This is a genomic window from Archangium sp. Cb G35, assembly GCF_001896145.1.
In the GTDB taxonomy this organism is placed as follows: domain Bacteria; phylum Myxococcota; class Myxococcia; order Myxococcales; family Myxococcaceae; genus Archangium; species Archangium violaceum.
Map to the genome: position 1 here is coordinate 341,212 of NZ_MPOI01000016.1, position 57,671 is coordinate 398,882.

The window sequence follows — 57,671 nt, forward strand, 5'->3', positions numbered from 1 at the left end:
TGCGGATCGTCATCGGTCCGAGGCTCAGGTGGACGTGCCCACAGGTGCAGCGCGCGACCTCCGCGCTAGGACTACGGGCCAGGATGGTGCGGCAGCAGGGGCGATTCTGCACGGCGGGCCTCCTCGATATTGTCTTGAAGTTGATTCTGATTATCGTTTTCAAAATTAAGATGCCAGACGAAGGGCGAGCGGTCAAGCGGAGGGGCGGGGGATGTCGGATGCCGGACGGGGACTCAGAGCACCTTGCGCGGCTGGACGAGGGCGTTGGCGAACAGGAGTCCGGCGACGAGGGCCACGGCCTGCGGATGGGAGGGGGCGGGTAGATTCGCCCCCTGCTCCGGAACGCGCGCCACCTGTCGCGTGTGGCCCGGTGGGAGGTGCCGCGTGTGCAAGCGTCGTGAGGCTCCGCCTTTGGCGGCTGGCGTTCCCTGGAAGGCGATGCTGCTGCTGGGAGCCGCCCTGCTCACCACCGGCTGCGCCACGCGGACATCGCACCCAGGCAAGGTGCGCCTCCACGGCGCGCGCGCCCTCTTGCGCTCTCCCCTGGTGCCACGCCCCATTGCTTCCGTGGAGGCAGGCGCGCCGGATCGGTTGCATCAGCGCCGTAGCACCTGGGGGCCAGGCTCGGACACCCGCGCAGGCCAGGGCGAGGCGGCGGTGCACGGGGTGGCCCGCGAGGGGACTGTTTCCCAGCGCCCCGCCACCTGCGGCAACCGAGCCGTGCCCCCGGACTGGCCCGGCTTCTCCTCTGGCGGCGAAGCGCTGCTGGCGCCCTTCCTCACGTGCACCTCGCCCGCCGAGTACGTCGCCCTGCAACAGCGCGTGGACATGCCCCGGCTGGTGGAGGCCCTGGACGAGTGGAGCGCGGTGCAGCTGGGCGCCCTGGGGCCGGTGCGTGAGGACGCCGTCCCTGTGTTGCAGCGCAAGCGCGCCGCCTTCCTGGTGAGCGCCACCGAGCGCTACGGCCCCTACCACGCCGAGGTGTTCGCCCTCTTCGTGCTGCACTCGGCCCACGACGACGAAGTGGATGCGGTGCTGCGGCTGCTGGCCAGGGACAAACAATTGGGGCAGACACTGGCCCTCATGCCCACCGTGCGCCAGGAGTTGGAGGTGCGCGGCCTGCCCCTCTCGCGCTACCCGGAGCGGGCCGAGCGGGGCGGGGACGTGCTGCGTGGCCTGGGCCGCGCCGCCCGCGACGCGCTCGCCACCAGCCAGTTGGTGGATGGCGCACGCTACATGGAGATGACGGGACGGTGGGCGCACCTGCCTCCGCCCTACCAGCACGCCGCCCGCGAGGTGGAGCGGGCCCTGGCGCTGCGGCACTTCTCGCCGGGCAGTGTGGCGCTGGGCACCTTCGACGCCATGACGTTCGGGGTGCCGTTGGGCTTCTACTACCTGGTGGCCGGCACGGGCCAAGGGGCGTACTCCCTCAGCCAGGGCGAGTACGAGCAGGCCACGCGCGAGCTTGCACCCGCCCTGCTTCTGGGGACGCTGTACGCCGGAGGTAAAGGCGTGCGCGCTCTGGCCCAGGCGCGAGGGGCCGGATCGCCAGCGCTCGGCGGACTCCAGGCGATGCAGCAGCACCTCCGAGACCTCCAGGAAATGGGACGGCAGGTGCAGACGACGCTGGGCACGGACGGCGTGCGGGAACTGGCCCGGTGGATACGAGAGCGCCGGAAGGTGGGCCACTTCGTGGCCGTGGGAGGAGTGGACGCGGCGCTGGCGCTGCATGAGGCGCGGGGCAACGTGGCCCGGGCGCAGGCGGTGATGTCCAGGGCCCGGCCCGGGGCCACGGGCGCCCCGGTGGCAGGGGGCGGAGCGCACAAGGGTGCCGGACAGGTGGCCCCCATGGTGGACGACGGCGCACGCGCCAGCCTCGAGGCCGGTGCGGCGGAGCGCGCCGGGGGACTGTCCTCGCTGGTGGACGATGGGGCGGGCCTCTCCCGGGAGGTAGTGGAGGCGCGGCTGGCGTTGATGGAGTTGGAGGCCACGGGCCCGCGTCTGCCCCGGGATGTGGCGGTGCTGGAGAAGCAGCGGCCCTCTGCGGAAGCTGCGCCGCCAGGAGCCGAGGGCAACCCTCGCTGGGGCGAGTATGTGGCCTACTACGAGGGGCGCCTGCGGGAGCTCGAACAGGGCAAGGCGCTCAAGGCCCCAATGCGCTGGGACGCCTACGAGCGGATGCGGGGGTGGTTCGGCCGGGGCCTGGCCTTCGAGCGCCTCATGGTGGAGTTGCTGGAGGCCGACGCCAGACTGCCCCGGGCCGAGCGCCGCTTCCTGGGAGCCTTCATCAAGCCTCGCATCTCGAGGTCCGCGGGAGTCTGGAAGCCGGAGAGCGGCTTGCGCTATGTGGATGTGCTCGTCATTGAAGAGGGCGGGTTCTCCAGAGGGCCTCCTCACGTCGAGGCGTTCAGCTTCAAGAGCCGCGACCTGTCATCGTTGAAAGGCAGGGAACTACTGGCACAAATGGTCGAGGACGCGAGGGAAGCGCTCCAGAAGTATGGAGGGAAGCTGGATATCCGCCGGGACTCCCTCCAGTCTCTTCTGCACGGGGACCGCGAGGTGCCTGTCCGTCAGGTTCGCCTCGTCTATGAAGGGGGTGCACTCAAGCCCACGCAGGTCGATAACCTGGATGCAGTCGTGACTGCTGTAGAGGGGAAGGTTCAGGGAGTGGAGGTGCTGTTTCAATGAAGGTGCTCGAGTTCCATGATTCGAGGGACGAGGACTACCTCCGGCTTTCTTTCGAAGGTGTCTTTGACTCACAGGCGGCACTGGAGAGCGAGTTGGCGCCCTGGTTCCACGCGCTCGAGGAGTACGCCGACGGGTGGATGCCGGATGTCACCGAAGGCAAGCGGCAACGCAAATACGCCCGCCCCGCCCTCTGGAAAGCCCTGGAGGAAGCGCGAGACGGGAACAGTACGACCCTCGGACTCTACCGCACGCGGTGGCCTGCCTTGGACATGACACTCCTGCTCTGGATGCCCCCCCGGCCTCCCAGGCTGGATGTCTGGCTCAAGGTGAAGCCGCTCTCCTTCTTCGCGGAGTCGGAGCGCTGCCGAAACCTGGTGGAGTTGGTGCGTGCCTGGGCCTCCCGCTATCCCGTCACATACGCCAGGGCTCACAGCGCTGACGACGCGGAACTGGCGGGCTCTCCGCGATTCGGTCGCGACGAGAAGACTTCTCGGAAGGACGGTTTCGACAAAATCTACGGTGTCTTCTGGCTCAACGTCTTCGGGCCGAAGCTGGTTGAGAGCGTCGGCCGTGAGCGGATGCTGTCCACACCGGCTCACCGGGTAGAAGAGTTGCCCAATGGCTGCGTGCTGCTGGTGACGAGGCCCACCGCCGCGGACTTCGCCAGCGACGAGGCTCGCATGGCCCAGGCGCGCGCCCACGCTCACCTGCGGCCGGACCTGGACTTCGACACCCTTCTGCGCGCCCTGCGCGAGCGCAGTGCCATGCTCGCCCCCGTGGAGCCTCGCTTCCACCCGGACGTGGCGCCGCTCCTGTTGCGCGTGGTGGACCGCACCGCCAGCCACGCGCGCCAACGCAGGATCGCCGAGCTCAATGCCTGGCAGCCGCCCGAGCCCGAGGAGTGGCGCCCCTCCGACTGCGCCCTGCCCGCGGACGTGGACGACCCGGAGCGAACCCTGGAGCGGTACGGCGACCTGGCCGAGCACCTCGTCGCCCTGCTGCACACCGAGGTCCCCTCCGTCTTCGAGGAGACACCGGAGTCTCTCACGGATGTGGACTTCTACTTCTGGCGTGAGGATTTCCCGAAGAGCCGTCTGCGGGAAAACATCGAGGCGCATGCGGTGCCCGCCATTGGCGCGTACCTGGGCGAGGTGCTGGTGCGCAATCTCGGCGGCCGGTGGATACCGCGCCAGAAACTCGAGGAGGCCCAGGTGCTCGTGGGCCACCGTGTCTGGTTTCCCTTCGTCCGCGCCCGCCACTACATGGCCTCGTGCCAGGCGTTGCTGGACTTCTCGCTGACGCGGCTCTACCGCGCCGCCGAGCGGCACCGGGGCTGAGTCAGAGCACCTTGCGCGGCTGGACGAGGGCGTTGGCGAACAGGAGTCCGGCGACGAGGGCCACGGCGACCATGAGCATGGAGAAGGCGGTGTCCACGCCGGCGAGCACGTCACGGGCGAGCAGGGACTCCATGCTGCGGAAGCCGATGCTGCCGGGCACCAGCAGCATGATGGCGGGCACCAGGGTGATGACGGCGGGGCGGTTGCGCACGCGGGCGAGCACGTTGGTGACGAGTCCCACGATGAGTGCGCCGACGAAGGCGCCCAGCTGCGTGCCTAGCACCTGGGAGCCGAGGCGCGAGCCCACGTAGGCGAGCGTGCCGGCCACGCCAATCCATCCCCAGTCCTGGGGCCGGGCGCGGAAGAGGACGCTCACGCCGAACAGCATGGACACGAGGGCGAGCGGCTCCGTCCAGCCGGGGAGGTCTGGCACCGGGCCGAGCTTGGCGGGCAGGGGGAACCACTCGGCCAGCCGGGTGCCCAGCGCCACGCCGAAGCCGAGCTCGAGGAACACGAGCGCCGCGCCAGTGAGCCGGGAGGTGCCGGAGATGAGGTTGCGCGTGGCGAGCTCGTTGAGGGCCACCGTCAGGCTGAGGCCGGGCAACAGCACGATGAGGCCGGCCAGGGTGACGATCTGTACGGACAGGGGCCCCACGAGGCTCGCGGCGACGACGGCGAGGGCCGAGGAGAGGATGGCGGCCACCGGCTCCAGTACCCACATGGTCGAGGACTGCCGGCGCGTCCACAGGTCCAGTCCGCCGATGAGGAGGCTGATCAACGCGGCCACGCCCATCTCGCGCGGACCACCGCCGAAGAGCCGGGCGCCACCGACGGCGGCCAGGGCCCAGCACAGCAGGAGGAGGGGACTGCCGTGGCGAGGGGGCTCGGCGAGGATGGACTCCACGCGATCGGCACCTTCCTCGGGGGAGAGCTCGCCGCGGATGACGGAGTCCGCGAGCGCATCGAGCCGGGCCAGGCGGCCGAGGTCCATCTCCCCGGGCACCACGCGGATGAGGGAGGTTTGCAGGGCCTCGGGGGGGCCGAAGGAGGCGAAGATGGAGGTGGGGGTGGAGAAGAAGCGGGCCTCCAGGCCCAGCCGTTGGGCCACCAGGCGCATCTGCTCCTCCAACTGGTGGGCGGGAGTGCCATAGCGATGCAGGGCCTGCCCGAGCCGCAGCGTGAACGATACCGCTGGGACGGGAGGAGGCGGCTGGAGCACGACGAGCTGTTCTGCCGGGAGCACGGGCCGCACATGGCAGAGGGCTTCTGGGGAGTCAAACGAAGCCTGTGTGCCAGCGAGGCGTGGCTGCCTGCCCGCCTGCTTTCTCCTTGACGGAATCGCCGCGTCGCCGTGCTCTTAGGCCCATGAGTGACTCCGCGCAGGGATTCATCGTGTTGGGAGCGGTCCGGACCAAGGTGCAGCGTTGGCTCGGCTCCCGCCCGTTGCCGGCCTTCCTCGCCGCCGGTCCGGGCAAGGCGCTGCGGCTGTGGCCCCATGCCGAGGGCGAGGCCGCCGAAGCCGCCGCCAATGCCCTCTCCGGCGAGCTGCCCAAGAGCCGCGTCGTCGTCTTCTCCATCGGTCAGGACTCCCTGCGCGTCAGCGTCCACGTGGACGGCACCTGCCAGACCCGTGAGGAGGTCGCCCTGCGCATGCGCACCGCGAAGCAGCTCTCCCAGGCCCACGCCGCCCTCCAGCGCGTCTCCACCGCCCTCGACTTCAAGGGACACCGGCCCACGCTGCTGCGCGACGGCGACAGCGTCCCCGGCTTCCTCGCGCTCGCCGGTGTGAAGGAGGGTGATGTCTCCGCCCTGTCGCACGCGCGGCTCGCGGAGGCTCGCCAGCACCCGGAGGCGCCGGACGCCGCGCGCTTCCAGGACTTCACCTACGTGGACGAGCAGGGGAAGGCCCATCCCTTCTTCCCCAGTGCCCCGAAGACTTGAACGCCATGCTGCTCACCACGCCCCTGGTCACGTCCCGCCTGCTGCTGCGCGAATTCGAAGAGGACGACTGGCGCTTCACCCACCCCTACGAGTCCGACCCCGAGGTGGTGCGCTACCAGTCCCATGACGTCCGCACCCCCGAGGAAAGCCGGGACTACATCCTCCGGGTGATGGCCCTCGCGCGCGAGACGCCCCGGCACGTCTATGACCTGGCCGTGGTGTTGCGCGACGAGAACCGGCTCATCGGCCGCTGCGGCATGCGCATCAACGACCCCGAACTGCGCGAGGCCACCCTCTGGTACATCCTCGACCGCTCGCGGTGGGGCCAGGGCTACATCACCGAGGCGGCGCGGGCCCTCATGGACTTCGGCTTCGGAACGCTTGGTCTGCACCGCATGTGGGCCGACTGCGACCCGCGCAACCCCGGCTCCTTCCGCGTCATGGAGAAGCTCGGCATGCGCAAGGAAGCCCACTTCCGCGAGAACGGCTTCTACAAGGGCGAGTGGTGCGATTCCCTCATCTACGCCCTGCTCGACCGCGAGTGGCGGGCTCTCCCTCCAGCCCGGTAGCTCCCGCACAGAGCAAGGCCGGGCGAGGCGATTGCCGCCCCGTCCGGCCTCGTGCGCTCCGTGTCTCCAAGCCCGGCCCCGCGTCAGGGGGCGCCCGGCTCAGTGCACGGAGGTGTAATCATCGAGCGGCGGCAGTGGCGGAATGGCGCCGCGCTCCCGCTCGCTCTCCGAGGAGGCGGAGGCCTGGAACTCCTCGTCCCGGCTGCCCTCGTCCACGTTCTGCCCCGAGAGCTTGCTCTCGAGCTGCTCGCCGAGGGTGGAGATCTGCTCCTTCACCTTGGCCTTGGCCGGCTCGAGGAGCTGGCGCTCGCGGTTGGTCACCGGGATGAAGCTGGCGAACAGCGCGCCGATGGCGAGGCCGCCAATGGCCAGCAGCACCGGGTTCTCGGACACCGTGCCGTACCAGTCCGAGGCCTGGTGACGGATCTCCCCCCGGTCCGGAATGCGCTCGCGCAGCCCGTGCGTCTTGTCCATGGCCCGGTCCACCAGGCCGCTGGCGCGCTCCTTGAGGCCGGAGGCCTTGTCCTTCGCCATGTCCATGGCTTCCGAGGCGCGCTCCTTCAGGTTGCTGCCCGAGGAGGTGCCCACGTCCGTGCTGGTGCGCACGCCGATGTCACTGCCCAGCGAGCCCAGCTTGTCCCCGGTGGGCCGCATCAGGCCCCCATCTGGAGCCGGGACCAGGGATGGGAGGTCCCGGTCGTAATCGCCGTACATGCGGCTGCTCCCGCTCGAATGCTGGCGCACGTCGAAGGCCTTCTTCATCAGCATCGAGCCCACACCGGCGCCGATGATGGCCCCCAACATGCTCCAGCCCCTGGGCGTGTCCGCCCGTTCCTTCACCTCGTAGCTCTTGCGCATCACGGTCTCCCTGGCTTGCGTTTTGATTTCGTCGACCTTCTCCACCGCCCGCTCCCGGGCCTGCTCCTTGAGGTCCGAGACCTTCTCCGCGGCGATGGCCTTGAGGTGCTCCGGCTCCATGCGCCGGGCCATCTCATCGGCGAGCTCGCTCATGCGTGCCCGTGCATCTGAGATTTCACGGATTGGAACGTCCTGCTCGCCCATTGACTGTCCTCCTTCAGGGTTTGAATGGTCTGGTTGGGTGCGTGGATCTGCTTGAGGCTCTTGATGCCCGCCATGGCGACGCCCGCGCCGATGGCGAGGAAGAGCACCGTGACGATGAGCGCGGCGGCCCACAGCGGCAGCACGAGGTCGAGCAGGACGATGGCGAAGGCCGCGAAGGCGAGCGCGCCGATGAACAGCAGCAGGCCTCCCACGCCCACCATCACGCCGCCCGCCTTGAGCTTCGTCACCTCCTGGCGAAGCTCCGTCCTGGCCAGGGCGATCTCCGCGCGGATGAGGCGCTTGCCCTGGTCGAAGAACTCGCCCACCAGCGAGCCGAACTCACGTCCCGACATGCCGTCACCCGGCACGGTGCGGTCTTCGTAGCCGAAGTCTCTTCGAGTGTCTGGATTGCCCGGTTGCATCGCGTCCCCTCCTATTCCTTCAGGATGCGGGCGGCGAGGAACCCGAGGGCGACGCAGCCGGCGAAGAAGGGCGCGGGCTTCTCGCGGATGAACTGCTTCGCGTCACGCACCAGCTCCTCGGTGGAGCCGTTCTCGATGCGGTCCGAGAACCGGCGCACGTAACCCACGGCGCCATCGAGCAGCTGCTGGGAGAATCCGTCCGCGTTCTGCGAGGCGTTCTCCAGCGTGGAGACGAAGCCCTGGAGGTTCTTGATGAGATCGCCCTTGCGGTCGTCGATCTGGTGGTAGACACGATCCTTCGTCACACCGGTGAAGCGCTTCACCTGTTCCTTGCCCTGAGCCGTGAAACCGGTGTCCTCCGTCGTCCCGATGGACTGGCCGGTACCGGTAAAGCTGGAACCCTGGATTCCTCCTTCAGTCACGGTTGCCATGCGCCTTCCTCCGAGTAGGTTGAATGGGGTGCTCAGCGGGAATGCCCCGCACATGCTTCAAGCTAGGCATGGTCGAGCAGGCGCCAGGACCGAAGCGGGGAACGCTCGCGAAGCAGGCGGTGAAGTGCGGTGCCCGGAGCGCCGGGAATAGGAATGGGAAGTCAGCGCAGGAGGGGATTCACGGATGGCGAGGAAGCCGAAGACGCCCCGGTGGCTGGAGGCCGCGCGCCGGCGCCAGGAGCCGGTGCCGGAAGGGAGCCGGGCGGACTGGCTGGCGCGAGCGTTGGGGCGGGCCGGGGTGATGCCTCGGGCCGAGGCGGAGCAGGCCATCCGGGAGGGACGGGTGGAGGTGGACGGGCGCGTGGAGCGCGAGCCCTTCTCACCGGTGCACGCGGGCAGCGCGGTGCGAGTGGATGGGACGCTCCGCCCGCTGGAGGCGCGGACGCTGGCGCTGATGTTCCACAAGCCCGCGGGCGTGGTGGTGCACGGGAGCGATCCCGAGGGCATCGGCACCGTCTTCGAGCGGTTGCGCCCGGTGCTGCCGCCGGAGCTGCGAGGCCATGAGTGGTACGCGGTGGGGCGGTTGGACCGGGACACCACCGGCTTGCTGCTCTTCACCAACGAGGAGCGGCTGGTGGCACACGCGACCTCTCCGGAGACGCACGTGCCCAAGCGCTACGTGGCGGACGTGGAGGGACGGCCGTCGGAAGCGGCCCTCCAGCGGCTGCGAGAGGGCGTGATGCTCGACGATGGACCGGCCAGGCCAGCGGGCGCCCGATTGCTGGCACCGGGGCGGGTGGAACTGGTGCTCACCGAGGGACGGCATCACCAGGTGAAGCGGATGCTGGCGGCGGTGGGGCACCCGGTGCGGACGCTGCACCGTGAGGCGGTGGGCACGCTGCTCCTGGACATACCGGAGGGCACCTGCCGCCTGCTCACGGAGGCCGAGGTACAGCAGGGCCTCGGCTTTCGAGACCTCCCCTCTCCCTCGGGGAGAGGGCCAGGGTGAGGGTCGTCACACGTCCCGTCGCGCGTACTCCCGCACGATGGCGCGGGCCTGTCCGGCCAGCGCGTGGCTCCCAGACAGCTCCCTCCCGAGCAACCGCGGGACGGCGAGGGCGAGGCCCACGGAGTTGGTGAGGACGCAGCCACGCACGTCCTCCACCTGCGTCCGGTGCACGGTGCGCTCCACGACGGGCCTTTCCCCGAGCCGCCCCGCCTCGAGCAACACGGAGCGGATGACGCCGGGGAGGCACGGAGCCTCCAGCGGAGGCGTCACCACGGCCTCGCCCACGAGGAAGAACAGGTTCCCATTCGGGACCTCGCACAGCTCTCCCGCCTCGTTCACGAAGACGGTGCCCCGCCCGAGGTGCGCGTACTGCCGCAGGTACGAGACGCTCTTGTGATTCAGGGTGGGGTCACCCCGGCGGTAGCAGCGGTCCTCCACCGTGTCGAGCACCACCCCCTCGGCTCGTTGCGGCGGGGGCGAGAAGGACAGCAGCAGCCGCCCATCTCCCGCCACCAGCTTGGCCACGCCGGTGAAGCGCGGCCCCAGGCCGGCATCCACCTCCAGGCACCGGCGCAGCGCTTCGCGGACGGCCTCGGGGGTGAGTACCTCCGGCGGAGGCGGTTGCACGCAGCCCGCATGCGCTCCCAGGCTCTCGCTCAGCCGCGCCAGGTGCCGCGCGAGGAACATCGGAGCGCCTTCCTCGACAAGGAGCGTCTCGAAGAAGCCCGCGCCGAAGAAGAAGGACTGGAGGAAGTCCTGGAGCCGCAGCTCCTCCAGCCGGCGTACTTCGCCGTTCACCGCGACGGTCCCCGTCATCCGATGCGCGCCTCCAGGAAGTGGGCGCTTGTAACAGAGGTCCCCGGGCTGATGCTCGGGGCTTCCTTCCGGGATTCAACCCGGGGTCCTGGAACCCTCACCCCGGGGGGCTTGCCCCCCCTTTGAACGACGGGGGGCTCCTCTCCCGGGGGGAGAGGGGAGGTTGGCTCAGGGAGGTTGGGCTCAGTGGTGGTGGCCCGCCGCCTGCGGCTGGTAGGTGACCGAGACGATGCGCAGGCGCTTGAGCTTCCCGCCCGGCAGCTCCCAGTCGATCTCCTGCCCCACCGACAGCCCGAGCAGCGCCGCTCCCACGGGCGCCAGCACGGACACCCGCCCCTGCTCCAGCGACGCGTCCTGCGGGTAGGAGAGCGTTACCTCGCGCGCCTCCCCCGTGTCCTCGTCCCGGTACACCACCCGGCTGTTCATCGTGACGACGTCCGGCGGCACCTGCGTCGGCTCGACCACCTCCGCGCGCAGCAGCTCCGCATCGAGCGCGTCCGCCTTGTCGCCGGCGGTCGTGTCGATGAGGGTCCGCAGCCGCTCCATGTCGGTCGACGTGACCACGATCCTCGGCTCATGCGTGCTCATCACGGTTCAATCCTTTGACCCTGCGTGTGGCCGGTCAACCAAGCGGGATCCGAACCATGCCTGCATGGCGGCAGGGCGTCTGACACCGGACGTCCCACCGGGCGCACTCCTGACGGTCCGTCAGGGATTGAGCGTCTCCCCGAAATGCAGACGCAGTGCGTCGAGCACCGCCGGCTCCCGCTCGCCGTTGAAGTGGCGCGCTCCCGGTACGAGCACCACCTCGGCGCCGAGCCGCTCCTTCCAGAGCCCCCCGTTCTCGCGGAAGTCCGAGGTGAATGGATCGTTGTCGGACAGCAGCACGACGAAGCGGCGCGAGGCGGCGCGCACCCGCGCGACATCCACCGGCGTCTCCATCCATGGCAGCAGGCTGTCCCATGGCTTGTCCACGCTCCACCACGCCGCCACCAGCAGCACGCCGTCCACCTTGCTCCCGGGAGGCAACTCCGCCAGGTAGCGCACCACCGCCTGGCATCCGACGCTGTGCCCCATCAGCACCGTCCCGGGCGCGGGCGCCGTTCCCAGCGCGGCGGTGAGCGCGGGCACCCACGTGCGAATCGTGGGCTGCTTCGGCTCCGGCATGTCCAGCGCGCGCACGGTGTCGAAGCCCGGCGGCCGCTCGCGGATGAGCCAGGGGTAGAAGTCCGAGCCGGAGTGGCCGGCCCAGCGGGGGACGATGGTGAGCGCGCGCGTCATGGGAGTGCCCTGGAATAGCAGAGGACCCTGGGCCTTGACTTACCGGTTACACGGGTGTTTCTTATTAACGGGTAAGAAATTCATCGGGTCTTCTTGAAAGCCGGAATCGGATGGGGGCGCGGGCGGGTAGGGGGCCTGACGGTGGAGTTCCGGTCGGCTCGGTGCTCGCTCAGGGCGCGGTGAGCTGACCATGCACGAACATCCCATCTACCTGGACCACAACGCCACCGCGCCGCTGCTGCCCGAGGTGGTGGACGCGATGGTGCCGTACCTGCGCGAGCACTTCGGCAACCCGTCGAGCGCACACGTGTACGGGCGCCGGGCCAAGGCGGCCGTCGATCAGGCACGGGCCCGGGTGGCGGCGCTGCTCGGCGCGGTGGCGGAGGAGATCTTCTTCGTCGCGCATGGCACCGAGGCCAACAACCTCGCCATCCGCGGCGTGCTGGCGGCGCTGCCGGAGAAGCGGCACGTGGTGACGTGCGTGACCGAGCACCCGGCCACCGTCGAGCCGTGCCGCCAATGGGAGAAGCAGGGCGGGCACGTGACGTGGCTCCCGGTGGATGGCGAGGGCCGCGTCCGCGTCTCCGATGCGGTGGCCGCGCTGCGGAGTGACACGGCGCTCGTCACGCTCATGCACGCCAACAACGAGACGGGCGTGTTGCAGCCCATCGCCGAGGTGGCGCGCGAGGCCCGGGCACGGGGCATTCTGGTGCACACCGACGCGGCCCAGTCCGTGGGCAAGCTGCCCGTGTCCGTCGAGGGGCTCGGCGTGGACCTGCTCACGGTGGTGGGCCACAAGTTCGGCGCGCCCAAGGGCGTGGGGGCGCTGTACGTGCGCAAGGGCACGCCAATACGTCCGGTGCTGCTCGGCGCGGGGCACGAGCGCGGGCTGCGTCCGGGCACGGAGAACGTCGCCTCCATCGTGGGGCTCGGGGTGGCCTGCGAGGTGGCGCTCCGCACGGTGGAGACGGAGGCGGCGCGGGTGAGGGGATTGCGCGATGACTTGTGGGAGCGGCTGCGGACACGCGTCCCGGGACTGGCGCTCAACGGTCATCCGGTGGAGCGGCTGCCCAATACGCTCAACGTGCGTTTCCCCAGGGTGAGCGGCTCCACCCTGCTGGCGGCGGCTCCCGAAGTGGCCGCGTCCACGGGCTCGGCGTGCCACGCGGGCGAGGAGTCCGCCTCCTCCATCATCACGGCCATGGGCGTGGAGCCCTCGGTGGCACTCGGCTCGGTGCGCCTGTCCCTGGGCCGGACGACGACGCACGAGGACGTGGTGGCCGCCGCCGAGGCGCTCGCCGCGGCGTGGAAGCGTCTGGCCCGAAGCTGACACGAATCGAATACCCGCCAAGGAGATGGGACATGCGAAGACTGAGCGTTTTCAACAACGTGTCGCTGGACGGGTACTTCGTGGACGCGAACGGCGACATGAGCTGGGCCCACAGGAATGACCAGGACGCGGAGTGGAATGCCTTTGTCTCCGGGAATGCCAGTGGAGAAGGCGAGCTGTTGTTCGGCAGGAAGACCTACGAGCTCATGGCCAGCTTCTGGCCGACGCCCATGGCGGCCCAGATGGAGCCCTTCGTGGCCGAACGGATGAACAAGATGTCCAAGGTGGTGTTCTCCAGAACCCTGGACAAGGCGTCGTGGAGCAATACGACGCTGGTGAAGGGCGACCTGGTGGCGGAGGTCCGCAAGATGAAGCAGGCGCCAGGACAGGACATGACCCTCATGGGAAGTGGCAGCATCGTCGCGCAGCTGGCCCAGGCGGGATTGATCGACGAGTACCAGCTCGTGGTGAATCCCATCGTTCTGGGCAAGGGCAGGACGATGTTCGAGGGCATCCAGGAGAAGCTGAACCTGAAGCCCACCCAGACGCGGCTCTTCGGCAACGGGAATGTCCTGCTCTGCTACGTGCCAGCGTAGCCAGGGGCCCAGATGCAAAGCCGCGCCCCGTTGTTCCATACTTGAGTTCCCCCCCCCAGGCGACCCGAGGCACCCACCGTGGCCGAGTCCACCCCCGCGCTCTCCCAGACCGCGTTCGTCCAACAACTCAACTTCTGGGCCCGTGACGCGAGCAACGAGTCCGCGGCGCTCCTGGGCGCCTTCGCGCTCGGGATGTTCGCGCACCTCCCGGACGAGGGCGCCTCCGCGCCCATCTCCCTGGAGGCGCTCGCCCAGCGCATCGGCGGCACCGTGCGGGGCACGCGCTCCGTCATCGAGCCGCTGGTCGGGCTCGGCTTCGTCCGGCTGGAGGAGGGACGGGGTTACTCGCTCCCCGCGTCCAGTGACTTCCTGCGTCAGGAGGCGTTCGCCACCCGGATGCGAGAGGCGCTGGACGGGTGGCTCGTGTCCGCGAAGCTGCCCGAGGCCCTTCGCACGGGCGCTCCGGTGGAGTGGCGGGGCGGCTCGCGAGACCTGCTCGGGTGGTACCGCCAGGAGTTCCTCGCGCCCCGTGCTCCCGCGCCGAGCCCCACCGCCGCGGACTACGAGGACCGGGCCGTCCGTAATTTCCTGCGTACCCAGGCGCTCGTGACGAGCGGCACGGTGGGTCTGCTGGAAGCGATGGTGTCCGGCCCCCGGCTGCATTCCGAGCTGGCGGAGGCCACCGGCACCCAGCCCGAGGCCCTGCGGGTGCTGCTCGGGGTGCTCGCGTCCATGGGGCTCGTCCGGCAGGAGGGGGACGCCTTCGGCTTCTCCGAGCTGGCCGGCCGCTCCCTGGACGCCACCAGCCTGCCGTACTTCCAGCGCGCGCTGCCGGCCACCATGGACTACTGGGAGGCCTTCGCCCACCTGGACGAGGCCGTCACCCAGCGCAGGTTCCGCCTGGACCTGCGCGACCCGGCGACGGCGAAGCGCATCTACCAGCAGAACGCCTCGCGCATCACCGGCATCTTCGTCTCCCACCTCAAGCTGGGCCGCAAGGCCGCGGAGCTCGTCACGAGCATGCGCCCGCTGAAGGACGCGCGGGTGCTCGACGTGGGCACCGGCTCGGGCGTCTGGGGCGCCGCCTTCGGACTGGCGGACCCCTCCGTGCACGTCACCTACCTGGACTCCGAGCACGTGCTGGAGCAGGTGAAGCCCAACATCGCGAAGCTCAAGCTGGAGGGGCGCGCGCGCTACTGGGCAGGGGACTGCCTCTCCGTGGACTACGGCGAGTCCCAGTACGACGTCATCCTCCTGCCCCAGGTCATCCCCGCGCTGCCTCCCGAGGAGCTGCCGCGCCTCTTCGGGCAGCTCGCCCGCGCGCTGCGTCCCCAGGGGTTGCTCCTCGTCTCCGGCTACCTGCTGACGGACCGGCGCGATGGGCCCCTGGACGCGCTCTACTTCGCGCTGCGCCGCTACGTGTCCAACGAGGGCGACGTGCTGTCCATGCCCGACTTCCGCCGGCTGCTCGAGCCCGTGGGTCTCACCTCCTCCCGTGGCTTCGAGATGCCCATCCAGCAGGTCGTCGTCGCCTCGCGCGGGGACGTCCCCTGGCCCGCCCCCTGAGGACAGACATGGAGCTGCTTCGCTCGTTCTTCATGGAGGACTACCTCGAGGGCTCGCGCTTCACCGCGCGCTACAACCTCGGCGAGTCCGGTGGCAGGCCCCGCACCGTGGGGGAGTTGCTCACCGGCTCCGGGGTCAGCCCCCAGCAGGCCATGGACACGTTCCTCTCCACCCTGCTGCGCGACAGCCCCAACTGGGGCCGCGCCGACTTGAGGGAGCTCGTGGCCGCCATGCACCCCGGTGCCACGCGCGACAACGTCCTCATCACCACCGGCACCAGCGAGGCCCTGTTCCTCCTCTTCCGGCAGCTCCGCCCCCGCAAGGTGGCCCTCGCCTGGCCCGCCTTCCAGCTCCTCTACGAGCTGCCCATGCAGCAGGGCGCGGAGATCGTCCGGCTCCCCGTGCGCTGGGACTCGCGCGGCGTGCCCTCCGTCGACACCGGCGAGTGGCTCGCCCGGCTCGAGAGCGAGCGCCCCGACGTCGTCGTCATCAACAACCCGCACAACCCCAGCGGGCTGGTGCTCTCCCCGGAATCGTTGGAGCGCGTCTCCCGGTGGGTGGAGAAGTCCGGCGCCACGCTCATCGGTGACGAGCACTACCGCTTCCTCTCCTCCGAGACCGAGACCCTGGGCGCCACGGTGTACCGCCCGGGCACTCGCTCCTTCGTCACCGGCTCCTTCATCAAGTGTCTGGGCTGTCCGGGCCTGCGCATCGGCTGGTGCGTGGGCGACACGGCCATGCTGGCGCGCATGCAGAACGAGAAGAACTACACCACGCACACCGTGAACCCGGTGGCCGAGTGGATCTCCCACGAGGTGCTCAAGGAGCTCCGCAGCCCCGCCCTCTCCGAGGCGCGCGAGGACTGGCGGCGCAACCGGCGCACTCTCGCCGCCTTCCTGGAGCGCTCCCAGGGCGTCTACGGCGTGGCGCCGGCCGGAGGTCTCGTCACCAGCATTGGCGTGCGCGGCGTGGCCAGCACCCGGGAGTTCGAGGCGAAGCTCCAGGCGCTCGGGGCGGCCGGGGTGTTCGTCCTGCCGCTCAGTGCCATGGAGTACGGCGAGCCCTCGGGCTCCCACCCGCTGGAGCGGGGCCATGGCTTCCGCCTGGGGCTGGGCGTCGCGCCGGAGCTCTTCCCGGAGGCCCTGGAGACGCTCGAGCGCGTCACCCGCGGCTGAGCGCTGTCACAGCAGCGCGGTGAAGGCGTGCGGGCGGTCCGCGTACTCCGGATCCTTCATGAGGATCTGGTGCACGTGGGGCTGCCGCGTGGTGGGCACCGCCGGGAAGAGGTGGTGCACCAGGTGGAACTGGTCATTGCGCGGGAAGATGATCCGGTTGAGCAGGCCCCACCGGAAGATGTGATTGCGCGTGCGGTAGAACTCATCCTGCTCGCCGATGATGCCGGCGTGGTCCACCGCGTCCGACCAGTAGCGGACCACCTGGTAGGCCACGAAGTAGGGCACCAGGTAGAAGAGCAGGAAGGCCTTCCAGCCCACGCCCCACTGAGCCAGCGCGAGCAGCCCGCCGAAGAAGGCCCACCGGCCCAGCGTCACCAGCCACGGATCCGTGCCGCTCCACAGCACCGGGCGCACGAAGGTGGGCAGGTGGCGGAGCAGCAGCGGCCTCAGCAGGTGGCGCCGCGCGAAGTTGTCCGTGGGCTCGGCGAACCCGAGCTTGCGGCGGCTCAGGAAGTCCAGATCCTTCTCCGGGTGGCCCAGGTGCTGGTGGTGCGTGAAGTGCTCGCGCGTGTACGGCTCCAGCGCCGTCATGTCGATGATGGCCAGCACGTGCCCGAAGACGCGGTTCATCTTCTTGCCACGCACGTACATGCCGTGACTGGCCTCGTGCAGCATGTTGCCGAGCGCGCGGAACCGGGTGGCGATCCAGAAGGCCACCAGCGGGTAGAGCAGCCAGCCCACCACGGGACTGGACTCCAGGAGCGCGTGCGCCGCGAACGCCACACCCACCCCGAGCCCGATGTGGAACGCCATGTGCCCGATCCCCTCGGCCGTCGAGTGGGAGTGGTTGTTCATCGGCGCCACTTCCCGGGCGAACTTCGTCTTCAGCCGCATCGCCACCGAGCCGGCGCGCTCACTCACGGGCGGCCTTGGAACATCGCTCGTGCGAGGGGGGCTGATCAGTGTCGCAGGGACCATGAGACCTTCCGGAGGGACGGAAAAATTGTAATCCCAGTTTAAACCGAGCGTCGTCCGGCCGGCAAGCGAGCACCCGTACAAAGGGTGAAGGGGAAGGGGGGTGGTGTGGGGGGAGGGCCGTCAACCCCGGTGCCGCTCGGCCACGCGGTAGAGCTGGGTGAGCGAGGCGTCCAGCAGGGACTGGCAGGAGCGCATGTAGTTATGGGCCCGGACAAAGGGGAGCCAGACGCGCCCGCCCACCAGCACCTGGGCCTCCTCGAGCCTCTGGCGCGGTATCCACCGGCCACCCAGGTGGCGGATCAGGATTTCACCCAGGTACGCGCCGATCGCGGGTACCGCATGTGTGTCGATGTGCTCCCGCTCGAAGACCCGGGGGAAGCTCTCGTGCCAGAACTGGTAGTCCACGTCCGTGAGGGACTCGGGCGTGGCCTTGAAGACGGAGGGCACCTTGGTGTGCATCAGGGCCACGAGGAGCTCGGCGAGGTAGCTGTAGTGCTCGAGAGCGTGCCGGGGGTCCGCGACGTCCGAGGGCAGGGCGGCGTCGGCGGGGCGCCACTCCTCGGGCTCGGGTGGCTGGAAGGCGTTGAGCTCGGCGATCTTGCGCTGGCGCTCGTGGATGGCCACGTCGTCCACCACGCGCGAGAGGAACGGGGCCACGTCCGGGTGGAAGCGAGGCTCCACGGGGATGAGTGCGGCACTGCGCTCGCGCAGGGTGCGCAGCACGGTGGCGAAGTCGAGGTCCGGACGGAGGTGGCAGTACGCACGGGCCTGGGCGAGGCGGGCCTCGTCGCTGGCGAAGTCCGCGGCGGTGGGCCACGTCACCAGCAGGACGCAGCCGTTGGGGAGCTCCTCCACCCGCCAGGCCGGCGTGGACAGCATGCGCTCGCGGCCCACGGCCTCCACCAGCTTCGGGCCGAAGACGTTGAGCCAGAAGACCTCGTAGAGCTGGTCGAACCCGTCCCGGATGGAGGTCTGCATGTCGCGGCCGAAGAGGGGAGAGCCGGCCAACCCCAAGTCAGCGAGGCTGTGGGCCGCGGCATGCGTGACGGGGTAGCGGGAGGCCCAGGCTCGCACCATCTCCACGAAATCGAGGCAGCGCTTCGCGTCCGCGAACAAGGAGAGCGGCTGTACTTTGATCGCGACGTCCAGTTGGGGCTGTCTCGGTGGATGCCAGAGCCAGAGCGACATGTCCAACGCGGGCCACTTCGTCCGGTAGAGCCCAAGGGATGTGCTGTCCTCGTCGCGTTCTTCTTCCTGCGCCTTCCAGAAAGAAGGGCGGGAGTACTTGCGGCGCCGCTTGCCTTCGACAATGTCTGGCATCCACCCATCGGCATATGCCTCGAGTGCCTGGAGAAATGGCTCCAGCGCTTCTTTCAGTGTCGTCTGAGGGTCGAAGGCGCCTTCGAAGTCGAGCCGAAGGCTGTCCTCCGGACGAAGATCGTGAAGTTTCAGCACCTTCATTGGAACAGCACCTCCACTGCTGGAACCTTTCCCTTGGTCTTGTCTACGGCTCTTCGCAACGTACCAACATCCGTGGGCAAGAGGACGCCGCCTTCGTAGACGAGATGGACCCGCTGGACGGGTATCTCACTGCCTTGCGGTAGGAGCGGGTGGAGGGAGTCTCGGCGGATGTCCAGCGTCCCACCATATTTGCGCAGTGCTTCCCTTGCGTCCTCGAGCAACTGTGTTTGCAGCGCCTTGATCTCCAGTTGCGACAGATCGCGGCTCTTGAAACTGAATGTCTCGACGCGAGGTGGCCCTCCGGCGAGCCTACCCTCTTCGATGATGAGTACATCCGCATAGCGCAGGCCGGTGTCGGGCTTCCTCACGCCCACATATTTTTCGATGCGGGGGTTGTTGAAGGCCCCGAGGAAGTGGCGCTGTGCCCGAGGCAGTTTCGCGTCGGCCCGTAGTGCCTCCACCATGAGGCGCTCGAAGGCCAGACCCCGGGCGAACCACCCCCGCAGCAACTCGTAAGGCGCCCAGCGCAGGGGTCCTTCGACCGCCATGCCCTTCTCGAGCTCCCCCAGGCGCTCCTCGTAGTAGGCGACGTACTCGGACCAACGCGGGTTGTCCTTGGCTCCAGGTGGAGGCGCGTCCACGGAGGGACGTTGCTTCTCCAGCACCGCTACATCCCTGGGTAGACGCGGGCCCGAGGCCTCGCGCTCCACCAGCGCCAGTTTTGCCTCCACCACCTCCCGGGTGAGACCCGCCCCGTCATCCACCAGCGAGGCCAGGCTTCCCGGGCCCGTCTGCATCTGGCTCGTGCCCGCCCCGGTCTTCACCGCTGGGGAGCCCGTGGCCCCGGGCCTGGCCTTGGACATCAGCGCCTGCGCCCGGGTCACATCGCCCCGGGTCTCGTTCAGCGCCAGCGCGGCGTCCGCTCCTCCCTCGGCCACGAATCGGCCCGCCTCACGGTGGGCGCGGATGTTCCGGGCCAGCTCCCGCAGGCCGTCCACGTCCAGTCTCGTCTCCCACTGCCGCACCATGTCCTGGAGGGCCGTCATGCGCCGTTCCAGGAGCACGGATCCTCGGGCTTCGGACAAGACGCGCAGGCCCTTGCCTCCGGCGTACAGCGCCCCCAGCAGCACCGCGGGCGCCAGCTCGCGCGTGGCCTGTTCGTATTGCCCCTGCGAGAGCGAATACGCCCCATGGCCCGTGCCGGCCGCCAGGTAGTAGAAGCCCAGCGGTACGCCAAACGTCATTGCGTCGAAGGTGCCCACCGCCACACTGCCCGCGGAGAAGTGCCGCAGTGCCAGCGCCCGCTCCACCTCGTGCGAAGCCTGCTGGTACGGAGGCGGCAACTGTGCCCTCCGCGCGGACAATTCCGTGTACCGGGCGCCGTCGCTCGCCGGGCTGCTGGAGAGCACGTCCCTGGCCGCGCGGCCGAGGCCTCGCAGCACGTCTCCGGACTGCTCGGCCCGTTCCAGGTAGCGCGAGAGCGGCAGGCCCCGTGCCTCCAACTCCTCGCGCACCGAGGGCATGAGCGCCAGCGTCTGCCCCAACTGCTTGTCACGGGCCAGCAGCCGCAGCACCTCGTCCACTTCGTTGTCGTAGGCGGAGTGCAGCACGTAGAGGGCGAACACCTCGGCGTGGAAGAGGCCATGGTGCTCGGTGGTGCTGACGAGGAAGGCGGCGCGTTTGCGCTGGACGAGGTGCGCGGCGTCTTCGCGTATCGGCCCCAGTGCACCCAGCCGTACCGCGCTCCAGTCGTCCAGGGCCTCCACCAGCCGGGGCATGTCCACGCGCTGCTGCAACGCGACGAACCCGGCGGGCGAGCGGCACGCGAGGAAGGGGGCGAGGAGCGCCTCTTCATCGCCGGAGGAGAAGCCGGGCCAGTCCGGGGGCTCGGCCCGGTCTCCGCAGGTGGGAGGGGCCATCCCCATGCGGCCCACCTGGCACGAGCCGCCCGGGTGTGGCGCCAGCGTGACGCACCCCGTGGTGAGCAGGACGGTGCCCAGCAGCAGCGCCACCCATCCGCGCGCCAGGGTCCTGACGCGCCTGCTCATGTTCCGCGGCACGAACAGCCGCTCAGGCGGCGGAGCGCGGAGGCGGCGCGAGTTGCGTGGGCAGCGTCACCCCGGGCCGGGCCGCGAGGACGAGCTCCTGTGTCGGCAACGGCAGGCACACCGACGAGGTGAGGCCCACGTCCGCCAGCAGCGCGGCGTACTCCGAGTGGGACAGCAGGTCCCCCTCGTTGGTGAGGAAGCGCCTCAGTCCGAAATAAAGATGGTCCAGCGGGCCGTCCCGCCGCTCGTTCAGCACGTACTCGGCGATGACCAGGATGCCGTCCGGCTTCAGCGCGCGCGCCACCCGGCGGAACATGTCCGGCAGGGACTCGGGCCGCAGCACGTTGAGCACCTGCGGCAGGATGATGAAGTCGTACGCGGCCTCGCCGAAGTCCTGGGTGAAGAGGTTGCCCGGCCAGAAGCCCGCCTGCCCCAGCGCCTTGAGCTGCTCCACGTTGCGCCGCGCCTGCTGCAGCACCACCTCCTGATCGAAGTAGGTGACGTGCGCCGTGGGCTCCGTCCGCGCGAAGGCCACCCCCCACACCCCCGAGCCCGTGCCGATGTCCAACACCCGCGCTCCCGCCAGCGGCTTCACCTGGGCGAGCGTCGCCGCCGCGCGCCGGCTGAGCTGGAAGTGCGACGCGAACACCGCCGTAATCTGATTCGAGTTGTCCGCGTAGAAGCGCCGGCTCACCTCGGGATCCTTCAGATCCAGGATGAAGCGCTCGTGCCGCACCGTCTCCTCGAGCCGCTCCAGCGCCTCCCAGTACTGCGCCGACACGGAGAAGGAGCGCAGCAGGTACGGCAGCGCCTTGCCGTCGAGCACCTGCCGGGCCTCCTCCGTGAAGGTGCTCGTGGTGCCCTCGGTCCGGGTGATGCCCAGATGCCCCAGCAACTCCAGCATCATGCGCAGGCCCCGCTCACTCGCGCCCGTGGCCTCCCGCAGCGCCGCCTCGTCCCGGGGACCCGCGGCGAGCTGCTCGAGCAGCCCCATCCGGCCCGCCGTGACGAGCAGCCAGGTGCGGGCCGCCCCGCGCGCGAAGCGGTCGAAGAAATCCTCCGCCTCGGGTGAGGGGGAGGGCACCTTCTCCAGGAAGAGCCGCCCGTATAGACCGAGCACGTCCCAACAGCCGCCGTGTGAGAGGCGTGCTCCCGTTTTCACCGCTTCCTCCAACCGGCTCATGGGCCCCCACCAGCCCGCTGCTTCCTGGAGCCGCTCGCGGAACGCCGTGTCCCGCAGGAAAGCCGCCACCGGCCGGGTGAGCGCGAGGCCTCGCGCATCGTCCATGTGCACCAGCCCCAGGCACACGAGCAGCTCGACGAGCGAGCGCACGCCGCGCACCGAGGCACCCACCTTCTCCGCGAGTGCCTGGACCGTCATCGGCGGGCCCGAGCCCTCCTCTGGGAGTGCGTCGAGGAGACCCACGCTCAGTGAGGTGCGCAGCAGCGCCGATTCATTCGAGGCATTGCGCGCCCAGAAGTGCAGGGCTTGCGCCAGGGAAGGGGGCGTGGCGCTCGGCGGAGCCGTCATCGGAACCTCGTTCGGGGGGATGCCAGCTTCGCCTCTTCGCTCGGCTTCGTGCAATCCCATCCCGGTTGCCCCCCCTCTCGGGGCGTGCGCTACCATGTCCGCCACATGGCGCCACGAACGATGCCGGCCGGCGATGTCGAGCAGCTCCTCCTGACGGACTCCCGCGTTCAGGAGGCCTGTGTGACGGGCGTGGGCAAGGAGGCCGTGGCCTGGGTGGTGCCGCGGCGCGTGACGCGGGCGGACGTGCTGGAGGCCTTCCTCCGGGAGCGGCTGGGTGACGACTCCCCATGCGTCGCGCTCATCGACTCCCTTCCCGTGCTCGAGTCGGGTGAGCCCGACAGGGAGGCCCTGTCGCGTCTGGCTCCGGCCACCTCGCTCCGGCTCCAGGAACTGGAGGCCCGGCTCCAGGCGGCCGGTCACGAAGCGGTGGCGTTGGCCGGCCCCGTGCGGAGGAGCGAGCGCTTCGAGCCCTTCGACGAGCTGTTTCCCGAGTCCCTCCGCCCTGGAGCTGGGACGGCCAGCGGGACGGCCAGCGCGGCGCCCGTGGCGCACACCTCCTCCCGCCCGGCCGGCGCGGAGACGCCGCGGCCATCCCTCCTCGTGGGGGTACCCCGCGCTTCCCCGCCGGGCGCTCCGGACACCCTCGGCGAGCTGTTGCGGCACGTGTCCCAGCACCATCCCGGCCGCACCGTCACCTTCATCGACGTGGAGGGCGGGCGCGAGACGCTGCGCTTCGCCGAGCTCTGGCAGGAGGCTCTCCTCGTCCTGGGCGGGCTGCGGGCGCTGGGCGTGAAGCCGGGCGAGCGGGTGATGTTCGTTCTGGAGCGGCCCGGGGACTTCGTGCGCGCCTTCTGGGGCTGCACCCTCGGGGGCATGGTGCCCGTGCCCATGGCCTGGCCCTCCTCCTTCGAGCGCTCGCATGCCGGTGTCGCGCGCATCCTCTCCGTGTCGGAGCGGCTGGGCGGGCCGCTCGTCCTCACGGGGGGCCGGGCCGTCCCCGCGCTGGAGTCCCTGGGCCTGCGCGCCGTCGCGTTCTCCTCGCTGGACCGGAGCACCGCGGGCGAGCCGGTGGTGCACACGCCGGCCTCTCCCGCCGTGCTCTCCTTCACCTCGGGGAGCACCGGGCGCCCCAAGGGCGTGCTCCTCACCCAGGACCACCTGCTCGCCATGTGCGACGCCATGCGCGCCGGCGGCTGGTACACCGAGGAGGACGTGGGCGTGAGCTGGATGCCGCTCGACCACGTCGCCGGGCTGGCCTACCCCCACCTCACCAGTCTGCGCATGGCCACCTCGCATGTCCTCGTCGCGCGCGACCATGTGCTCGGCGACGTGCTGCGGTGGATGGACCTGCTCTCCGAGTTCGGTGGCACCATGAGCTGGGCGCCCAACTTCGCCTACGGCCTCGTCGTGGACCGGCTCGCCCGGGGCGAGCGCCGCGCCTGGAATCTCTCTCGCGTCCGGGTGCTGGCCTGTGGCGGCGAGCCCATCATCGCCGACACCGTGCGGCGCTTCACCTCGTTGCTCGCGCGGGACGGGTTGCGCGAGGACGCGGTCTGTCCCGGGTGGGGCATGGCCGAGACGTCCTCGTACCACACCCTGACGCGCGGGGTGCGCACCCCCGAGGGCGAGGGCTGCGTCCTGCTCGGTCCGTCTCCCGCCGGCTCGATGCTCCGCATCGTCGATGAGCAGGACGCGGTGGTGCCCGAGGGCACCGTGGGCCACCTCCAGGTGCGTGGCGCCACCATCATCACCGGGTACCTGGATGACGCGGCCATCAACGCCCAATCCTTCACCCCGGATGGGTGGCTGCGCACGGGGGACCTCGCCATCGTCCACGACGGCCAGCTGGCCCTCACCGGGCGGCAGAAGGAAGTCCTCATCATCAACGGCAACAACGTCTACCCCCAGGACATCGAGGCGGTGGTGGAGCAGGTGCCGGGCGTGCTGCCGTCCTTCTCCGTGGCGTGCCCCACGCGGGTGGGCGGGGCTCAGACGGACGAGCTCCTCGTGGGTTTCGTGGCCTCGCCGGACGCCCCCCCGCTCGGAGAGCTGCTGCGCTCCATCCGCGAGCACGTGGGCCGCACGCTCGGGCTCCAGGTCACGCACCTGGTGCCGCTCGCCCGTCATCAGCTCCCCAAGACGGAGCTGGGCAAGCGCGGGCGCACGGAGGTCCGGCGCCGCTTCGAGGCGGGAGAGCTGGCCGCGGAGCGGCGCGAGGCGGAGCGCCACCTCGGCGGACCCTCGGCCCTGCCCCCGTGCCTGGCCGTCCCCCGCTGGGTGCCTCGTGTCCGGCACCCCGCGACGACGGTGGCCACGTCCGGCTCCCTCCTGGTGATCTCCGGCGCCGGCTTCGCCACGGCCTTGCGCGCGCTCGCCGGTGGCAGGCAGGTGCTCCACGTGGAGCCGGACTCCGGTGAGGCCCTGACGCGGGCCCTCGAGTCTCTCGCGGCCCAGGGCCAGCCTCCCGGGGACGTGGTGTACGCGGTGGGCCCGTCCTCCCATGCGCGGCGCCTGGAGCGGAGCACCCTGGAAGAGGCCATCGCGCCGCTGCTGCGGCTGGTCCAGGCGCTGGCCCGGCCCGCGGCCGCCGCGCCCCCGCGCTTGTGGGCCGTGCTGCCCTCGCCGCCAGAGGCCCTCTCCGCCGCTTCCGCTCACCTCCTGGTGCCGGGGCTGCTCTGGTCGGCCATGGCCGAGGTGTCTGGCCTGGAGGCGCGGGTGCTCTGGGTGCCGCCCGAGCCGGACGACGCCGCCCGGTGCGTGGCCGGGGAGCTCGCGGCGCCACGGGCCGCGCGTGAAGTGTCCTGGCACGACGGCCGGCGCTGGGAGCGGGCCTTCACGCCCTGGGTGCCCTCGCCCCTCCAGACGCCCCGGCGCTTGCGGCGGGAGGGGTTCTATGTGGTGACGGGCGCGCTCGGCGGAGTGGGGCAGGCCTGGGCCCGCTACCTGCGGCGAAGCCTGGGTGCCCGCCTGTTGCTGGTGGGCCGCCGGGAGCGGGATGCCGCCGCCGAGGCGCTCGAGCGGGAGCTCGGCACGGCGGAGTACGTCCCGGTGGACATCACCGACACGGAGCGTTTCCAGCAGGTGCTGCGTCAGGCGGAGCTCCGTCACGGCCGCTCCCTCGATGGCGCCTTCCACTTCGCCGGTACCCTCGAGTCCCGTCCCCTGGAGTCCCAGACGGCCGAGGCGCTCGTGCGGGACGCGGCGGCGCACGTGCTGGGCGCCGTGTCCCTCGCCGAGGCCTTCCGCGAGCGGCCGGGGGCTCCGCTCGTCCTCGCCTCTTCGTTGATGGGGACGCTCGGGGCCGGACTGCATGCGAGCTACTGCGCCGCCTCGGGGTTCATCGACCGTTTCGCCCAGGTGCTCGCGGCCGGGGGCCAGTCCGCGGTGGCGGTGTCGCTCAGCTCCATCCGGGGCACGGGCCTGGCCAGGGAGTTGAAGGCCTCGCCTCCGGGCTATCGCATGCTCGAGCCCTCCCAGGCGTTGGCCGCCCTGCTGCTCGCGGTGGAGTCGGACTCCCCCCAGGTGCTGGCGGGCGTGGAGGGCTCGGCCATGCCCTGGCGCCTGGCGGGTCTCGGCGCCGGAGTGCCCCTGGAGCAGGCCCACGTCTTCATCACCCCCCGGGCCGGCGGACAGCCCCTGGCGGACGGCCCGCGCGGCACCGCCGTGCTCCACCCGGTGTCCTCCCTCCCCAGGTCCCCGGACGGCACGGTGGATCGCCCGTCACTCGCCGCACAGGCCTTCGGCGGGGCGGCGGACTCGCCCCTGGGGCCTCTCGAACAGGTGGTGGCGGACGCCTTCCGCGAGGTGCTCGGCGTGGACGCGGTGGGGGGGGGCTCGGACTTCTTCTCCCTCGGCGGCAGCTCCCTGCAGGCCACCCGGGTGATGGCGCGCGTCAACGAGCGCACCGGGCTGCGGCTGCGCGAGGCGGCGGTGTTCGCCCACCCCTCCGTTTCCGCGCTGGCGGCCTTCCTCCGCCAGTCCGTGGACCCGGAGCAGCTGGACGTGTCCCACCTGTCGGATGAGCAGGTGGCCCTGCTGCTGCACGCGTTGCATGCCTCCTGATAGGCTCGCGGTCTCCCCCCCCCGGCTCCGCCCTGCATGGGCGCGCCTTCAGCTTCAGGAGTCACCGGCAATGATGTGGTCGTTCGCGCTGCGAAACATCCTGGCGCGCCCCCGGAGCTGGAGCGTCGGGCTGCTGGCGGCTGGAATGGCGGCCCTGCTCACCCTGGGGCTGACGCTCGTGGGCAGCATCGCCGAGGGGACGCGCAAGAGCCTCATCGAGAGCGGTGCCGGCCACCTGCAGGTGTACAACTCCGCCTCGGGCGGGGTGCCGCAACTGCTGCCGGGGCCCGGAGGCTCTCCAGAGCTCGTCCCGCTGCCGGACTACGCCGCGCTCGAGGCGCAGCTGCGCTCGGTGGAGGGCGTGGGCGACGTGGTGCCGCTGGAGGCGGGCGGGGCCACGGTGTTCCGCGGCAACTACCTGGATGAGCGTTTCGCCGCGGTGCGCGCCGTGGCCCGGGAGCCCGCCTCGGAGGAGCGCCGGGCCCGGCTGACGCGGCTCGCGGAGGACTTGCGGCACACGCTGGAGCGGGTGGCCCGGGATGCCCGCCGGCGGGACGAGGCGTTCGCGAACGACGCCGCCGCCCAGGAGGACGTGCTCGCGCTGGAGGAGGCGGCCTCGGAGCGCTTCTGGGCGCGCTTCGCCGAGGAGCCCCTGCCGGTGCTCGAGTTCCTGGAGAACCGGGTGGCCCGGCAGGCGGGGGAGGGCGCCTCCATCGGCGTCGACTACCTGGGCACGGACGTGCCGCTGTTCGCCAAGGCCTTCTCGCGCTTCGAGCTCGTCACCGGCGAGCTGCCGCCCCCGGGCACCCGCGGGCTGCTGCTGGGGCACGGGGCGTACGAGCAGTACTTCAAGCTGCCCATCGCCGCCCGGCTCGACGAGCTGAAGCGCGAGCGCGAGCGGGGGAGCACCTTCGCGGGCGACGAGTGGACCCGGACGCTGGTGGCGCGCAACCAGTCGGAGCTGGGAGATCTGCTGTCCCGGCTGGACGTGGAGCGGGCCTCCGCGCTGCGGGCCGTGCTCGTGCGCCTGCTGGGGCACGAGGGCGAGCTGGATGCCCTGCTGAAGGAGTTCCTCTCTCTCGACGATGGGAACTTCGATGCGCGTTACGCGAGCTTCTACGCCGAGCTGGCGCCCCACCTGCCGCTGTACCACGTGCGGCCGGGGGACACGCTGGTGCTGCGAGGCGCCCTGGAGGTGGGCTCCGGCGTTCCGGTGCGGGTGTGGGGGACGTTCCGCTTCCGCGGGCTCGGCGGGGACAACAGCCGGGCCAACAGCACCAGCCTGGTGGATCTCGTCACCGCGCGCCTGCTGGCGGACCGGATGACGCGCTCCCAGGAGGAGGAGGCCCGGCGGCTGCTGGACTCGCTCGGCATGTCCGGCGCGCAGGAGGTGTCGGCCACCGAGTTCGGTCTGCCCACGGTGGTGGACGTGGAGTCGGTGGCGCCGGGTGGCGCGGAGCCCCTCTTCGCGCGGGACGCGGCGGGGCCCTCCACGCGTTTCACCGACGCGGAGCAGAAGGACGGAGTGCTGCATGCCGCGCTCGTGCTGAAGCCCGGGGTGTCCTCCGAGGACGTCGCCGGGCGCATCCGCCAGCTCGCCGGAGAGCGGAAGCTGCCGCTGGAGCTGGCGGGCTGGGAGGAGGTGGGCGGCTTCGTCAGCGGCCTGGTGGGGATGAGCCGGCTGCTGCTGTTCGCGCTCGCGCTGCTGGTGGGGCTCTTCGTGCTGCTGGTCTCGGCGGGGACGCTGCTGCTGCTGGCGCGCGAGCGGGTGGGCGAGGTGGGCACCCTGCGCGCGGTGGGCATGCAGCGCAGCCAGGTGTTCGTGGGGCTGCTGTGGGAGGGGCTGTTGCTGGGGGCCGTGGGGAGCGTGCTCGGCATCGCGCTGGGGGCCGCCGTGCTGGTGGGCGCCGCGGGCCAGGGGTTGCCCGTGCGTGACGAGTCCCTCCAGTTCTTCCTGGGTGGCCCGGTGCTGTACCTGCGGCTCGAGGCGTGGCACGCGCTCGCCGTCGGGTTGGGGTGCATGGCGGTGGTGATGGGGGCCTCGCTGGTGCCGGCGTGGCGTGGCAGCTCGGTCACTCCCATCGTGGCCATGCGGCAGAGGGAGGACTGATGTTGGCCGTGCTCCGGATCGCTCTTCGCAACCTCCTGCTCCACCGCGAGCGGGGGTTGTTGCTCTTCTGTGTCATCTCCGGCGCCAGCGCGCTGCTCGTGGGGGTGATGGCCCTGAAGACGGGCGTGGCCGCCACCCAGCGCGAGGTGGTGACGACGTTCCTCAGCGGGGACCTCAACATCGGTGGCTACTTCAAGGTGCACCCCGACTCCATCGCCCCCGTCATCGGCGAGGCCCCGCGGGTGCGCGCCGTGGTCGAGCCCCTGCTGCCGGCGGAGTGCAGCCTGCGCGAGCGGGGACGGGGCCAGGCCACCGCGGGGGCGGGACGCTACCGGGCGGGCTCCTACATGATGGGCCTGGACGTGGCGCGCGAGCAGCAGACGCTGCACCACTTCAAGTTGAAGGAGGGCTCGCTCCAGTCGCTGGAGAAGCCCCGCACGGTGGCGCTCTCCACGCAGCTCGCCGAGCGGCTCCGCGTCGGGCGGGGGGATGTGACCACGCTCTTCGCCCAGACGGCGGGGGGCAAGCGCAACGCGCTGGACGTGGAGGTGGTCGCCCTCACCGAGCGGGCCGGTCTGCTGGGCGAGTCCGCCGGCATCCTCGTCTCCAATGCCACCCTGCGGGAGCTGGGCGGATACCGGCCGCAAGCCGCGGGGGTGTTCCAGCTCATGTGCGGCGAGACGACGGACGTGGATGGGCTGGCCAGCCGCCTGCGCGAGGCGCTGCGCCAGGGGGGCTTCGAGGTGCTGCCGGCCTCGCACGACGCCTACGGCGACAAGATGGCCCCCCTGCTGCGCGAGGGCTGGGCGGGCCAGCGCCTGGACGTCTCCACCTGGGAGGACGAGTCCTCCTTCCTCTCCTTCATCAACGACGGGCTGTCCGCCCTGACGCTGCTGGTGGGGATGCTCGTCTTCGGGCTCGTCCTGGTGGGGCTCTTCGTCTCGCTCAACGTGGCCGTCCGGGAGCGGACGCGGGAGATTGGCACGCTGCGCGCCATGGGCATGCAGCGCCCGGCCGTGGTGGGCATGTTCGTGCTGGAGGGCCTGCTGCTGGGCCTGGTGGCCTCCAGCCTCGGGGCCGCGCTGGCCGCGGCCGTGTGCACCCTTCTCCAGGGGGCGGTCTCCCTGCCGGAGGCGCTCGCCGGCTTCCTCTTCAGCGGCACCCTGCCGCTGGAGCCCCACCTGTCCCAGTCCGTGTCCGCCGTGGTGCTCGTCACCGTGGCCGCGGGCCTGGCCTCCATCCTCCCCGCGGCCCGTGCCGCTTCCCTCCCACCCCGTTCCGCCATGGAGTCCCTGTGAAGAATCCGCGTGCCCTGGTGTCCGCCCGTGCCCTCGCGCTCTCCTTGCTGTTGCCGGCCCTGGCGGAGGCCGCGGACGTCAAACCGGCGTCCCCGCCCGCGTCCGCTCCCGTGCCCGCGCCCGCGGCTCCTGGCCCCGCGGTGGCGGCGGCGGCTCCGAACGAGCTGTTGCGGCTCATCGACAAGAAGATGTCCCTGGCGAGTGACTACAAGGGCGTGGTGCGCATCCGGGAGATCCGCAAGGACGGTACCGAGCGGGCCATCGAGATGAACGTCTACCGCCGCGATTCGACGCAGAACTTCCTCATGCTCATCACCCAGCCGCGCAACATGGCGGGCGGCGGGTACCTGCGCATCGGCGGCAACCTGTGGGAGTACAGCGCCTCCACGGGCCAGTGGGTGCGGACCACGCGGCGCGCCAACATCGTGGGCACCATCGCGTGCGAGGGTGACTTCGACCGGCCACGGCTCTCCGAGGACTATGACGCCAAGGCGGATGGGGAGGAGACCGTCCGCGGCACCGTCTTCCGCAAGCTGCTGCTGACGGCCAAGGAGGGCGCCGAGGTCAGCTTCCCGCTGCTGCGGCTGTGGCTGGACGGGGACAACAACATCGTGAAGCGCGTGGGGTATGCGCCGTCCGGACGGACGCTGCGCACCGACGTCGTCCGGGGCTACCAGCGGCTGAAGGATCCGGTCTCGGGTGAGTCCGTCCTCCACTACCGCGAGGTGCTCGAGCTGGAGGAGGAGGAGGGCACGCAGATCATCGTGCGCTACGAGGACGTGCAGCTCGCGCCCCTGGACGCCAACATCTTCACGAAGACGTGGCTCGAGGGGCGCATGCGGTAGGGAGGGTCATGGCCAGGAGCCAGGAGTCTCCGCATGTCACGCTCGGTGGTTCTGCTGCTATTCCTGTTCCTTGTGGGGTGTGGCGGCGCAACAAGAGGCGTTCGTCCCGGCACCCGCCAGGAAAAGCTCCATATAATCGCCACTCCTGTGCCGGTAGTGCTGAGGGCAGGGCTACCAGCGGCACCGGTTGCCCCGCCCCCGCCGATGCCGCTCCAGAGCATTTCCGGCGAGGGCTTGGGGAATGGCATTCCACGTGCCGTGCTACGACTCGTGCCACGAGGCGCCACGACCGCAGCGGAAGCAGGGACTGCCGCTGCGACGGGAGAGGCCCTCGTGGCTGGAGGCGCGGTTGTTGCGGCAGGAGGCAGCGTTGTCCTGGTCTGCTTGACCGTCAAGGCCGCCATGGACGGGATGGAGACCCCGATCGACATCGCGGACACGTTCTACGGCACGCACTTTGGCGACATTCATGGTTGGGTCCAAGGCTGCTATGCGCCCAATGCCACGGCGGCCAAGGGAACACGTGCGAGCACACCTCCCGCTCCATTGCCAGTTCCAGAAACCGGCAGAGACAGGGACAAGGAAGGCCGGGGCCGCCTCTACGCGACCTACACGAAATTCAACCCCACGAGCAGCCGCCACTACTCGGGGCGCACCAGCATGGTTGTCGACCTGCGTAAACCCCTCCGTCCGCAGGCTGAACAAGCTGTTGCCACGCGGGATTCGAACCATCACACCGACGAAGGCGATGAGCCGAAAACCCCTGGGTTCCGTCAGGCCGTGCTCGACGAGTTCGATGTCGGAACCGCCCTCGACTACGCGAATAGATATAGCGACATCGCTTATTGGCGGATTCGTGGAAGAGAGCAGCAGTTGATTGATTTCTACGGGAGCGCGCAGTCCGATACTCGAGAACCGTATCGGACCGAGAACGTCAATCGCGGCGTGGCGAAAGACAATCCGCTGGGCAGGCTGTTCCACGACGCCGCCACGAAAAAATGGGGACAGCTTCACCCCTACACCGGAAATTGAGAGATGCGAAAGCAGAAACATAAGACAGGAACATTTGTCAGAATTGCTCTCGCCGATGGCTCCTACGGTTACGGAAGGCTCCTCGAGTCCCCCTATATCGCCTTCTACGAACACAGAACCACGAGTCTGGATTCTGATCTGGATGGGATCGCGTCAAAACCCATCCTCTTCAAGACGGCTGTCCGCCATCTGGCCCTGGATTCGTGGGAGTTCATCGGATGGAGAGCACTCGAGGAGCACCTGACTCAGCCTCTCGTCCGGTTCATGCAGGACGTAGGAGATTTCCGCCGCTGCACGATCTTCGACACCGCCGGTAACGAGAGAGCCGCCGAGCCCCGGGAATGTGTGGGTCTCGAGCGGGCGGCGGTCTGGGAAAAGGAGTCCATCGAGGAACGCCTGCTCGATTCCCTTCTGGGGCGGCCCAATGCCGATGAGGAGCGCCTGAAGGTACGGCTGCGATAGGGCCCGGTGGGCCGCGACCTCTATCTGTCGCGGTCCCGCAATCGCCTCACCCGCCGCCTCACCCCGCCGCCCGCGCTTCTCCTGCTCCGAGCAGCGCGAGCAGCCGGGCCACGAAGTCCTTCACCCCGGGATGTTCCAGGGCACTGGAGTGCCCGCCCGGGAGCACCACCACGTCGATGCGCTCCAGTGGCACGTACCGGCTCCATCCCAGCGTCTGGTCCTGCGTGGGGGTACCCGAGGCCCGGAAGAAGCGCAGCCTCGCGCGCGGCAGCTCCGGCACGGGCCAGCCCGGAATCTGCGGCGGCAGCAGCTCGAGCATGCGCGACAAGCGGGCCAGGTCCTTCCCCGTGAAGTGGGCCGCCACCGCACCCGCCGCACGCGCCCGGGCCGCCACGCGCTCCCATCGCTCGTCCCGCGGCAGCGGCGCCAGCTCGCGCTCCAGCTCCTCGCTGAGCACCTCGAACATCTTGGCGATCCCCAGGTCCGGAGCGAGCTGCACCGGCTCCACTTCCTTCATGACGTGGTCGGTGATGGTGTCGATCATCGCGAGCAGCTCCACCGTCTCCCCGGCCGCCTCGAGCGCCGCCGCCACGCCGTAGGCCGGGTAGCCGCCGAACGAGTGGCCCAGCAGCCGGTACGGCCCATGGGGTTGCACGGCGCGGATGTCCGCCACGTAGGCCTCGATGCGCTCGGCGAAGGTTGCGAAGGTCCTCGGCGAGAGCGTCTCGGGCGCCTGGATGCCGAAGCAGCGCAGGTGCGGCTCCAGCAGCGGGGTGAGCTGGCGGTAGTAGTGGAGCTCTCCGTCTCCCGGGTGGAAGAGGAAGAGCGCCGGAGCGTCCGCCGGGACGTCCGGGCCGTGCAGCCGCACCACGCTCGAGGGCGAGCCTCCCTCCGCCAGCAGCTCTCCCAGCGCGTCCGCCGCGTCCTTCAGCACCGGACTCTGGAAGAGCGTGGCCAGCGGCACGGGCATGCCGAACTCCTCCTCCATGCGCCCCAGCAGCCGCATGGCCAGCAGTGAGTCGCCGCCCAGCTGGAAGAAGTCGTCCCCCGCTCCCACCTCGGCCCGGTGCAGCACCTCGCACCACAGCCGTTGCAGCCTCATCTCCAGTGTCGAGCGGAAGGCCAGCTCCTGCGATGCCGCCGGCGTCTCCGGTGGCGCGGCCGGCGTGGACTCCGGGGACGGCAGGGCCCGCTTGTCCACCTTGCCGTTGTTGTTGATGGGCAGTTGCTCCATCACCACGAAGGCCGCGGGCATCATGTACGCGGGAAGCTCCGCCGCCACGTGCGCTCGCAGCGCGTCCGCCTTCACCGTGGCGGGCGCCTGCACCCAGGCACAGAGTTGCTGCAGGCCCGTTTCCGAGGTGCGGGCGAGCACCACCGCCTCCTCCACCTCCGGGAAGCGCCGCAGGCAGTTCTCTATCTCCGACAGCTCGATGCGGAAGCCGCGGATCTTCACCTGATGATCCGCCCGTCCCAGGAAGCGCAGGCGTCCATCGGGCTGCAGCCGGGCCAGGTCTCCGGTGTGGTACATGCGCGCGCCCGGCTCGGCCGAGAATGGATCCGGCTGGAAGCGCTCGGCCGTCATGTCCGGCGCCCCGAGGTAGCCGCGCGAGAGCGCCGCTCCGCCGATGTACACCTTGCCCGGCAACCCCGGGAGCACGGGCTCCAGGTGCTCGTCCAGCAGGTAGAAGCGGACGCGGGGAATGGGACGGCCGATGGGGAACGTGGCGTCGGTGCCCACGCCCTCGTCGCCCGGGATGGCGCAGGTGGCCGAGGTGATGGTGCACTCGGTGGGGCCGTAGACGTTGAGCCAGGGCGCGTGAGCACCGCCCACGCCCAGCCACGCCTCGTACGTCTCGCGCTTGAGCACGTCTCCACCGGGCGCCAGCAGGCGCAGCCGCGCGGGCACCCGCTGGCCCAGCGCGCCCATCTGCCGCACCCACTCCTCGATGTACGTGGGCGGCAGGCTGATGATGGTGATGTCCTCCTGCTCCAGGGAGGGCGTCAGGGCGTGCGCCGGCACCAGGCCGTTGCGCATCACCACGGTGGCGCCCACGGCCAGCGGCGGGTACAGGTCCTCGGCCGCCGCGTCGAAGCTGAGCGGGGCGAACTGCAACATCCGGTCTCCCGGGCGCAGGCCGAAGCGGGCGGCGATGGCGAGGTTGTGGTTCACCACCGAGCGGTGCTCCACCATCACCCCCTTGGGCTCACCCGTGGAGCCAGAGGTGAAGATGATGTACGCGAGCTGCGCGCCGGACACCGGCCGGGGCCCGGGGCCGAGCTCTCCCAGCACCTGCTCGGGCTGGGGCGGCACCTCCACGAGCGGCACGAGCCCCTCGTGGGCCTCCTTCAGCGCCGCGTCCACCCACAGGCAGCGCGCTCCGGCGCGCTCCAGCGCCAGCCGCTTGCGAGCCTCCGGCCAGCCTGGATCCAACGGGACGTAGGCCCCCCCGGCCTTGAGGATGCCCAGCAGCACCGCGAGCCCCTGCGCGGACGGCTCCATCACCACGCCCACCCGCTCCTCGGGCCGCAGGCCGCGCTCGAGCAGGCGCGAGGCCAGGAGGTTGGCGCGGGCATTGAGCTCGGCGTAGCTCCAGGTGGTGGCGCCGTGGGCCACCGCGGGCGCCTCGGGCGTGCGGCGCACCTGGGCCTCGAAGAGCGTGTGCACGCAGGCCCCGGCCGGCACCTGCTGCGTCCCTCCGTCGAGCGCCTCCAGCACCTGCTGGCGCTGCCGGGCCGAGAGCAGGGGCAGCCGGGACAGCGGCGCGTCCGGAGCCCGGAGCACCTCGGAGAGGAGCTGCTCGAAGGCGCCGCTCATGCGCTCGGCCGTGCGCGGGGTGAAGAGGGCCCCGTCGGTGGCGAGCGTGCACTCCATGGCTCCGGACTTCTCCACCACGTGCACCACCACGTCGTAGGCCGGGATGATGCCCTCGCCGGCCAGGTCCGACATGGAGAGCCCCGCGAACCGGGGCGCCGTGAAGGTGTCGAGCAGCAGCAGGGCCTGGGCCAGCGGCGGCGCGGTACGGGCCGCGTCGGGCTGGACCGCGTCCACGATGCGCTTGAAGGGAATCTCCTGGTGGGTGGTGGCGTGCAGCACCACGTCGCGGGAGCGCTTCAGCAGCGCGCGGAAGGAGGGCTCTCCGGAGACATCCGTGCACAGGGGCAGCACGTTGGTGAAGTAGCCCACCATGCGCTCCGTCTCGGGCAGCAGGCGTCCCGAGAAGGGCGAGGCCACCACGACGTGCTCCTGGCCGCTCAGCCGGTGCAACCACGCCTGGGTGAGCGCGAGCAGGGCGGTGAAGGTGGAGACGCCCTCCTGCCGGGCCAACGCCTTGAGCCCGGCCACGCTCCCGGCGCCCAGGGTGAGGTGCACCGGCCGCATGTTGGCGTTGAGCGCGGGGGCCCGGCGCGGGAAGTCCAGCGGCAGATCCAACACCGGAGGCGCGTGCGCCAGGGCCTGCTTCCAGGACTCGAGGCTCTCCTCCACCTGGCGCAGGTGCTCGGGGCCGCGCTGCCAGCGCGCGAAATCCGAGTACTGCACGGGCGCCGGCGGCAGCACGGGAGAGCGGCCCGCGAGCGCCGCGCGGTAGGCCTCCGCCAGCTCGTCCAGGAAGGCCTGCATGCCCAGTCCATCCAGCACCAGGTGGCTGAGGGACGCGATGAGCACGTGCCGCGTCCCCGCCGCGTCCAGTTGGAGCAGCTCGAAGCGGTAGAGCGGCCCGCGGGCCAGGTCGAAGTGCTGGCCGCCGTGGCGCGTGGCGATGTCGTTGGCCACCGCCAGGGACTCCTCGTCCGGAAGGTGTGACAGGTCCGTCCGGAGCAGCCTCGGGCGGGCGGGCGGAGCCACCTGGGCGAAGAGCGTCTCACCCCGCAGGACGAAGGTGCTGCGCAGCGTCTCGTTGCGCTCCACCACGGCCGCGAGCGCCGTCTCCAGCGCGCCGGCGTCGAGCGCTCCCTCCAGGACGGAGGCGAGCATGACGACGAAGGGCGGCGCCTCCGGAAGCTGCAGCGCGTACCAGAGCCGCTCCTGCACCAGCGAGGCCGGGACGCTCGTGGGCCGCTCTCCCTCGGGAGGCAGCAACCGCTCCGCCTTCCTTCCGGGCGCGACGCCGAGCCGGGCCGCGAGCCCCGCCACCGTGGGAGAGGAGAAGAGCGCGGTGAGGGGCAGCTCGACGCCGAAGGCCTGGCGCACGCGAGCCACCAGCCGGGTGGCGCTCAGGGAGTGGCCCCCGAGGTGGAAGAAGTCTTCCTCGCGGCGCACCGTCTCCACGCCGAGCACCTGGCTGAAGAGCTGCGCGAGCAACTCCTCCACGGGCCCGCGGGGCGGCTCACCCTGGGCCGGGGCTTCGTGCGTCTCCACGGGCAGGGCCGCGAGTGCCTGGCGGTCCACCTTGCCGTTGGCGGTGAGGGGCAGGCTGGACAGCACGGTGAGGCGCGAGGGCACCATCGCGTCCGGCAGCACCGAGGCCAGTGCCTGACGCAGCGTCTCCGCGTTGCCCGAGGTGGCGTCCTCGAGGGCGGCGAAGCCTTCCAGGCGCAGCTCCTTCCCGTGCGGGCGCGCGAGCACCGCCGCCTGACGAACGCCGGGCTGGCGCAGCAGGGCGGCCTCGACTTCTTCCAGCTCGATGCGAACGCCGCGCACCTTCACCTGGAAGTCGGTGCGGCCCAGGAAGCTCAGCGAGCCATCGCCGTTCCATCGCACGCGGTCTCCCGTGCGGTAGAGGCGCGCGCCCGGAGTCCCGGAGAAGGGGTCCGGGACGAAGCGCTCGGCGGTGAGGCCCGGGCGGCCGTGGTAGCCGCGCGCCAGGCCCTCGCCTCCGAGGTAGAGCTCGCCCGGGACGCCCGGAGGGGTGGGCTGGCCGAGTCCATCCAGCACGTAGAGGCGCACCCGGTCGAGCGGACGGCCCAGGCGGATGGGCGCGCCGGGCCGCAACGGGGAGAGCGTGGTGAAGCAGGTGTTCTCGCCGGGCCCGTAGCCGTTGAGCAGCCGGAGCTGGCCCGTGGCGAGCCGCTGCACGAGGGACTCGGGAGGGGCCTCGCCACCGAGCTGGAGCCAGGCGAGGACGCGCAGGGCCTCGGGGGCCTCGGGCTCCTCGAGGGCGGCGGAGATGACGGACGGCGTGGCGAGCAGGTGCGTGGCCCGGTGCTGGAGGATGTCCCGGGCCATGCCCAGGGGACCCGTCTCGCGCAGGACGACGCGGGCGCCTCGCGCCAGGGGATAGAGCAGCTCCGCCACGTGGACGTCGAAAGCCACCGAGGCGGCCGCCAGCGTGGTGTCTCCGGGCCGTGAGGGGTAACCCGCATCCGCCGCGGCGAAGAGGTGGCTGAGGTTGCGGTGGGTGAGGGCCACGGCCTTGGGCTCGCCCGTGGAGCCGGAGGTGAAGAGGACGAGGGCGAGGTTCTCCGGAGTGGCCGGACGCAGCGGCGCCGAGGCCCCGCGAGCGCTCGGGGACACGCACGTGACTCCCTCCACCGGCTCGGGGAAGGACTCGGGGCGCGCCACGACCAGGCGAGCCCCCGCCGCGCGCAGCAACGCGGTACGGCGCGGCGCCGGGTGGGCCAGCTCCAGGGGCAGGTAGGCCGCGCCCGCCTTGAGGATGGCGAGCAGCGAGACGAGCAGCTCGCTGGTGCGCTCCAGGCACACGCCGATGACGCTCTCGGGTCCCGCGCCCAGGGCCGCGAGCTCGTGGGCCAGGGCGGTGGCGCGCTCGTCGAGCTGGCCGTAGGTGAGGGCGCCGTCGCGGGCGAGCAGGGCGGGGGCCTCGGGGGCCCGTGTGGCCTGGGCCTGGAAGAGCGAGGCGTAGGTGGCGCTCTCGAAGGGGCGCTCGGTGTCGTTGAAGGAGCGCACCACCTGCTCGCGCTCCGGCTCGGAGAGCAGCGTCAGCGCCTCGAGGTGCGTGTCCGGGGCCCGCAGTGCGTGCTCGAGCAGCCGCACGTAGTGCTCCAGCATGCGCTGCACGGTGCTGGCCTCGAACAGCTCGGTGCTGAAGTCGGCGGAGATCTCCAGCGAGGAGCCGTTCTCCAGGACGATGAGCGCCAGGTCGAACTTGGACGCGGTGCTGGAGAGCTCGATGGGACGGGTGGCGAGCCCGGGGAGCGCGTCGGCCATGGACTGGCTGATGCGATTCCAGACGAAGGCCACCTGCACCAGCGGAGAGTGGTGGGAGCTGCGCTCGACACCGAGGTGGGAGATGAGCTTCTCGAAGGGGACGTCCTGGTGGGCGAAGGCGTCCAGGGAGGAAGCGCGGACCTGGGCCAGCAGCGAAGCGAAGGACGCGTCGGGCCGAGGCTGGGAGCGCAGGACGAGGGTGTTGACGAAGAGGCCGACGACGGGCTCGGAGGAGGGGTGGGTGCGGCCGGAGACGGGGACGCCGACGCACAAGTCCTGTTGGCCGCAGTAGCGCAGCAGGAGTGCGGAGAAGGCGGCGTGGAGGGCCATGAAGGGGGTGACCTGGTGCTGGCGGCACAGGGAACCCAGGGCCTGGGAGAGAGAGGGGGAGAGGCGGAGGGAAGGAGTAGAGGCGCCCGAGTCGGAGAGGACGGAGGGGCGGGGTTTGTCGGTGGGGAGCTGGAGGAGGCGGGGAGCATCGGCCAGCTGGGAGTGCCAGAAGAGGAGCTGGGACTGCTCACGGGCCAGGAGGGAGGGAGTGCGCTGCCAGGCGGCGATGTCCGAGTTGCCCAGGGACGGAGCGGGCAAGGCGGGGGCCTGGTGCTGGAGGAAGGCGGCGTAGGCCTGGCCCAGCTCGCGCAGCAGGATGTCGAGGGAAAGGCCGTCGACGAGCAGGTGGTGGAAGACGAGCAGCAGGGCATGGCGCTCGGGGGAGAGGCGCCACAACCAGAAGCGGTAGAGCGGCCCCTGGGCCATGTCGAAGGGCCTGTCCGCCTCCTGGCGGAGCCGGGCCGTCAGACGGGAGGCGGCCTCGGGCAGTCCGGCCAGGGACTCCTGTTGCAGCACCTGCTCGGGCACCGGCAGCACGCGAGGCAGCGGGTGTCCCTCGTGTGCGGAGACGGCCAGGCGGAGCACGGGGTGACGTGCCAGCAGCCAGCGAAGGGCGTGCTCCAGCGCGTCGGCCCGGAGCGGCCCATCCACCTCCACGGCTCCATCGATGTGGTAGGCGTGCGAGTCCGGCTGGAGCTGCTGCAGGAACCACATGCGCTCCTGAGCGAACGACAGCACCGGAGGCGCGTCCGCCGGGAGGGGCGTGGGAGCGGGCAGCTCGGCCGGGCCTTGGCCCTGGCGCCGCGACACCTCCCGCGCGAGCCCCGCCACGGTGGGCGAGGAGAAGAGGGCGGAGAGAGGCAGCTCGGCGCCGAATGCCTGACGCACGCGCGCCACCAGCCGGGTGGCGCTCAGGGAGTGGCCCCCGAGGTGGAAGAAGTCCTCCTCGCGGCGCACCGTCTCCACGCCGAGCACCTGGCTGAAGAGCTGCGCGAGCAACTCCTCCACGGGCCCGCGGGGGGCTTCACCCTGTGCCGGGGCATCGTGCGTCTCCACGGGCAGGGCCGCGAGCGCCTTGCGGTCCACCTTGCCGCTGGTGGTGAAGGGCAGGGCGGGCAGGGCGTGGAAGCGCGAGGGCACCATGGCCTCGGGCAGGGCACGGGCGAGCGACTGACGCAGCGGGGGGAGTGCCGCCTCGCTCTCCAACACGAGGAAGGCTTCCAGGCGCATGTCGCGGCCCGAGCCCCGGATGATGACGGCGGCCTGACGAACGCCGGGCTGGCGCAGCAGGGCGGCCTCGACTTCTTCCAGCTCGATGCGAACGCCGCGCACCTTCACCTGGAAGTCGGTGCGGCCCAGGAAGCTCAGCGAGCCATCGCCGTTCCATCGCACGCGGTCTCCCGTGCGGTAGAGGCGCGCGCCAGGATCGCCGGAGAAGGGGTCCGGGATGAAGCGCTCGGCGGTGAGGTCGGGGCGGCCCCGGTAGCCACGGCCCAGGGGCGTACCCCCGATGAAGAGCTCGCCGGGAACGCCGGGCGGCACGGGCTCCCCCCGCTCGTCGAGGACGTAGATGCGGCACCGATCCAGCGGGCGCCCCAGTCGCACGGGACGGTCCTGTGGAACGAACTCCGCGACGACGTTGATGCTCGTCTCGGTGGGGCCGTACGTGTTGACCAGCTTCGTCTTCGTCAGCGAGAGCTGCTGCACCAGCGGATCCGGCAGCACCTCGCCTCCGGTGACGAGCACCTTCAGCGAGCGGAAGGACTCCAGCGCACCGGGCTCCTCGAGCGCCGTGGCGAGCGAGGAGGGGGTGATGACGGTGTGGGTGATGCCATGGTGGACGATGTCTCGTCCAAGCCCCAGCGGGCCGACCTCGCGCAGCACGGTGCGAGCGCCACGCGTGAGGCTGAAGAGCACCTCCTCCAGATGGATGTCGAACGAGAGGCTGCCAGAGCAGGCCCAGCAGTCACCGGGCTGCGTCGCGTAGTACGGATCGAAGGCCGCGAAGCAGTGGACGACGTTGCGGTGGGTGAGCTCGACGCCCTTGGGCTCACCGGTGGAGCCGGAGGTGTAGAGCAGGTAGGCGAGGTTCCCGGCATGGGCCCGTCGCGGCGGGGTGGACGGGACGGCCTCGCTCGCGCGCACGTCCGGAGAGACGAGGGGCACGTCCAGTGTCACGCCGGAGAACAGGGCGGGGCGGGAGAGGACGAGGCGGGCGCCGGACTGGCGCAGCATCGCGGCACGGCGGGCGGCGGGGTGCGAGGCTTCCAGCGGGAGACACCCGGCGCCGCTCATGAAGATGGCGAACAGCGACACCACGGCGTCGAGCGAGCGCTCCAGGCACAGGCCCACCACGGACTCGGGCCCGGCGCCCGCGGCGCTCAGATGGGCGGCGAGACGCGAGGACTGCTCGGCCAGCTCGCGGAAGGTGAGGGTGCCCTCGGGGGCGACGACGGCGGGAGCGTCCGGAGTGCGGGCCACCTGCTCCAGGAAGAGCGAGACGACGGTGGCCTCGGAGTCGAAGGGCCGCTCGGTGTCGTTGAAGGAGCGGACGACCTGCTGGCGCTCGGTGTCGGAGAGCAGGGAGAGCGCGCCCAGGTGCGTATCGGGCGCGCGTACGGCGTGCTCGAGCAGCCGCACATAGTGCTCCAGCATGCGCTGGACGGTGCCGGCCTCGAACAGCTCGGTGCTGTACTGGAAGAAGAACTCGTAGCCCTCGGGCGACTCGGTGGCCGTGAGGGACAGGTCGAAGGGGCTGCTGAGGATGTCCTGCCGCAGCGGGCGCACCTGGAGCCCGGGGAGCGCGTCGGCGAGGGAGTGCTCGGACCGGTTGAGGTCGAACATCACCTGGAAGAGCGGGGAGTGATTGGTGCTGCGCTCGACACCGAGGTGGGAGATGAGCTTCTCGAAGGGGACGTCCTGGTGGGCGAAGGCGTCCAGGGAGGAAGCGCGGACCTGGGCCAGCAGCGATGCGAAGGACACATCAGGCCTGGGCTGGGAGCGCAGGACGAGGGTGTTGACGAAGAGGCCGACGACGGGCTCGGAGGAGGGATGGGTACGGCCGGAGACGGGGACGCCGACGCACAAGTCCTGCTGGCCGCAGTAGCGCAGCAGGAGGGCGGAGAAGGCGGCGTGGAGGGCCATGAAGGGGGTGACCTGGTGCTGGCGGCACAGGGAACCCAGGGCCTGGGAGAGAGCGGGAGAGAGGCGGAGGGAGGGGGTAGAGGCGCCCGAGTCGGAGAGGACGGAGGGGCGGGGCTTGTCAGTGGGGAGCTGGAGGAGGCGGGGAGCATCGGCCAGCTGGGAGTGCCAGTAGAGGAGCTGGGACTGCTCACGAGCCAGGAGGGAGGGAGTGCGCTGCCAGGCGGCGATGTCCGAGTTGTCCAGGGACGGAGCGGGCAGGGCGGGGGCCTGGTGCTGGAGGAAGGCGGCGTAGGCCTGGCCCAGCTCGCGCAGCAGGATGCCCATGGAGAGGCCATCCACCAGCAGGTGGTGGAAGACGAGCAGCAGGGCATGGCGCTCGGGAGAGAGGCGCCACAACCAGAAACGGTAGAGCGGGCCCGTCTCCATGGAGAAGGGCCGGTCCACTTCCTGACGCAGCCGCTCGGCGAGCCTCTCCTTATGATCGGGCAGCTCGGCGAGGGACTCCTGATGCAGCACCCGCTCGGGTACCGGCAGCAGCACGGGGGCCGGATTTCCCTCCTGGGACGGCACGGCCAGACGGAGCACGGGGTGACGTGCCAGCAGCCAGCGAAGGGCCTGCTCCAGCGCGTCAGCCCGGAGCGGCCCATCCACCTCCACGGCACCATCGATGTGGTAGGCGTGCGAGTCCGGCCGGAGCTGTTGCAGGAACCACATGCGCTCCTGCGCGAAGGACAGCACGGGAGGCGCGTCCGCCGGGCGGGGCGTGGGAGCGGGCAGCTCGGCCTGGCCGTGGCCCTGGCGCCGCGACACCTCTCGCGCGAGCCCCGCCACGGTGGGCGAGGTGAAGAGCGCCACGAGGGGCAGCTCGATGCCGAAGGCCTGGCGCACACGGGACACCAGCCGCGTGGCCGTCAGGGAGTGTCCGCCGAGGTGGAAGAAGTCCGCCTCGCGGTGCACCGTCTCCACGCCGAGCACCTGTCCGAAGAGCCGCGCGAGCAACTCCTCCACGGCTCCGCGAGGGGCCTCGCCCTTCGTCACCGTGGGGCCCACGTCCACCGCGAGCGCCGCCAGCGCCTTGCGATCCACCTTGCCGTGGCGTGACAGTGGCATCCGCTCCAGCGCCACGAGCGCGGCCGGGACCATGTAGTCCGGCAGCGACTGCTTCATCCACGTGCGCAGCTCGCTCTCGGGCACGGGCTCGCCCCTGGGCACCAGGAACGCCACCAGGCGCTTGTCCCCGGCCGAGTCCTCGTGCACCACGACCGAGGCCTCGCTCACCGCCGGGTGCTGGCCGAGCACCGCTTCCACCTCACCTGGCTCGATGCGGAAGCCGCGCACCTTCACCTGGAAGTCGATGCGCTCCAGGTACTCGAGGTGTCCGTCCGGCAGGTACCGCACCCGGTCGCCCGTGCGGTACAGGCGTGCTCCGGGCGTGGAGGAGAACGGATCCGGAATGAACTTCTCCGCCGTCAGGTCCGGGCGCTCCTGGTAGCCGCGGCCGAGCCCGGCGCCTCCGATGAACAGCTCTCCAGGGACGCCCACGGGCACGGGGTGGAGGTTCCGGTCCAGCACGTACACCCGCACGTCTCGCAGGGGCCGGCCGATGCTCGGCCCTTCCGGCCTGTCGTTGGCGGCGCAGGCGGTGGTGTCCACCGTGCACTCGGTGGGGCCATAGACGTTGAAGAAGGTGATGTGGGGATGGTGCGCGAGCACGCTCCAGGTGGACGCGCTCAGCGCCTCGCCACCCACCAGCACCCGCCGCGGGGAGACCTCGGGCCGTGCTCCGAGCCCCTCCTCGAGCAGCAGCCGCAGGTGCGCGGGCGAGCAGTCGAGGACGTCCAGCCGGTAGCGCTCGATGTACGAGCGCATCGCGCTCACGTCACTCCGGGCCTCCTCGGGCACGATGCAGAGCGTGTGGCCGTGGGCGAGCTGGATGAGCTGTTTGACCGAGGCATCGAAGGACAGCGGGGCGTTGAGGCTCACCCGCAGCGGCGCGTGGCTCCCGGAGTAGACGGCGGTCTCGAGCGCCGCCAACAGGTTCACCACGGAGCGGTGCTGGATCATCACGCCCTTGGGCATGCCGGTGGAGCCCGAGGTGTAGATGACGTAGGCGAGGTGCTCCGGGCCACTCAGGGGGAGGGGATTGGACTCGGGCTCGCGTGCGAGCTCCGGCCCGAGCGCGTCGAGGCACAGCGGGTGCACGCCTGGAGCGGAGAGTCCTTCGGCCAGCTTCCGCCGCGTCACCAGCACGGGCGCGCGGGAGTCCCGGAGCATGAAGGCCAGCCGCTCCTTCGGAGTGGAGGGCTCGAAGGGTACGTAGGCCCCGCCCGCCTTGAGGATGGCGAGCACGCCAACGATCTGCTCCACCGAGCGTTCCAGGCAGAGGCCCACGCGGACCTCGGGGCCCACGCCGAGCCGCCGCAGGTGGTGCGCGAGCTGGTTGGCGCGGCGGTTGAGCTCGCCGTAGGTGAGCACCTCGTCCCCGAGGCGCACCGCGTCCACGTGCGGCGCGCGGAGCACCTGGGCCTCGATGAGCGTGGGGAGACACTCGTCCGAGGCGTGGCCGGCATGCGTCTGGTTCCACTCCACCAGCAGCCGGTGGCGCTCCGTGTCCGTCAGCAGCGGCAGTGCGCCGGCACGGGTCTCGGGGGCTCGCAGCGCGTGGGTGAGCAGTTGCTCGTAGTGCTCCAGCATGCGCCGCGGGGTGCCGGCCTCGAATAGCTCGGTGCTGTAGCGGCAGGCCAGCGTGTAGCCCTGGGCGCTCTCGGTGACGACGAAGGAGAGCTCGAAGGGGCTCCCGAGCGCATCGGGCTGCAGGGCGCGGGCCTGGAGGCCGGGGAGCGCGTCGGCGAGGGCGTGCTCGACGCGGTTGAGGTTGAACACCACCTGGAAGAGCGGCGTGTGGCTGGTGCTGCGCTCGACGCCGAGGGCGCTGACGAGCCGCTCGAAGGGCACGTCCTGGTGGGCGAAGGCCTCGAGCGAGGACGCGCGGACGTGGGCGAGGAGCGAGGCGAAGGAGGCGTCCGGCGCGAGGCGGGTCCGGAGGACGACGGTGTTGAGCAGCAGGCCGACGACACCCTCGGTGGAGGGATGGGTACGGCCGGAGACGGGAGTGCCGACGCAGAAGTCATCCTGTCCGGAGTAGCGGTGCAGGAGGGAGGCGAAGGCGGCGTACAGCACCATGAAGGGCGTGGCCTGGTGCTGGCGGCTGAAGGCACGCAGCTCGCGCGAGAGGGCTGCGGGAAGGGGATGGAAGCCGGAGAAGCCGCCCTGATGGGAGAGGACGGAGGGACGGGGCTTGTCGGTGGGGAGCTGGAGGAGGGCGGGCGCGTCGGAGAGTTGGCGCTTCCAGAAGTCGAGCTGAGCGGCCTCGCGGGAGAGGACGGGCTGGGAGCGGAGCCAGAGGGCGACGGAGGAGTTGTCCAGGAGGACGGGAGGAAGGGCGGGAGGCTGGTGCTGGAGGAAGGAGGCGTAGGCCTGACCCAACTCGCGCATGAGGACGTCGAGGGAGAGGCCGTCGACGAGCAGGTGGTGGAAGACGAGCAGCAGGACGTGGCGCTCGGGGGCGAGCTTCAGCAGCCGGAAGCGGTGGAGCGGACCCGTCTCCATGGAGAAGGGCTCGAGGGCCTTCTCGCGCAGCCACCGGTCCAACGCCTCCGCGTTGAAGGGCGCCTCCGCCGATTCGTGGAGGAGCACCTGCTCGGGAAGGGGCAGGAGGACGGGGGCTGGAGCACCGTCATGCGCGGGGACGGCGAGGCGGAGCACGGGGTGACGCGCCAGAAGCCAGCGCAGGGTCTGCTCCAGGGCGTTGGAATCCAGGGGCCCGGAGAGCTCGACGGCTTCGGGCATGTGGTAGGCGCTGGAGTCGGGCTTGAGCTGCTGGATGAACCACAGCCGCTCCTGGGCGGGGGACAGGACGGGAGGTGCGTCCGCCGGGAGGGGCGTGGGAGCGGGCAGCTCGGCGGGGCCGTGGCCCTGGCGCTGCGAGAGCTCCTGGGCGAGCCCGGCCACGGTGGGAGAGGAGAAGAGCGCGGTGAGGGGCAGCTCGACGCCGAAGGCCTGACGGACACGGGCCACCAGCCGGGTGGCGCTCAGGGAGTGGCCTCCGAGGTGGAAGAAGCTGTCCTCGCGGCGCACCGTCTCCACGCCGAGCACCTGCCCGAAGAGCTGCGCGAGCAACTCCTCCACGTACCCGCGAGGGGTTCCGCCCTCGGTGGCCATGGGGCCCGCGTCCACCGCGAGCGAGCTCAGCACCTTGCGGTCCACCTTGCCGCTGCTGGAGAAGGGGAGCGAGGGCAGGACATGGAAGCGCGAGGGCACCATGGCCCCGGGCAGGGCACGCGCGAGCGACTGGCGCAGCGAGGCCAGGGCCGGCTCGTTCTCCAGCACCACGAAGGCCTCCAGGCGCATGTCGCGGCCCGAGCCCAGGGTGATGGCGGCGGCCTGACGAACGCCGGACTGGCGCAGCAGGGCGGCCTCGACTTCTTCCAGCTCGATGCGAACGCCGCGCACCTTGACCTGGAAGTCGGTGCGTCCGAGGAAGCTCAGCGAGCCATCGCCGTTCCAGCGCACGCGGTCGCCGGTGCGGTAGAGGCGGGCGCCAGGGTCGCCGGAGAAGGGGTCTGGGACGAATCGCTCGGCGGTGAGGTCGGGGCGGCCCCGGTAGCCTCGGCCGAGGCCCTGGCCACCGATATAGAGCTCGCCGGGGACACCGGCGGGAACGGGCTGGCCATGTGCATCGAGCACGTACGCGCATGAGCGGGCCAGGGGGCGGCCCAGGCGCACGGGCTGACCGGGCAGCACCCGCTCGGAGATGATGCCGAGCGTCGTCTCCGTGGGCCCGTACATGTTGAGCAGGCTCGTGCGGGTCAGGGCGAGCTGTTGAACGAGCTGTTCGGGCAGGGCCTCGCCGCCGAGGATGAGCACCTTCAGCGAGCGGAAGGACTCCAGGGCGCCGGGCTCCTCCAGGGCCGTGGCGAGCGAGGAGGGGGTGATGGGCACATGGGTGATGCCGTGGCGGAGGATGTCCCGCGCGAGCCCCAGGGGGCCGACCTCGCGCAGCACGATGCGGGCGCCGCGCGTGAGGCTGAAGAACAGCTCCTCGAGGTGGACGTCGAAGGACGGGCTGGTGGAGGCGGCCCAGCAGTCACCGGGCTGCGTCGCGTAGTACGGCTCGAAGGCCGCGAAGGCGTGGACGAGGTTGCGGTGGGTGAGCTCGACGCCCTTGGGCTCGCCGGTGGAGCCGGAGGTGTAGAGCAGGTAGGCGAGGTTTCCGGCATGGGCGCGGTGAGGCGGTGAGGCGGCCGCATCGACCCCTGCCTCTGGAGAGACGAGGGGCACGTCCAGCGCCACGCCGGAGAACCGCTCCGGGCGGGAGACGACGAGGCGGGCACCCGACTGGCGCAACAGCGCGGCACGGCGGGCGGCGGGGTGCGAGGCCTCGAGCGGGAGGCACCCGGCACCACTCATGAGAATGGCGAGGGGCACCACCACGGCATCGAGCGAGCGCTCCAGGCACAGGCCCACCACGGACTCGGGCCCGGCGCCCGCGGCGCTCAGATGGGCGGCGAGACGCGAGGACCGCTCGGACAACTCGCGGAAGGTGAGGGTGCCCTCGGGGGCGACGACGGCGGGAGCGTCCGGAGTGCGCGCGGCCTGCTCCAGGAAGAGCGAGACGACGGTGGCCTCGGAGTCGAAGGGCCGCTCGGTGTCGTTGAAGGAGCGGAGAACCTGCTGGCGCTCGGCCTCGGAGAGGAGCGAGAGGGCACCCACGCGGGTGCCGGGCGCGCGCACGGCGTGCTCGAGCAGCCGCACATAGTGCTCCAGCATGCGCTGGACGGTGCCGGCCTCGAACAGCTCGGTGCTGTACTGGAAGAAGAGCTCGTAGCCCTCGGGCGATTCGATGGCCGTGAGGGTGAGATCGAACGGGCTGTTGAAGAACTCGAGCTTCTGGCGGAGGCCCTGGAGACCGGGGAACGCGCTGGCGAGGGAGTGCTCGACGCGGTTGAGGTCGAACATCACCTGGAAGAGCGGGGAGTGGCTGGTGCTGCGCTCGATGCCGAGGGCGCTGACGAGCCGCTCGAAGGGCACGTCCTGATGCGCGATGGCTTCCAGGGTGGAGGAGCGCACCTGGGAGAGGAGCGAGGAGAAGGAGGCGTCCTGGGGGAAGCGGGTGCGCAGGACGACGGTGTTGAGGAGCAGGCCGACGACGCCCTCGACGGAGGGATGGGTGCGGCCGGAGACGGGAGTGCCGACGCAGAAATCATCCTGTCCGGAGTAGCGGTGCAGGAGGGAGGCGAAGGCGGCGTACAGCACCATGAAGGGCGTGGCCTGGTGCTGGCGGCAGAAGGCGCGCAGCTCGTGAGAGAGCGCGGCGGGGAGCGGGTGGTAGCCGTGGAAGCCGCCCTGGTGGGAGAGGACGGAGGGGCGGGGCTTGTCGGTGGGGAGCTGGAGGAGGGCGGGAGCGTCGGAGAGCTGGCGCTTCCAGAAGTCGAGCTGAGAGTCCTGACGGGAGAGGACGGGCTGGGAGCGGAGCCAGAGGGCGACGGAGGAGTTGTCCAGGAGGACGGGAGGAAGAGAGGGCGGGCGGTGCTGGAGGAAGGAGGCGTAGGCCTGAGCCAGCTCGCGCATGAGGACGTCGAGGGAGAGGCCATCGACGAGCAGGTGGTGGAAGACGAGCAGCAGGACGTGGCGCTCGGGGGCGAGCTTCAGCAGCCGGAAGCGGTAGAGGGGACCCCGGGCGACATCGAAGGGCCTGTCCACCTCCTGGCGCAGGCTGGCGGAGGCCTCGGTCATGTCCCCCGGCGATTCGTGAAGGAGCACCTGCTCGGGAAGGGGCAGGAGGAGGGGAGCCGGAGCACCGTCATGCGCGGGGATGGCGAGGCGGAGCACGGGGTGCCGCGCCAGGAGCCAGCGCAGGGCCTGCTCCAGGGCGTTGGAATCCAGAGGCCCGGAGAGCTCGACGGCCTCGGGCATGTGGTAGGCGCTGGAATCGGGCTGGAGCTGCTGGATGAACCACAGCCGCTCCTGTGCGGGGGACAGGACGGGAGGCGCGTCCACCGGAAGGGGCGTGGGAGCGGGGAGTTCGGCGGGGCCGTGGCCCTGGCGCTGCGACAACTCCTGTGCGAGCCCGGCCACGCTGGGCGAGGAGAAAAGCGCGGCGAGGGGCAGCTCGACACCGAAGGCCTGACGGACACGGGCCACCAGCCGGGTGGCGCTCAGGGAGTGGCCCCCGAGGTGGAAGAAGCTGTCCTCGCGGCGCACCGTCTCCGCGCCGAGCACCTGCCCGAAGAGCTGCGCGAGCAACTCCTCCACGGGTCCACGGGGCGGCTCACCCTGGGCCGAGGACTCGGGCGCCTCCACGGGCAGGGCCGCGAGCGCCTTGCGGTCCACCTTGCCGCTGGTGGTGAAGGGGAGGACGGAGAGGGCGTGGAAGCGCGAGGGCACCATGGCCTCGGGCAGGGATCGCGCGAGGGACTGACGCACGGAGCCCGGAGCCGTCTCGCTCTCCAGGACGAGGAAGGCCTCCAGGCGCATGTCGCGGCCCGAGCCCCGGGTGATGACGGCGGCCTGCCGCACGCCGGGCTGGCGCAGCAGGGCGGCCTCGACCTCCTCCAGCTCGACGCGTACGCCGCGCACCTTCACCTGGAAGTCGCTGCGTCCCAGGAAGCTCAGTGCGCCATCGGCGCTCCAGCGGGCGCGGTCGCCCGTGCGGTAGAGACGGGCTCCGGGGGTGCTGGAGAAGGGATCGGGGACGAAGCGCTCGGCGGTGAGCTCGGGGCGGCCCCGGTAGCCTCGGCCGAGGCCCTGGCCACCGATATAGAGCTCGCCCGGGACACCGATGGGAACGGGCTGGCCGAGCTCGTCGAGCACGTACGCGCGCGAGCGAGCCAGCGGCTGGCCCAGGCGCACGGGCTGGCCGGGCAGCACCGGCTCGGCGACGACACAGATGGTCGTCTCCGTGGGGCCGTAGGCGTTGATGAGGCTCGTCCGGGTCAGGGCGAGCTGCTGCACGAGTTGCTCGGGGATCGCCTCGCCGCCGAGGGCGATCATCTTCATCGAGCGGAAGGCTTCCAGGGCCCCGGGCTCCTCCAGGGCCGTGGTGAGCGAGGAGGGAGTGAGGACGGCGTGGGTGATGCCGTGGCGGACGATGTCGCGCGCGAGCCCCAGGGGGCCGACCTCGCGCAGCACGGTGCGAGCGCCGCGTGTGAGGCTGAAGAGCACCTCCTCCAGGTGCATGTCGAAGGTGAAGCTCCCGCAGGCGGCCCAGCACTCACCGGGCTGCGTCACGTAGTACGGGTCGAAGGAGGCGAAGGCGTGGACGATGTTGCGGTGGGTGAGCTCGGCGCCCTTGGGCTCGCCGGTGGAGCCGGAGGTGTAGAGCAGGTAGGCGAGGTTCTCGGCGCGGGCCCGGTGCAGCGGGGCGGAGGGGACGGCCTCGTGGGCCCGCACGTCCGGAGACACGAGGGGCACCGTGAGCTCCGCGCCGGAGAACAGCTCCGGGCGTGAGACGACGAGGCGGGCGCCGGACTGGCGCAGCAGCGCGGCCCGGCGGGTGGCGGGGTGCGAGGCCTCCAGCGGGAGGCACCCGGCGCCGCTCATGAGAATGGCGAGCAGCGACACCACGGCGTCGAGCGAGCGCTCCAGGCACAGGCCCACCACGGACTCGGGCCGTGCACCCGCGGCGGACAGATGGGCGGCGAGGCGCGAGGCCTGCCCGGCCAACTCGCGGAAGGAAAGGGTGCCATCGGAGGCCACGACGGCGGTGGCTTCCGGAGTGCGCGCGGCCTGCTCCAGGAAGAGCGAGACGAGGGTGGCCTCGGAGTCGAAGGGCCGCTCGGTGTCGTTGAAGGAGACGAGGAGCTGTTCGCGCTCGGCCTCGGAGAGGAGTGCGAGGGCTCCCACGTGGGTGCCGGGCGCGCGCAGGGCGTGCGCGAGCAGCCGCGGGTAGTGCTCCAGCATGCGCTGGATGGTGCCGGCCTCGAACAGCTCGGTGCTGTACTGGACGGTGAGCGTGAAGCCGGCGGCGCTCTCGATGACGGTGAGGGAGAGGTCGAACTGGCTGGTGCCGGTGTCCACGTGCACCGGGCGTGCGGAGAGACCGGACAGGGCCTCGGCGAGCGAGCGCTCCTCCTGGTACAGGTCGAACATCACCTGGACGAGCGGCGTGCGGCCGAGGCTGCGCTCCACCTGGAGTGCCTCCACCACGCGCTCGAAGGGGGCCTCCTGGTGCGCGTAGGCGGCCAGCACCCGCTCGCGGGACTGGGACAGCAGGGAGGAGAAGGGCGTGTGGGAGGTGACGGTGCCGCGCAGCACCACGGTGTTGATGAAGAGGCCCACGAGGCCTTCCACCGCCAGGTGCGTGCGGCCCGCGACGGGCGTGCCCACGCAGAAGTCCGTCTGCCGCGAGTAGCGGTGCAGCAGCGCGGCGAAGGCCGCGTGGAACACCATGAAGGGGGTGACCTGGCGCTCGCGGCAGAGGGCACGCACGGCCTCGGTGAGCGAGGGCGGCAGCGGACGCGGCTCGGTCTGCACGCCCTCTTCCTTCCGGACGGCCGGGCGCGGCTTGTCGGTGGGCAGCTCCAGCACGTGGGGTGCGTCCGCGAGCTGCTGCTTCCAATAGTCGAGGTGGGGCGCCTCGCGCTCCGTGGCCGCGGGCGTGCGCTGCCAGGCGGCGAAGTCGGCGTATTCCAGCGGCAGGGGCGCGAGCTGTGGGGCCTGCTGGCGGCTGAGCGCGGAGTACAACCCGCCCAGCTCCCGCATCAGGACGTTGTAGCTCCAGCCATCCAGCACCAGGTGGTGGATGACCAGCCCGAAGACGTGCCTGTCCGGCGCGAGGCGGAAGAGGTGGAAGCGGTAGAGCGGGCCGTGCTCCACGTCGAAGGGGCGCGTGGCCTCCTCGTGCAGCCGGCGGGACAGGCGCGTGTCCTGGCCGGCCTCGTCCGTCAGGTCCTCCGTGACCAGCACTCGTGCCGGTACCGGCCGCATGGCCAGCAGCGGGCGGCCCTCCGAGGAGGGAAAGACGGAGCGCAGGGCCTCGTGGCGCGCGAGGAGCTGCTGGAGCGCCGCCTCCAGCACCTGTGCCTCCAGCGCTCCCCTCAGCTCCACGGCGCGGGGGATGTTGTAGCTCGCGGCACCGGGGGCCAGCTGGTGCAGGAACCACATCCGCTCCTGCGCGGACGAGGGGACCGGGGGCGCGTTCGCCGGACGCCGGACCGGTCCCGTGTCACGCGCCGCGTTGAGGGCTGCCTTCTGGGGTCCGCGCTCGAGGAGCTGCTTGAGCAGCGCGCGCTTCTCTCCGGGAGTCAGCTGATCGAGCTCGTTTCGCGAGGCCATGAGGTGGCTATTTCTTTCCTACATCCGGATGGTGACGCCGAGCCCCGCGCGGAAGAGCAGGTGGCTCGAGGAAGGCAGCTCCGCGACGGTGGCGTCCGGCTCGAAGAGGAACTCGCCGCCGCGCTCACCGAAGGGCATCTCGAGATACGCCTGCACGTTCACATCGCGCAGCACGCCGAGGCCGGCATCCAGGCGCCCCAGGAAGGAGCGATCGCTCAGGTTGGAGATGACGGTGATTCCGGCGCTGGGCTCGGCGATGCTGCGCCGGTCCACGCGCACCTGGGCCATGGCATAGGCGCGGCCGAAGAAGAGCGAGCGGTAGTCCCCGGTGGAGTGCACCCAGGTGAGCAGGGCGCGATCCTCGTAGCCGAGCGCGTTGTAGAAGCCCTCGAGCCGGACGTTGGCGCGGTAGACGTCTCCGAGGCGGAAGGTGCCCTCCACGCCGCCGCTGGCCAGCAGCTTGGGTCCTTCGTAGGGGCGCTCGGAGAAGCCCTCCGCGGTGCGCCGCCAGCCGCGGGTGAGGCTGTCGCGCACCAGGGCCAGCTCGGTGTTGAAGTCCAGCGGGCCCACGCCCACGGACCAGCCCAGGCCGTAGCGGGGCCGGCGCCCCTGCTGGAACGCCGCGGTGAGGCTCAGCTCGCTCGGACCGAGCGCCATCTCGGCCCGCACCGCCCCTCCGTAGCGCAGCCGCTGGGTGGCGGGGCCTTTCAGGTCCGCCGTGGCGATCAACCACAGGTTCGAGGCCGTGGCCTCCCAGGGGATGTTCACCTTCAGCATGTCGATGCCCGTGCGCAGATCCAACACATCGAGCGGCCGTGGATTGGGCTCCTGGAGGAAGTCGGTGGGGTTCCACACCTTGGAGCTGCCCCAGCGCAGCTGCTGGCGGCCGATGGTGAAGAACACGCTCCGGCCCAGGCTGAACCGGAACCAGAATTGATCCAGCGTGACCTGGGGCGTGGACAGCACCGGATCCAACGCATCGTAGAGGAGCCGTCCCCGCACGAAGCCGCGCAGCTCGTCCGAGGGCTGGACGTCCATGAAGATATCCGCGAGCGAGGGGAGCACGGGCTGCATCGTCTGCCCGTCGAGCCCTTGGAAGCCGAGGAACTCGGCGCGCTGGTAGTAGAGGCCTCCCAGGGTGAGCAGATCCCGCTCGCGCTCCGGCTTCGGGGCTCGCGAGGGGCCCGTGTCGACGATGGGCACCTGGGCGGGGGCGGGCGTGGCCTGCTCCGGCGCGCTGGGGCTCTCGCTGGGGTTCTCGATGGTGGCCGGCTGCATCCACTCATCCAGTGCCGAGGCACTGGCCGGCGGGGTGACGGGCTCCTCGCCCTGCCCCTGCGCCGCGGTGGCGGGGTCCGTACAGAGGATCAGCAGCGCGACCGCGACGGGCAGTGGGAGGAGGCGGGGCATGGGGGGGGTGCGAAGTCTACTTGATTCTCAATTTAACAGAATGTTCACCCCAGCCGTACATTGACAGGTGTGCGCTCTTCGCTGGAATATCAGAACTTGGGAGTTATCCCCGCTTCTAACGAGCATTACCCCCCCCAGGAGGCCCCCCATGGCATCGGAAGAGCTCAGCGCGTCGCCCGTCGCATCCGCCCCCGCAGAGCAGCAGGCCCAGGCTCCCGAGGCTGTCGCCGCGGCGCCCGAGAAGCTCGATGAGCTGGAGGAGATCAACTTCCTGCTCGAGGAGATCGAGAGCAAGATCGCGCCCCTCGCGCTGGCCTGAGCCGGAAAGCCGTCATGGAAGCGGGCGTGCGCTCCTACGAAGAGGCCTTCTCCCCCTACTGGCACCCCGTTGCGTTCTCGCACGAGCTGAAGGAGCGCCCGCTGGCGGCGCGCCTGTTGGGGCAGGAGCTGGTGGTGTGGCGGACGGGCGCTGGCGTGGCCGCCACGCAGCGCTACTGCGCCCACCGGGGTGCGGATCTGTGCGCCGGCGCGGTGTCCGGCGAGGGCCTGCGCTGTGCCTTCCATGGCTGGACGTACGGGCAGGATGGACGCTGTGTCCGGGTGCCTTCGCAGCCCGGTGCCGCCATTCCCGCTCGCGCGGCGCTCGCGTCCTTCCGGGCGGTGGAGCGCTATGGCCTGGTCTGGGTGTGTCTGGATGCCCGCTCCCAGGAGCCGCTGCCGGAGTGGCCGGAGCTGGAGGGGGGAAAGGTGGCCACCATCGCGCTCCCTCGCCTGGACTGGGAGGTGTCCGCGGGCCGCCTGATGGAGATCATCCTGGACGTCACGCACCTGTCGTGGGTGCATGACGGGACCTTCGGCAACCCGGCGCAGCAGGAGGTGCCGCCCTACGAGGTGACGCGGCTGCCGGGTGGCGTGCGGGCGCAGATCCTCTATCCCGCGCTCTCCCCAGCCCTCGAGGGGATGCCGCCGCGGGTGGACAAGACCACGCTCACCTATGACGTGACGCTGCCCTTCGCCGTGCGTCTGTCCTTCAAGCCCACGCTGTTCTTCCAGCACACGGTGTACGCCGTCGCCTCGCCCTGGTCCGAGGAGAAGGCGCAGTGCTTCTATTTTTCCTCCTACCACCCGGCCATCAAGCAGTTCCCGGACATCTTCGTGAAGTCCGAGCTGGCCATCCTCGAGCAGGATCGCCTCATCGCCGAGGGCCAGCGCCCCAAGGCGCACCCGCTGGATTTCTCGGGCGAGGTCCACGTGAAGGCGGATCGCCTGCCCGTCGAATACCGACGGGGAGTGATCGCGTTGCGCACGGGCCGTCCCGTGGATGGGCCCGCTCCGGAATGAGCCGTGGAGGCTCCCGGAGGGGTTCTTGGTTTTGAAATGAAACGCTTGCTAGAGTCGTGCCCCGTCCGCCCTTGACGCCCCCCCTGCCTCGTCGCCCCCCTCGGCGAGGTGTGCAGGACCCAAGTACCTCATGAAATCGCTCCCGAAGATTCTTCTGCTTCCCCTCGTGGCGCTCGTCGCGAGCTGTGACCTCTTCAATGTCGAGGACAGCGAGGGCACCCGTGGCCGTGGCGCGAAGGCGTTCGATCCGTACTCGAGCTCCGCGTCTGGAGCCATCTCGCTGTCGCTGATGGCTTTCAACGGCTGCGCCATCCTGCCCAATGGCGAGCCGGTGACGCGCGGCGATCTGGATCCGGCCACGTTTCCCTATCCGGACCAGTGCGAGTTCCTCAACGACGGCTTCTTCGGGCTCGGGCCTTCCCGGCCGCCCTCGGCCCGGCTCACACTCGTGCGCAACTCGCTGTACTTCCTGCGGGAGCTGTCCCTCATGGACGCGCTCGTCAACAGCGCCCACATGAACTTCGCGGACAAGCAGGCGCCCGCCACGTGGATGCGCAAGCACTCGCGCTTCAAGAGCCTGGACTGGAGCGGCCTGACGGTGGGCCGCGAGAACTGGAAGAGCCTGGGCTTCGGCAGCTTCCAGCGCGAGGTCTTCTACGAGAACGCCGCGTGGATGCTCTCCAACGACGACACCCTGAAGGTGGAGGTGATCGACGCGGGCGGGACGATCCGCACCACGCAGACGTACGGCCGCCAGGAGTTCCTCGCGGAGAACCCCGTCACCGGGCGCACGCGCGCCAGTTGGATGACCACCGGCGTGGGCGCCCCGCGCTTCCCCGGGGACACCGAGCCCCAGCCGGGCTCGTACAACCCGCCCGTGTACCACACCGGGGTGAAGGTCTCCTTCGCCAACTCCACCAACCCCTTCAAGACGTTCCGCACCCCTGACATCTCCGGCGAGGGCGCCATCCGCGTCACCTGGAGCCTGATGCCCGACGAGCCCTTCCTGTTCCCGGTCACCTTCGTGAGCGAGCAGGATCGCGAGAGCACCTGCTACGAGCTGGACGCCGACGGCCTGGCCACCGACAAGGCGGTGCCCTGCGGCTTCGGTCTCGAGCAGCAGCTGCGCATCAACAAGCCGGGCAACGGCAAGTACTTCCTGCCGGGGGATACGTTGGACCTGCTGGTGTCGCTGCAGGACGGGGATGGCCACGGCCTGCACCCGAGGGATCTCATGCCCAGCTGGAACGACTTCATGGGCGGCTCGTCCAACGGCCTCGGCTACTTCAATGACCGGATGCTGCTCAACTTCCGGGACACGAGTAGCACCGAGTCCGGCTTCAAGGTGGTGGGGCCGCTGCAGGATCTGAAGACCGTCTACGGCACGTACTCGCTGCCCTATTTCTCCTACCCGGTGTCGGGCGAGCCGCAGTTCTACGTGACCCCCGGCATGCCGGATGCGTTCCCGGGGTACGCGGCCGCGAAGCAGCCCACGCGCTACTCGGTGAAGCTCTCGGATGACGCGAAGCCTGGCACCTACATGGTCATGCTCAAGGGGCACCGGGCCGTGGACGGCGAGCGCCTCAACCGGCTCGACTCCTTCTTCTTCCAGGTGGGCCAGGAGGCTCCCACGACGTATCCGGGCCGGGTTGGCAACTGCCAGAGCTGCCACAACGGCGTGAACTCGCTGGACAACCTCCACCATGGCATGTCGGTGGACAACGTGGAGGCGTGCAAGACGTGCCACTTCGAGCCGCAGGTGGGCCACGTCTCGGACTTCATGCACCGCATGCACATGAGCTCGCGCAAGTACAAGCAGAGCAAGTCGGACTGCACCTTCTGCCACCTGACGCGTGAGAGCGCCGTGCGGCCGAGCCTCGTGGCCTGCAACAGCTGCCACATCAACTCGCACGGCACGGAGTACTTCGACGTGCTCTACGAGGATCTGCAGAACACCCCCAATGCCTACGGCAATTGCGCCAACGCCTGCCACGGCGTGACGCCGCCGACGGGCCACATCCTTCCCACCAAGTGAGACGAGCGAGGACCGCCATGAGAGCTTCGTCCATCATCTCCAGTGTCATGCTCGCGGCCTCCCTGACCGGGTGCTCCGCCGAGCTCCCGCTCCAGGGCGAGACGGCCACGCCCTATGCGGAGCTGCCGCCCGCGAAGACCGCCGTGTCGGGCATCATCTTCGACCCGGAGGCCTTCCACTTCGCCGCGGCCACCTTCCCGCCGCTGGGAGATCCCTCGGATCCCATGACGCCGCCGCCTCCGCCGCGGATGCTCGTCCTCGGCATTCCGTACATGACGCGAGCGGTGCCCGTGGGGGCGCAGGTGCGCGTGATGAACGGCGACACCGTGGCCGACTCCAGCGAAACCGTCACCCCGGGCGCCACGTGGCAGGTGGGGCAGGGGGTGCTGAGGGACGAGACCCTCACCTATGCGCTGCGGGCCGAGGCCCCGGACGGCGTGGTCATTGGCGCCGAGGGAGACTTCCCGCCGCCCTTTTTCGAGCCCATTCCCCAGGCGAAGTACCACCCCACCACCTCGCTGAGCCCGCTGCGCACGCTCAACACCTCGTGCGTCTCGCAGGTGGCGATGATCGTGGGCGAGGCGGGGGCTCTGTCCGCCCTGTCCAACTCCACGGGCAGGAGCATCGACAATCTCGTGTCGGGTGGCGTGGCGCTGGTGTGGGTGCTCTCTCCCGGTTTCTTCTTCGACTTCGAGAACAACCCGCTGGGCGGGGTGGAGATGACGAAGGAGTCGGGTCCGGGCACGGTGTACGCGCTGGACTGGGCGATGCCGGGCAGCGTGGCGGGCCAGTCGCCCATGGGCTACTTCGTCACGTCCGAGCCGGTCAGCCCCCTGGGCTACTACGCCGTCGTCGTCCCGCCGGGCTCCCCGGCGGAGCCGGTGGCGCTGGGCTTCGAGGACTCCGTGACGACGCCC

At 70.7% G+C, this 57,671-nt stretch carries 34 protein-coding genes (2 of these 34 only partly in view); 19 read left to right on the forward strand and 15 right to left on the reverse strand.

Annotated elements, in window-relative coordinates; all coding sequences use genetic code 11:
* Both BO221_RS55155 and BO221_RS55160 read right to left on the reverse strand, forming a co-directional pair.
* Positions 1 to 112, reverse strand: partial view of a hypothetical protein gene (locus tag BO221_RS55155; protein WP_073566538.1) — the start only. It extends 116 nt beyond the left edge of the window; the window shows 112 of its 228 coding nt (coding positions 1–112); it begins with the start codon at positions 110 to 112; the stop codon falls past the left edge of the window.
* 121 nt (positions 113 to 233) lie between these two features.
* On the reverse strand, positions 234 to 392 hold the full coding sequence (locus tag BO221_RS55160; RefSeq protein WP_158080009.1) for a hypothetical protein: 159 nt from the start codon (positions 390 to 392) through the stop codon (positions 234 to 236).
* Here BO221_RS55160 and BO221_RS42025 point away from each other — a divergent pair.
* Both BO221_RS42025 and BO221_RS42030 read left to right on the forward strand, forming a co-directional pair.
* Positions 385 to 2,688 (forward strand): hypothetical protein, encoded by a 2,304-nt coding sequence (locus tag BO221_RS42025; protein ID WP_233166499.1) that lies wholly within the window; start codon positions 385 to 387, stop codon positions 2,686 to 2,688. The two genes, BO221_RS55160 and BO221_RS42025, sit on opposite strands and share 8 nt — an antisense overlap.
* Positions 2,685 to 4,025 carry a hypothetical protein gene (locus tag BO221_RS42030; protein ID WP_073566540.1) on the forward strand — a complete coding sequence of 447 codons (1,341 nt, stop codon included), beginning with the start codon at positions 2,685 to 2,687 and terminating at the stop codon, positions 4,023 to 4,025. The genes BO221_RS42025 and BO221_RS42030 overlap by 4 nt, the downstream gene beginning before the upstream one ends.
* A gap of 1 nt (position 4,026) precedes the next feature.
* Here the strand turns inward: BO221_RS42030 and BO221_RS42035 are convergent, their stop codons facing one another.
* Positions 4,027 to 5,268 (reverse strand): threonine/serine exporter ThrE family protein, encoded by a 1,242-nt coding sequence (locus BO221_RS42035; protein ID WP_233166500.1) that lies wholly within the window; start codon positions 5,266 to 5,268, stop codon positions 4,027 to 4,029.
* Between the two features lie 122 nt (positions 5,269 to 5,390).
* Between BO221_RS42035 and BO221_RS42040 the strand changes: the two genes are divergently transcribed.
* Both BO221_RS42040 and BO221_RS42045 read left to right on the forward strand, forming a co-directional pair.
* On the forward strand, positions 5,391 to 5,966 hold the full coding sequence (locus BO221_RS42040) for a hypothetical protein (RefSeq protein ID WP_073566541.1): 576 nt from the start codon (positions 5,391 to 5,393) through the stop codon (positions 5,964 to 5,966).
* Positions 5,967 to 5,971: 5 nt separating this feature from the next.
* Entirely contained in the window at positions 5,972 to 6,535 is a 564-nt protein-coding gene (locus tag BO221_RS42045) for a GNAT family N-acetyltransferase (protein ID WP_073566598.1), read from the forward strand.
* 99 nt (positions 6,536 to 6,634) lie between these two features.
* Here BO221_RS42045 and BO221_RS42050 read toward each other — a convergent pair whose 3' ends face one another.
* The 3 genes from BO221_RS42050 to BO221_RS42060 are packed head-to-tail and all read right to left on the reverse strand — an operon-like array spanning position 6,635 to position 8,450.
* Positions 6,635 to 7,546, reverse strand: coding sequence for a hypothetical protein (locus BO221_RS42050; RefSeq protein ID WP_073566542.1), 912 nt, complete (start codon positions 7,544 to 7,546; stop codon positions 6,635 to 6,637).
* A complete protein-coding gene (locus tag BO221_RS42055) occupies positions 7,543 to 8,019 on the reverse strand; it encodes a phage holin family protein (protein ID WP_083682293.1) in 477 nt (158 codons plus the stop codon). The genes BO221_RS42050 and BO221_RS42055 overlap by 4 nt, the downstream gene beginning before the upstream one ends.
* Before the next feature lie 11 nt (positions 8,020 to 8,030).
* The gene (locus BO221_RS42060; protein ID WP_073566543.1) at positions 8,031 to 8,450 is read right to left on the reverse strand and encodes a hypothetical protein; all 420 of its coding nucleotides are present in this window, start codon (positions 8,448 to 8,450) and stop codon (positions 8,031 to 8,033) included.
* Between the two features lie 184 nt (positions 8,451 to 8,634).
* Here BO221_RS42060 and BO221_RS42065 point away from each other — a divergent pair, with 184 nt between their 5' ends.
* Complete coding sequence (locus tag BO221_RS42065; protein WP_073566544.1) at positions 8,635 to 9,459, forward strand: pseudouridine synthase; 825 nt, start codon at positions 8,635 to 8,637, stop codon at positions 9,457 to 9,459.
* A 6-nt stretch (positions 9,460 to 9,465) separates the two neighbouring features.
* Here the strand turns inward: BO221_RS42065 and BO221_RS42070 are convergent, their stop codons facing one another.
* From BO221_RS42070 to BO221_RS42080, 3 genes are all read right to left on the reverse strand, one after another.
* Positions 9,466 to 10,275, reverse strand: coding sequence for an aminotransferase class IV (locus BO221_RS42070; RefSeq protein WP_073566545.1), 810 nt, complete (start codon positions 10,273 to 10,275; stop codon positions 9,466 to 9,468).
* A gap of 183 nt (positions 10,276 to 10,458) precedes the next feature.
* Positions 10,459 to 10,863 (reverse strand): nucleoside diphosphate kinase regulator, encoded by a 405-nt coding sequence (rnk, locus tag BO221_RS42075; RefSeq protein WP_073566546.1) that lies wholly within the window; start codon positions 10,861 to 10,863, stop codon positions 10,459 to 10,461.
* A 120-nt stretch (positions 10,864 to 10,983) separates the two neighbouring features.
* Positions 10,984 to 11,556 carry an alpha/beta hydrolase gene (locus tag BO221_RS42080; protein ID WP_073566547.1) on the reverse strand — a complete coding sequence of 191 codons (573 nt, stop codon included), beginning with the start codon at positions 11,554 to 11,556 and terminating at the stop codon, positions 10,984 to 10,986.
* A gap of 190 nt (positions 11,557 to 11,746) precedes the next feature.
* Between BO221_RS42080 and BO221_RS42085 the strand changes: the two genes are divergently transcribed.
* The 4 genes from BO221_RS42085 to BO221_RS42100 all read left to right on the forward strand — a co-directional run bounded on the left by BO221_RS42085 (position 11,747) and on the right by BO221_RS42100 (position 16,223).
* Positions 11,747 to 12,886, forward strand: a complete 1,140-nt coding sequence (locus BO221_RS42085; protein WP_073566548.1) for a cysteine desulfurase family protein — start codon at positions 11,747 to 11,749, stop codon at positions 12,884 to 12,886.
* Between the two features lie 32 nt (positions 12,887 to 12,918).
* Positions 12,919 to 13,482: a dihydrofolate reductase family protein gene (locus BO221_RS42090; RefSeq protein ID WP_073566549.1), complete on the forward strand. Its 564-nt coding sequence runs from the start codon at positions 12,919 to 12,921 to the stop codon at positions 13,480 to 13,482.
* 78 nt (positions 13,483 to 13,560) lie between these two features.
* Positions 13,561 to 15,048 carry a class I SAM-dependent methyltransferase gene (locus tag BO221_RS42095; protein WP_073566550.1) on the forward strand — a complete coding sequence of 496 codons (1,488 nt, stop codon included), beginning with the start codon at positions 13,561 to 13,563 and terminating at the stop codon, positions 15,046 to 15,048.
* A gap of 8 nt (positions 15,049 to 15,056) precedes the next feature.
* A complete protein-coding gene (locus BO221_RS42100) occupies positions 15,057 to 16,223 on the forward strand; it encodes a pyridoxal phosphate-dependent aminotransferase (protein WP_073566551.1) in 1,167 nt (388 codons plus the stop codon).
* 6 nt (positions 16,224 to 16,229) lie between these two features.
* Here the strand turns inward: BO221_RS42100 and BO221_RS42105 are convergent, their stop codons facing one another.
* From BO221_RS42105 to BO221_RS42120, 4 genes are all read right to left on the reverse strand, one after another.
* Complete coding sequence (locus tag BO221_RS42105; protein WP_073566552.1) at positions 16,230 to 17,144, reverse strand: fatty acid desaturase; 915 nt, start codon at positions 17,142 to 17,144, stop codon at positions 16,230 to 16,232.
* Positions 17,145 to 17,321: 177 nt separating this feature from the next.
* Positions 17,322 to 18,662 carry a hypothetical protein gene (locus BO221_RS42110; RefSeq protein WP_073566553.1) on the reverse strand — a complete coding sequence of 447 codons (1,341 nt, stop codon included), beginning with the start codon at positions 18,660 to 18,662 and terminating at the stop codon, positions 17,322 to 17,324.
* On the reverse strand, positions 18,659 to 20,710 hold the full coding sequence (locus BO221_RS42115) for a hypothetical protein (protein WP_073566554.1): 2,052 nt from the start codon (positions 20,708 to 20,710) through the stop codon (positions 18,659 to 18,661). The genes BO221_RS42110 and BO221_RS42115 overlap by 4 nt, the downstream gene beginning before the upstream one ends.
* 22 nt (positions 20,711 to 20,732) lie before the next feature.
* Complete coding sequence (locus BO221_RS42120; protein ID WP_073566555.1) at positions 20,733 to 22,241, reverse strand: class I SAM-dependent methyltransferase; 1,509 nt, start codon at positions 22,239 to 22,241, stop codon at positions 20,733 to 20,735.
* A 105-nt stretch (positions 22,242 to 22,346) separates the two neighbouring features.
* On the opposite strand from BO221_RS42120, the gene BO221_RS42125 reads away from it, so the two are divergent.
* The 6 genes from BO221_RS42125 to BO221_RS42150 all read left to right on the forward strand — a co-directional run bounded on the left by BO221_RS42125 (position 22,347) and on the right by BO221_RS42150 (position 32,050).
* Complete coding sequence (locus tag BO221_RS42125; protein ID WP_233166501.1) at positions 22,347 to 26,303, forward strand: SDR family NAD(P)-dependent oxidoreductase; 3,957 nt, start codon at positions 22,347 to 22,349, stop codon at positions 26,301 to 26,303.
* A 70-nt stretch (positions 26,304 to 26,373) separates the two neighbouring features.
* The gene (locus BO221_RS42130; RefSeq protein ID WP_073566557.1) at positions 26,374 to 28,413 is read left to right on the forward strand and encodes an FtsX-like permease family protein; all 2,040 of its coding nucleotides are present in this window, start codon (positions 26,374 to 26,376) and stop codon (positions 28,411 to 28,413) included.
* Positions 28,413 to 29,711 (forward strand): ABC transporter permease, encoded by a 1,299-nt coding sequence (locus tag BO221_RS42135; RefSeq protein WP_073566558.1) that lies wholly within the window; start codon positions 28,413 to 28,415, stop codon positions 29,709 to 29,711. Before BO221_RS42130 ends, BO221_RS42135 begins: the two co-directional genes overlap by 1 nt.
* Complete coding sequence (locus BO221_RS42140) at positions 29,708 to 30,556, forward strand: outer membrane lipoprotein-sorting protein (RefSeq protein ID WP_233166502.1); 849 nt, start codon at positions 29,708 to 29,710, stop codon at positions 30,554 to 30,556. Before BO221_RS42135 ends, BO221_RS42140 begins: the two co-directional genes overlap by 4 nt.
* 333 nt (positions 30,557 to 30,889) lie before the next feature.
* The gene (locus tag BO221_RS42145) at positions 30,890 to 31,588 is read left to right on the forward strand and encodes a hypothetical protein (protein ID WP_143196001.1); all 699 of its coding nucleotides are present in this window, start codon (positions 30,890 to 30,892) and stop codon (positions 31,586 to 31,588) included.
* A gap of 3 nt (positions 31,589 to 31,591) precedes the next feature.
* Positions 31,592 to 32,050 carry an Imm26 family immunity protein gene (locus BO221_RS42150; RefSeq protein ID WP_073566560.1) on the forward strand — a complete coding sequence of 153 codons (459 nt, stop codon included), beginning with the start codon at positions 31,592 to 31,594 and terminating at the stop codon, positions 32,048 to 32,050.
* Between the two features lie 58 nt (positions 32,051 to 32,108).
* On the opposite strand, the gene BO221_RS42155 is transcribed toward BO221_RS42150, so the two are convergent.
* On the reverse strand, positions 32,109 to 51,968 hold the full coding sequence (locus BO221_RS42155) for a non-ribosomal peptide synthetase (RefSeq protein ID WP_083682299.1): 19,860 nt from the start codon (positions 51,966 to 51,968) through the stop codon (positions 32,109 to 32,111).
* Between the two features lie 18 nt (positions 51,969 to 51,986).
* Positions 51,987 to 53,378, reverse strand: a complete 1,392-nt coding sequence (locus BO221_RS42160; RefSeq protein WP_073566561.1) for a hypothetical protein — start codon at positions 53,376 to 53,378, stop codon at positions 51,987 to 51,989.
* A gap of 148 nt (positions 53,379 to 53,526) precedes the next feature.
* On the opposite strand from BO221_RS42160, the gene BO221_RS54365 reads away from it, so the two are divergent.
* The 4 genes from BO221_RS54365 to BO221_RS42175 all read left to right on the forward strand — a co-directional run.
* A complete protein-coding gene (locus BO221_RS54365; protein WP_143196002.1) occupies positions 53,527 to 53,697 on the forward strand; it encodes a Xan family putative trans-acting RiPP leader peptide in 171 nt (56 codons plus the stop codon).
* 26 nt (positions 53,698 to 53,723) lie between these two features.
* A complete protein-coding gene (locus tag BO221_RS42165; RefSeq protein ID WP_073566602.1) occupies positions 53,724 to 54,719 on the forward strand; it encodes an aromatic ring-hydroxylating dioxygenase subunit alpha in 996 nt (331 codons plus the stop codon).
* Positions 54,720 to 54,849: 130 nt separating this feature from the next.
* On the forward strand, positions 54,850 to 56,754 hold the full coding sequence (locus BO221_RS42170; protein WP_073566562.1) for a hypothetical protein: 1,905 nt from the start codon (positions 54,850 to 54,852) through the stop codon (positions 56,752 to 56,754).
* Positions 56,755 to 56,771: 17 nt separating this feature from the next.
* Positions 56,772 to 57,671 carry the 5' portion of a hypothetical protein gene (locus BO221_RS42175; protein ID WP_143196003.1) on the forward strand. The gene runs 183 nt beyond the window's last position, so only the first 900 of its 1,083 coding nucleotides appear in the window; the start codon lies at positions 56,772 to 56,774; the stop codon falls past the right edge of the window.

What these genes read in the sequence shown, in the direction of transcription:
- BO221_RS42030 (WP_073566540.1), top strand. Translation starts at nt 2,685, where the DNA reads ATGAAGGTGCTCGAGTTCCATGATTCGAGGGACGAGGACTACCTCCGG.
- BO221_RS42040 (WP_073566541.1), top strand. Translation starts at nt 5,391, where the DNA reads ATGAGTGACTCCGCGCAGGGATTCATCGTGTTGGGAGCGGTCCGGACC.
- BO221_RS42045 (WP_073566598.1), top strand. Translation starts at nt 5,972, where the DNA reads ATGCTGCTCACCACGCCCCTGGTCACGTCCCGCCTGCTGCTGCGCGAA.
- BO221_RS42050 (WP_073566542.1), bottom strand. Translation starts at nt 7,546, where the DNA reads ATGAGCGAGCTCGCCGATGAGATGGCCCGGCGCATGGAGCCGGAGCAC.
- BO221_RS42055 (WP_083682293.1), bottom strand. Translation starts at nt 8,019, where the DNA reads ATGCAACCGGGCAATCCAGACACTCGAAGAGACTTCGGCTACGAAGAC.
- BO221_RS42060 (WP_073566543.1), bottom strand. Translation starts at nt 8,450, where the DNA reads ATGGCAACCGTGACTGAAGGAGGAATCCAGGGTTCCAGCTTTACCGGT.
- BO221_RS42065 (WP_073566544.1), top strand. Translation starts at nt 8,635, where the DNA reads ATGGCGAGGAAGCCGAAGACGCCCCGGTGGCTGGAGGCCGCGCGCCGG.
- BO221_RS42070 (WP_073566545.1), bottom strand. Translation starts at nt 10,275, where the DNA reads ATGACGGGGACCGTCGCGGTGAACGGCGAAGTACGCCGGCTGGAGGAG.
- rnk (WP_073566546.1), bottom strand. Translation starts at nt 10,863, where the DNA reads ATGAGCACGCATGAGCCGAGGATCGTGGTCACGTCGACCGACATGGAG.
- BO221_RS42080 (WP_073566547.1), bottom strand. Translation starts at nt 11,556, where the DNA reads ATGACGCGCGCGCTCACCATCGTCCCCCGCTGGGCCGGCCACTCCGGC.
- BO221_RS42085 (WP_073566548.1), top strand. Translation starts at nt 11,747, where the DNA reads ATGCACGAACATCCCATCTACCTGGACCACAACGCCACCGCGCCGCTG.
- BO221_RS42090 (WP_073566549.1), top strand. Translation starts at nt 12,919, where the DNA reads ATGCGAAGACTGAGCGTTTTCAACAACGTGTCGCTGGACGGGTACTTC.
- BO221_RS42100 (WP_073566551.1), top strand. Translation starts at nt 15,057, where the DNA reads ATGGAGCTGCTTCGCTCGTTCTTCATGGAGGACTACCTCGAGGGCTCG.
- BO221_RS42110 (WP_073566553.1), bottom strand. Translation starts at nt 18,662, where the DNA reads ATGAAGGTGCTGAAACTTCACGATCTTCGTCCGGAGGACAGCCTTCGG.
- BO221_RS42115 (WP_073566554.1), bottom strand. Translation starts at nt 20,710, where the DNA reads ATGAGCAGGCGCGTCAGGACCCTGGCGCGCGGATGGGTGGCGCTGCTG.
- BO221_RS42120 (WP_073566555.1), bottom strand. Translation starts at nt 22,241, where the DNA reads ATGACGGCTCCGCCGAGCGCCACGCCCCCTTCCCTGGCGCAAGCCCTG.
- BO221_RS42125 (WP_233166501.1), top strand. Translation starts at nt 22,347, where the DNA reads ATGGCGCCACGAACGATGCCGGCCGGCGATGTCGAGCAGCTCCTCCTG.
- BO221_RS42130 (WP_073566557.1), top strand. Translation starts at nt 26,374, where the DNA reads ATGATGTGGTCGTTCGCGCTGCGAAACATCCTGGCGCGCCCCCGGAGC.
- BO221_RS42135 (WP_073566558.1), top strand. Translation starts at nt 28,413, where the DNA reads ATGTTGGCCGTGCTCCGGATCGCTCTTCGCAACCTCCTGCTCCACCGC.
- BO221_RS42150 (WP_073566560.1), top strand. Translation starts at nt 31,592, where the DNA reads ATGCGAAAGCAGAAACATAAGACAGGAACATTTGTCAGAATTGCTCTC.
- BO221_RS42155 (WP_083682299.1), bottom strand. Translation starts at nt 51,968, where the DNA reads ATGGCCTCGCGAAACGAGCTCGATCAGCTGACTCCCGGAGAGAAGCGC.
- BO221_RS42160 (WP_073566561.1), bottom strand. Translation starts at nt 53,378, where the DNA reads ATGCCCCGCCTCCTCCCACTGCCCGTCGCGGTCGCGCTGCTGATCCTC.
- BO221_RS54365 (WP_143196002.1), top strand. Translation starts at nt 53,527, where the DNA reads ATGGCATCGGAAGAGCTCAGCGCGTCGCCCGTCGCATCCGCCCCCGCA.
- BO221_RS42170 (WP_073566562.1), top strand. Translation starts at nt 54,850, where the DNA reads ATGAAATCGCTCCCGAAGATTCTTCTGCTTCCCCTCGTGGCGCTCGTC.